Annotated in this window: 53 protein-coding genes (2 of these 53 running past the window's edge); 20 read left to right on the top strand and 33 right to left on the bottom strand. The window is 62.8% G+C overall.

Features of this window, described 5'->3' with window-relative positions:
• The 8 genes from hrpA to EK373_RS28765 all read right to left on the bottom strand — a co-directional run.
• Positions 1-780, bottom strand: the beginning of a protein-coding gene (hrpA, locus tag EK373_RS28800; RefSeq protein WP_129648375.1) for an ATP-dependent RNA helicase HrpA. It extends 3,114 nt beyond the left edge of the window; only the first 780 of its 3,894 coding nucleotides appear in the window; its start codon is at positions 778-780; its stop codon lies beyond the left edge, outside the window.
• A 43-nt stretch (positions 781-823) separates the two neighbouring features.
• Positions 824-2,191: an ATP-binding protein gene (locus tag EK373_RS28795; RefSeq protein ID WP_129648373.1), complete on the bottom strand. Its 1,368-nt coding sequence runs from the start codon at positions 2,189-2,191 to the stop codon at positions 824-826.
• Positions 2,192-2,210: 19 nt separating this feature from the next.
• Positions 2,211-2,900: a response regulator transcription factor gene (locus EK373_RS28790; RefSeq protein ID WP_129648371.1), complete on the bottom strand. Its 690-nt coding sequence runs from the start codon at positions 2,898-2,900 to the stop codon at positions 2,211-2,213.
• 3 nt (positions 2,901-2,903) lie between these two features.
• Positions 2,904-3,197 carry a PepSY domain-containing protein gene (locus tag EK373_RS28785; protein ID WP_129648369.1) on the bottom strand — a complete coding sequence of 98 codons (294 nt, stop codon included), beginning with the start codon at positions 3,195-3,197 and terminating at the stop codon, positions 2,904-2,906.
• Between the two features lie 102 nt (positions 3,198-3,299).
• Entirely contained in the window at positions 3,300-3,848 is a 549-nt protein-coding gene (locus EK373_RS28780; protein ID WP_129648367.1) for a glycine zipper 2TM domain-containing protein, read from the bottom strand.
• A gap of 124 nt (positions 3,849-3,972) precedes the next feature.
• The gene (mazG, locus tag EK373_RS28775; RefSeq protein WP_129648365.1) at positions 3,973-4,809 is read right to left on the bottom strand and encodes a nucleoside triphosphate pyrophosphohydrolase; all 837 of its coding nucleotides are present in this window, start codon (positions 4,807-4,809) and stop codon (positions 3,973-3,975) included.
• A gap of 6 nt (positions 4,810-4,815) precedes the next feature.
• Positions 4,816-5,451, bottom strand: coding sequence for an NUDIX hydrolase (locus EK373_RS28770; protein WP_157994588.1), 636 nt, complete (start codon positions 5,449-5,451; stop codon positions 4,816-4,818).
• Between the two features lies 1 nt (position 5,452).
• Complete coding sequence (locus tag EK373_RS28765) at positions 5,453-6,856, bottom strand: class II fumarate hydratase (RefSeq protein ID WP_129648361.1); 1,404 nt, start codon at positions 6,854-6,856, stop codon at positions 5,453-5,455.
• Between the two features lie 71 nt (positions 6,857-6,927).
• Here EK373_RS28765 and purB point away from each other — a divergent pair, with 71 nt between their 5' ends.
• From purB to EK373_RS28740, 5 genes are all read left to right on the top strand, one after another.
• Positions 6,928-8,295 (top strand): adenylosuccinate lyase, encoded by a 1,368-nt coding sequence (purB, locus tag EK373_RS28760; RefSeq protein WP_129648360.1) that lies wholly within the window; start codon positions 6,928-6,930, stop codon positions 8,293-8,295.
• A gap of 108 nt (positions 8,296-8,403) precedes the next feature.
• A complete protein-coding gene (locus tag EK373_RS28755; RefSeq protein ID WP_129648358.1) occupies positions 8,404-8,919 on the top strand; it encodes an NUDIX hydrolase in 516 nt (171 codons plus the stop codon).
• 51 nt (positions 8,920-8,970) lie between these two features.
• Positions 8,971-10,032, top strand: coding sequence for a tRNA 2-thiouridine(34) synthase MnmA (gene mnmA, locus EK373_RS28750; protein ID WP_198683737.1), 1,062 nt, complete (start codon positions 8,971-8,973; stop codon positions 10,030-10,032).
• Between the two features lie 234 nt (positions 10,033-10,266).
• Positions 10,267-12,960, top strand: coding sequence for an aconitate hydratase AcnA (gene acnA, locus EK373_RS28745; protein WP_129648353.1), 2,694 nt, complete (start codon positions 10,267-10,269; stop codon positions 12,958-12,960).
• 17 nt (positions 12,961-12,977) lie between these two features.
• The gene (locus tag EK373_RS28740) at positions 12,978-13,754 is read left to right on the top strand and encodes an enoyl-CoA hydratase-related protein (RefSeq protein WP_129648351.1); all 777 of its coding nucleotides are present in this window, start codon (positions 12,978-12,980) and stop codon (positions 13,752-13,754) included.
• A 12-nt stretch (positions 13,755-13,766) separates the two neighbouring features.
• Here the strand turns inward: EK373_RS28740 and EK373_RS28735 are convergent, their stop codons facing one another.
• Positions 13,767-14,087 carry a hypothetical protein gene (locus EK373_RS28735; RefSeq protein WP_129648349.1) on the bottom strand — a complete coding sequence of 107 codons (321 nt, stop codon included), beginning with the start codon at positions 14,085-14,087 and terminating at the stop codon, positions 13,767-13,769.
• Positions 14,088-14,272: 185 nt separating this feature from the next.
• Between EK373_RS28735 and EK373_RS28730 the strand changes: the two genes are divergently transcribed.
• Positions 14,273-15,145, top strand: a complete 873-nt coding sequence (locus EK373_RS28730) for a GFA family protein (protein WP_129648347.1) — start codon at positions 14,273-14,275, stop codon at positions 15,143-15,145.
• Here the strand turns inward: EK373_RS28730 and creD are convergent.
• Positions 15,102-16,454 (bottom strand): cell envelope integrity protein CreD, encoded by a 1,353-nt coding sequence (gene creD, locus EK373_RS28725; RefSeq protein ID WP_129648345.1) that lies wholly within the window; start codon positions 16,452-16,454, stop codon positions 15,102-15,104. The genes EK373_RS28730 and creD overlap by 44 nt on opposite strands.
• Positions 16,455-16,665: 211 nt before the next feature.
• Here creD and msrP point away from each other — a divergent pair, with 211 nt between their 5' ends.
• Positions 16,666-17,631 (top strand): protein-methionine-sulfoxide reductase catalytic subunit MsrP, encoded by a 966-nt coding sequence (gene msrP / locus EK373_RS28720; protein ID WP_129648343.1) that lies wholly within the window; start codon positions 16,666-16,668, stop codon positions 17,629-17,631.
• Between the two features lie 15 nt (positions 17,632-17,646).
• On the top strand, positions 17,647-18,279 hold the full coding sequence (locus EK373_RS28715) for a protein-methionine-sulfoxide reductase heme-binding subunit MsrQ (protein ID WP_129648341.1): 633 nt from the start codon (positions 17,647-17,649) through the stop codon (positions 18,277-18,279).
• A 20-nt stretch (positions 18,280-18,299) separates the two neighbouring features.
• Here EK373_RS28715 and EK373_RS28710 read toward each other — a convergent pair whose 3' ends face one another.
• The 3 genes from EK373_RS28710 to EK373_RS28700 form a co-directional block, all read right to left on the bottom strand.
• On the bottom strand, positions 18,300-19,604 hold the full coding sequence (locus tag EK373_RS28710) for an MFS transporter (protein WP_157994587.1): 1,305 nt from the start codon (positions 19,602-19,604) through the stop codon (positions 18,300-18,302).
• Complete coding sequence (locus EK373_RS28705; RefSeq protein ID WP_157994586.1) at positions 19,601-21,157, bottom strand: serine hydrolase domain-containing protein; 1,557 nt, start codon at positions 21,155-21,157, stop codon at positions 19,601-19,603. Before EK373_RS28705 ends, EK373_RS28710 begins: the two co-directional genes overlap by 4 nt.
• Before the next feature lie 65 nt (positions 21,158-21,222).
• A complete protein-coding gene (locus EK373_RS28700; protein ID WP_129648334.1) occupies positions 21,223-23,424 on the bottom strand; it encodes a TonB-dependent receptor in 2,202 nt (733 codons plus the stop codon).
• A 116-nt stretch (positions 23,425-23,540) separates the two neighbouring features.
• On the opposite strand from EK373_RS28700, the gene EK373_RS28695 reads away from it, so the two are divergent.
• A complete protein-coding gene (locus EK373_RS28695; RefSeq protein ID WP_129648330.1) occupies positions 23,541-24,134 on the top strand; it encodes a TetR/AcrR family transcriptional regulator in 594 nt (197 codons plus the stop codon).
• Positions 24,135-24,247: 113 nt separating this feature from the next.
• Here EK373_RS28695 and kynA read toward each other — a convergent pair whose 3' ends face one another.
• The 3 genes from kynA to EK373_RS28680 form a co-directional block, all read right to left on the bottom strand.
• Entirely contained in the window at positions 24,248-25,105 is an 858-nt protein-coding gene (gene kynA / locus EK373_RS28690) for a tryptophan 2,3-dioxygenase (RefSeq protein ID WP_129648328.1), read from the bottom strand.
• A gap of 97 nt (positions 25,106-25,202) precedes the next feature.
• A complete protein-coding gene (locus EK373_RS28685; RefSeq protein ID WP_129648326.1) occupies positions 25,203-25,937 on the bottom strand; it encodes a M48 family metallopeptidase in 735 nt (244 codons plus the stop codon).
• Between the two features lie 23 nt (positions 25,938-25,960).
• Positions 25,961-26,734: a tetratricopeptide repeat protein gene (locus EK373_RS28680; protein WP_129648324.1), complete on the bottom strand. Its 774-nt coding sequence runs from the start codon at positions 26,732-26,734 to the stop codon at positions 25,961-25,963.
• A 28-nt stretch (positions 26,735-26,762) separates the two neighbouring features.
• Here EK373_RS28680 and EK373_RS28675 point away from each other — a divergent pair, with 28 nt between their 5' ends.
• Both EK373_RS28675 and EK373_RS28670 read left to right on the top strand, forming a co-directional pair.
• Positions 26,763-27,599, top strand: coding sequence for a TatD family hydrolase (locus EK373_RS28675; protein WP_129648323.1), 837 nt, complete (start codon positions 26,763-26,765; stop codon positions 27,597-27,599).
• A 25-nt stretch (positions 27,600-27,624) separates the two neighbouring features.
• Positions 27,625-29,049 carry a M20 family metallopeptidase gene (locus tag EK373_RS28670; RefSeq protein WP_129648321.1) on the top strand — a complete coding sequence of 475 codons (1,425 nt, stop codon included), beginning with the start codon at positions 27,625-27,627 and terminating at the stop codon, positions 29,047-29,049.
• Between the two features lie 10 nt (positions 29,050-29,059).
• On the opposite strand, the gene EK373_RS28665 is transcribed toward EK373_RS28670, so the two are convergent.
• From EK373_RS28665 to EK373_RS28645, 5 genes are all read right to left on the bottom strand, one after another.
• Entirely contained in the window at positions 29,060-29,641 is a 582-nt protein-coding gene (locus EK373_RS28665) for an NERD domain-containing protein (RefSeq protein WP_129648319.1), read from the bottom strand.
• A 5-nt stretch (positions 29,642-29,646) separates the two neighbouring features.
• Positions 29,647-30,948, bottom strand: coding sequence for a threonine synthase (gene thrC, locus EK373_RS28660; RefSeq protein ID WP_129648317.1), 1,302 nt, complete (start codon positions 30,946-30,948; stop codon positions 29,647-29,649).
• Positions 30,949-30,993: 45 nt separating this feature from the next.
• A complete protein-coding gene (locus EK373_RS28655; RefSeq protein WP_129648315.1) occupies positions 30,994-31,926 on the bottom strand; it encodes a homoserine kinase in 933 nt (310 codons plus the stop codon).
• Positions 31,923-34,439 carry a bifunctional aspartate kinase/homoserine dehydrogenase I gene (gene thrA / locus EK373_RS28650; RefSeq protein WP_198683722.1) on the bottom strand — a complete coding sequence of 839 codons (2,517 nt, stop codon included), beginning with the start codon at positions 34,437-34,439 and terminating at the stop codon, positions 31,923-31,925. The genes EK373_RS28655 and thrA overlap by 4 nt, the downstream gene beginning before the upstream one ends.
• A 161-nt stretch (positions 34,440-34,600) precedes the next feature.
• Positions 34,601-35,914, bottom strand: coding sequence for an AAA family ATPase (locus EK373_RS28645; RefSeq protein ID WP_129648313.1), 1,314 nt, complete (start codon positions 35,912-35,914; stop codon positions 34,601-34,603).
• A gap of 178 nt (positions 35,915-36,092) precedes the next feature.
• Between EK373_RS28645 and EK373_RS28640 the strand changes: the two genes are divergently transcribed.
• The 3 genes from EK373_RS28640 to EK373_RS28630 all read left to right on the top strand — a co-directional run bounded on the left by EK373_RS28640 (position 36,093) and on the right by EK373_RS28630 (position 38,892).
• Positions 36,093-37,607 carry a CoA-acylating methylmalonate-semialdehyde dehydrogenase gene (locus tag EK373_RS28640; RefSeq protein ID WP_129648311.1) on the top strand — a complete coding sequence of 505 codons (1,515 nt, stop codon included), beginning with the start codon at positions 36,093-36,095 and terminating at the stop codon, positions 37,605-37,607.
• Between the two features lie 3 nt (positions 37,608-37,610).
• Complete coding sequence (locus tag EK373_RS28635) at positions 37,611-38,549, top strand: NAD(P)-dependent oxidoreductase (RefSeq protein ID WP_129648309.1); 939 nt, start codon at positions 37,611-37,613, stop codon at positions 38,547-38,549.
• 67 nt (positions 38,550-38,616) lie between these two features.
• A complete protein-coding gene (locus EK373_RS28630; protein WP_129648307.1) occupies positions 38,617-38,892 on the top strand; it encodes a hypothetical protein in 276 nt (91 codons plus the stop codon).
• Positions 38,893-38,978: 86 nt separating this feature from the next.
• Here the strand turns inward: EK373_RS28630 and EK373_RS28625 are convergent, their stop codons facing one another.
• The 3 genes from EK373_RS28625 to EK373_RS28615 all read right to left on the bottom strand — a co-directional run bounded on the left by EK373_RS28625 (position 38,979) and on the right by EK373_RS28615 (position 41,128).
• A complete protein-coding gene (locus tag EK373_RS28625) occupies positions 38,979-39,218 on the bottom strand; it encodes a hypothetical protein (protein ID WP_129648305.1) in 240 nt (79 codons plus the stop codon).
• A 156-nt stretch (positions 39,219-39,374) separates the two neighbouring features.
• Positions 39,375-40,184, bottom strand: a complete 810-nt coding sequence (locus EK373_RS28620) for a metallophosphoesterase family protein (protein WP_129648303.1) — start codon at positions 40,182-40,184, stop codon at positions 39,375-39,377.
• Entirely contained in the window at positions 40,181-41,128 is a 948-nt protein-coding gene (locus tag EK373_RS28615) for a diacylglycerol/lipid kinase family protein (protein ID WP_129648301.1), read from the bottom strand. Before EK373_RS28615 ends, EK373_RS28620 begins: the two co-directional genes overlap by 4 nt.
• Positions 41,129-41,273: 145 nt before the next feature.
• Here EK373_RS28615 and ligD point away from each other — a divergent pair, with 145 nt between their 5' ends.
• The 4 genes from ligD to EK373_RS28595 all read left to right on the top strand — a co-directional run bounded on the left by ligD (position 41,274) and on the right by EK373_RS28595 (position 46,179).
• Positions 41,274-44,003 carry a DNA ligase D gene (gene ligD, locus EK373_RS28610; protein WP_129648299.1) on the top strand — a complete coding sequence of 910 codons (2,730 nt, stop codon included), beginning with the start codon at positions 41,274-41,276 and terminating at the stop codon, positions 44,001-44,003.
• A 40-nt stretch (positions 44,004-44,043) separates the two neighbouring features.
• The gene (ku, locus tag EK373_RS28605; protein ID WP_129648296.1) at positions 44,044-44,916 is read left to right on the top strand and encodes a non-homologous end joining protein Ku; all 873 of its coding nucleotides are present in this window, start codon (positions 44,044-44,046) and stop codon (positions 44,914-44,916) included.
• Between the two features lie 78 nt (positions 44,917-44,994).
• Positions 44,995-45,831, top strand: coding sequence for a tetratricopeptide repeat protein (locus tag EK373_RS28600; RefSeq protein WP_129648294.1), 837 nt, complete (start codon positions 44,995-44,997; stop codon positions 45,829-45,831).
• Positions 45,832-45,870: 39 nt separating this feature from the next.
• Complete coding sequence (locus tag EK373_RS28595) at positions 45,871-46,179, top strand: DUF6665 family protein (protein WP_129648292.1); 309 nt, start codon at positions 45,871-45,873, stop codon at positions 46,177-46,179.
• A gap of 27 nt (positions 46,180-46,206) precedes the next feature.
• On the opposite strand, the gene EK373_RS28590 is transcribed toward EK373_RS28595, so the two are convergent.
• The 9 genes from EK373_RS28590 to EK373_RS28550 form a co-directional block, all read right to left on the bottom strand.
• Entirely contained in the window at positions 46,207-46,749 is a 543-nt protein-coding gene (locus EK373_RS28590; RefSeq protein ID WP_129648290.1) for a hypothetical protein, read from the bottom strand.
• Positions 46,750-46,844: 95 nt separating this feature from the next.
• The gene (locus tag EK373_RS28585; RefSeq protein WP_129648288.1) at positions 46,845-47,804 is read right to left on the bottom strand and encodes a TIGR03885 family FMN-dependent LLM class oxidoreductase; all 960 of its coding nucleotides are present in this window, start codon (positions 47,802-47,804) and stop codon (positions 46,845-46,847) included.
• A gap of 12 nt (positions 47,805-47,816) precedes the next feature.
• The gene (locus EK373_RS28580) at positions 47,817-49,481 is read right to left on the bottom strand and encodes an alpha-amylase family protein (protein WP_129648286.1); all 1,665 of its coding nucleotides are present in this window, start codon (positions 49,479-49,481) and stop codon (positions 47,817-47,819) included.
• A 4-nt stretch (positions 49,482-49,485) separates the two neighbouring features.
• Positions 49,486-49,860: a sensory rhodopsin transducer gene (locus EK373_RS28575; RefSeq protein ID WP_129648284.1), complete on the bottom strand. Its 375-nt coding sequence runs from the start codon at positions 49,858-49,860 to the stop codon at positions 49,486-49,488.
• 2 nt (positions 49,861-49,862) lie between these two features.
• On the bottom strand, positions 49,863-51,155 hold the full coding sequence (locus EK373_RS28570; RefSeq protein ID WP_232831350.1) for a D-arabinono-1,4-lactone oxidase: 1,293 nt from the start codon (positions 51,153-51,155) through the stop codon (positions 49,863-49,865).
• 272 nt (positions 51,156-51,427) lie between these two features.
• Positions 51,428-53,062 carry a M28 family peptidase gene (locus EK373_RS28565; RefSeq protein ID WP_198683720.1) on the bottom strand — a complete coding sequence of 545 codons (1,635 nt, stop codon included), beginning with the start codon at positions 53,060-53,062 and terminating at the stop codon, positions 51,428-51,430.
• A 133-nt stretch (positions 53,063-53,195) separates the two neighbouring features.
• Positions 53,196-53,882: an outer membrane beta-barrel protein gene (locus EK373_RS28560; protein ID WP_157994585.1), complete on the bottom strand. Its 687-nt coding sequence runs from the start codon at positions 53,880-53,882 to the stop codon at positions 53,196-53,198.
• A gap of 147 nt (positions 53,883-54,029) precedes the next feature.
• Positions 54,030-54,905 carry an NAD(P)-dependent oxidoreductase gene (locus EK373_RS28555; RefSeq protein ID WP_129648278.1) on the bottom strand — a complete coding sequence of 292 codons (876 nt, stop codon included), beginning with the start codon at positions 54,903-54,905 and terminating at the stop codon, positions 54,030-54,032.
• 1 nt (position 54,906) lies between these two features.
• Positions 54,907-55,446: an SLOG cluster 4 domain-containing protein gene (locus tag EK373_RS28550; protein ID WP_129648276.1), complete on the bottom strand. Its 540-nt coding sequence runs from the start codon at positions 55,444-55,446 to the stop codon at positions 54,907-54,909.
• Between the two features lie 120 nt (positions 55,447-55,566).
• Between EK373_RS28550 and EK373_RS28545 the strand changes: the two genes are divergently transcribed.
• Together EK373_RS28545 and EK373_RS28540 are read left to right on the top strand one after the other, a co-directional pair.
• Positions 55,567-57,567 carry a TonB-dependent receptor plug domain-containing protein gene (locus EK373_RS28545; protein WP_198683719.1) on the top strand — a complete coding sequence of 667 codons (2,001 nt, stop codon included), beginning with the start codon at positions 55,567-55,569 and terminating at the stop codon, positions 57,565-57,567.
• Positions 57,568-57,591: 24 nt separating this feature from the next.
• On the top strand, positions 57,592-57,671 hold the start of the coding sequence (locus EK373_RS28540) for a YfiR family protein (protein WP_157994584.1). The gene runs 466 nt beyond the window's last position; only the first 80 of its 546 coding nucleotides appear in the window; it begins with the start codon at positions 57,592-57,594; its stop codon lies off the right edge, out of view.

The following is a 57,671-nucleotide window of genomic DNA, read 5'->3' as shown; positions in this document are numbered from 1 at the left end:
GCGCACTTCGACCGGATAGCTGCGACCGGATACTTCGATGATGGGCGCGCCGCCGAAGAACTCGGCGAAGCGCTGCGGATCGATGGTGGCCGAGGTGATCACGACGCGCAGGTCCGGCCGCTGCGGCAGCAGCCGCTTCAACACGCCGAGCAGGAAATCGATGTTGAGGCTGCGCTCGTGCGCTTCATCGATGATCAGCGTGTCATAGCGACGCAGCAGCCGATCGTTCTCGAGTTCGCGCAAGAGAATGCCGTCGGTCATGAGTTTGATGCGGCAGTCCGGACCGGTGCGATCGTTGAACCGCACCTGGTAGCCGACGGCGCCGCCAACGGTCGTTTGCAATTCCTCGGCGAGGCGATTTGCGATGGCGCGAGCGGCGATCCGGCGGGGCTGGGTATGACCGATCAAACCGAAGGCGCCCCGCCCTGCTTCCATGCAGATCTTGGGCAGCTGTGTCGTCTTGCCGGAGCCGGTCGCGCCACAGACCACGACGAGCTGGTTTGTTTGTAATGCCTTTGCAATCTCCTCGCGATGCGCGGTGATCGGCAGCGCCGCGTCGTATTCGAGGCGCAGGGGCAGCGTTTTGAGGCGCTCGACGGTGGCCGCCGATGCTTCGATCGACTGGCGCAAGTTGGCGATGGCGCCGTCCGGCTCCGCAGGCGGATTACGGCGCGCGAACAGGCGATCCAGCTCCCGCGACAGACGCGACCGGTCGGCGAGTCGCGTGTGGGGCAGCTGATCGCGCAGCGCTATGAGCGCAGTTGTGTAGGAGGTAGTCATTGGGCAGCCGGTTTTTATGCGATTGGGCCGGCCACTTTCAAGTCTACACCGGCGCTATTTTCACCTCGATCCGCGCGCCGCCGAGCGCCGACTGATCGATATCGATGATGCCGCCGTTGAGGTTCACCAGCTCACGAACGACCGACAAACCGATGCCCTGGCCGGCGACGCGCTCATCGAGGCGTGCGCCCCGCTCCAGCACGCGGGCTCGGGAGTCGAGGGGAATGCCCGGGCCGTCGTCTTCGATCACGATGCGTAGACCGTCACGTCGCGCGGCGGGGCTCACGACCCGGTCGGCCGTGATGCGAATGGTGGTGCGGGCCCACTTGAATGCGTTATCGAGCAGATTGCCCGCGATCTCGGTGAGGTCTTCGCGGTCGCCGGTGAAGGTCGCGCCTTCGGCGACCGTGAGCTCGCACCTGAGGCCGCGATCCATATACACCTTCAGCAAGGCGCCCCGGAGCGCTTCCAACGCATCCCGAACATCGACCGGCGCAGATCCGAGGCCCGTGCCGCCGGCGGCAGCGGCACGACGCAGCTGATATTTGACGATGTCGTCCATGCGCCCGACCTGCTCATCGAGCTGACGAACGACGGTCACCTCGCGACCGCCTTGCGTGCTGAGCAGATTGCGCATGACCGCAAGCGGCGTCTTGAAACTGTGCGCGAGGTTGCCAAGGGTGTTTCGATAGCGCGCCAGGCGCTCGCGCTCGCTGCGAAGGAGCGCATTCAAATTCGTCGTGATGCCGAGCAGCTCGCGCGGATAGCCGCCGCCGAGCTCGGTGAGAGCGCCCGCTTCGATCGCTTCGATCTCGCGCTCCACGCGTCGCAGCGGCGACAGCAATCTTCTCAGCAGCAACGCCAACGCACCGAGCAGCAGGACCATCAGCGCGCCGAACCAACCAAACAGCCGGCCGCGAAACCGGCTCAATTGCGCATAGTAAGGGTCGAGACTTTCCGCGACGCTGTACACGAAGGTGCGCGTAACGCGATTACGAAACTGCCACTCGATGCCCATGCTGAGCGACAGCACGGTCGTGCCATCGCCTCGCTGCAGCTCGCCGAAACGGCGCTCGCCGACCTCGAGGTGAGGAAACTCGATGCCGGTGCCGGTCAGGGATTTGGAACGCCAGCTCGGGCGGCCGTCACTGCGCAGGATCTCGCCGTACAGACCCGAGCCCGGGTTGTCGAAACGCGGCTCGGCGAGCTGGTCGGGCCGCAGCCCGCCACTCGAATCCTCCTCCGAGGCAGACAGCAGCGCGATCACCTGCACGTCCAGCCGATCCTGGATGGCGCGCCGGCTCAGGTCCTTGAACACGGAGTCCAGGGCCAGAATGGTGACGCCAAAGAACAGGATCAGCAGGATGCTGACCGAGACGAGCAGTCGTGTGCTTAACGAACGCGGCTGCATCGTCCTCGCTTGTCAGTTCTCAGGCGGCTGCAGTGTCGCGCTGAAGTGCGAAACGGTAACCCCGGCCCCGCAGCGTCTCGATCGGCTTGATGGTCTCGTCCGGATCGAGCTTGCGGCGCAGGCGACCGATGAACACCTCGATGGTGTTGCTGTCGCGGTCGAAGTCCTGGGCATACAGCCGCTCGGTCAGCTCGCTCTTGGAGATCACCTCGCCGGCCCGATGGATGAGATGATCGAGGATGCGGTACTCGAAGCTGGTCAGATCGACCTTGCGGCCATTGACCATGACTTCCTGAGTCCGCGGATCCAGCGATACCGGACCACAACGCAGCACTGGCTGGGCCCAGCCACCCGAGCGACGCAGTAGCGCCTGCACGCGCGCCAGCAGCTCCTCGAAATGGAAAGGCTTGGCGACGTAGTCGTCGGCGCCCGCCTGCAGTCCTTCCACCTTGTCCTGCCAGCGATCGCGCGCGGTCAGGATCAGGATGGGAAAGGTCTTGCCTTCGGCGCGGAGCGTCTTGATCAGCTCCAGGCCGGGCAGCTTGGGCAGACCGAGGTCGATCACGGCCAGGTCCAGGGCATATTCCCGCCCGCAGTAAAGTCCTTCCTCGCCATCGGCAGCCGCATCGACCGTGAAGCCGTGCTGCTGCAGCTGTTCGACGATGGATTCACGCAGGGTCTGTTCGTCTTCAACAATTAGGACGCGCATGGATCAGTTCATTGCTCCCGATTCTGCGTCCACGCTCACGTTCCGTACCTTGCCGTCGGCGCTGAGCAGGCGGATCCGATGCTCCAGCCTGTCGCCATTGCGAACGGTCTCGGCTCTGACCGCCTTGGCTCGAAAACGTCGCTGTGCCATTTCCACGGCCTGATCGAGCGAGATGCCCGAGGGCTCGATGCGGTACTCACGACGCTGCCGGCGATCGATCAGCTCCTGGGCATTGGCGTTCGGCGCCGCTGCGATCAGCGGTAGCGTAACCAACAACAGGTGCCAGAAAGTGCGCATGGGGGCTAAGTGTACGCACGGCGGGACGTATGTTCACGCCCCGCCGCACAACCTTTGAGAAAACTCCCGTTGAAGATGGAAATCGTTTGACCGGCCTCCATCTCATTCGGCCACGGCGACGGCCACCCTGACACGAATGCGCTCACCGGGGTCGTACGGCAGGCGGGTCGTGTACTCACGACCGTTGTACTCGTAGGTCACCCGGTACCCGTCAATACGCTCTTCGTACCGTTTCTCATATCGGACTTCGCAACGCTGAACTATTTCTTCACGCACCGAAGCTGAACGGCGGGCGGCGGCATCGTAGCCGACCCCGGCGCCGACCATGGCGCCGGCTACGGTGGCCGCATCCCGACCCCGGCCGCTGCCGAACTGGTGACCGATCACACCGCCAATCAGGCCGCCGACCAGGGTCCGCACGCCGACCTCTGGATCGGAAATATGCGGGCGGGACTCGACCTGGCGGACTTCGTCGTAGCACTCCCTATTCGGGGTCTCGACACGGACCTCCCGGACGATGGGCTCGACGTGGGTCACCGGGGCGTAGTCGTATTCGCTCGAAGCACTGCGCTCGTAGCGGGGCGGTCCGGCCAGGGCCACGCCGGCCAGCAGGACACCCGTCACAGCCATCGAAACACGAGCGGCACTCATCTTTGATCTCCAGGAGCCCGGTATGGGAGCACCGAGCGTGGGAGTCAAATTAGGGCTGAGGCCATGAATGAACCCTGAATTGAGTCGGGCGACTTGTTACCCACTGTATGAAGTGCGCAACAGCTCACGACTGGCGTCGTTCTTGAGCTTTGCCTTCATCCCACAGCTTGTCCATCTCTTCCAGGGTCGCTTCCTGCGGGGTCTTCCCCTGCCTGGCGAGGCCGCGTTCGACATAACGGAAGCGCCGCTCGAAGCTGGCGTTGGTGCGCTTGAGCGCCAGTTCCGGATCGATTTTCAGATAGCGACAGACATTCACTACGCAGAAGAGCACGTCGCCGAGCTCCGCGGCCAGCCGTTCGTGCTGACGCTGCCCTTCGGTCGTCGTGTCCGTTTGCAAGCAGGCGTTCGAGCGCACCTCGGCCTTGAATTCGGCGATCTCCTCATCGAGCTTTTCGATCGCGCCGTGCACGTCGGACCACTCGAAGCCCACCTGGGCCGCACGCTTGCCCAGCTTGTTCGCGCGAGTCAGCGCCGGCAATCCGATCGGCACATCATCGAGCACGCTCGCCTGTTCCCCGGCGCGCTTCTGCGCACGCTCGCGACGCTTCTGTTCTTCCCAGGCGACGGTCTGCGCCTCCGCATCGGCAACGAGTGCATCCCCGAAAACATGCGGATGGCGCCGTTCCATCTTGTCGCAAATGGCGTTGCACACGGCGTCAAAATCGAAGGCGCCCTGCTCTTTCGCCATCTGCGCATGGAACACGACTTGAAACAGCAGATCGCCCAGCTCATCGCGCAGCGAGGACAGATCGTCCCGCTCGATGGCGTCGGCAACTTCGTACGCTTCCTCGACCGTGTACGGCGCGATGGTCTTGAAGCTCTGTTGCAGATCCCATGGACAGCCGTGTTGCGGATCGCGCAGGCGGGCCATGATGTCGAGCAGACGTTGAATGCCGGACATGATGAGTTACTCGGTTCGCAGCAGCTTATATAGGGACATCAACATCCCGGCGGTCGCGCCCCAGATGTTGTGATGCTCATAAGGAATGTCGTACACCTGCACGGTCACCGCACCCAGCTCGCGGGTGCGCGCGCGATGCTTGACCGGATCGAGGATGTGGGTCAGCGGCACCTCGAACGCAGCCTCTACTTCGCGACGATCCAAGCGCAGCGCAAAGCCCGGCTGCACGAACGCGACGACCGGCGTCACCCAATAGCCCGACAGCACCAGCTGCGGCTCGAGATAACCGGCGAAGGTGATGTATTCGCGTGTCACGCCGATTTCCTCCTCGGTCTCTCGCAATGCCGCTTCCAACGGATTGAGATCGGTCGGCTCGATGCGCCCGCCGGGGAAGCTGATCTGCCCGGCGTGATTCTTCAACGTGGAGGCGCGTTGTGTGAGCAGCACCGTGAGCCCGGCTTCATGATCGACGATCGGCACGAGCACTGCCGCCGCAATCGGCGCCGCCGGAAAGTACGCGCGAATCGATTCGATGTCGTTTGCGGAAAATCCCGCCGGCACGGCCGTCGTCGGATCTGGAACCGCACGGGAGTCCTTCAGCCGCTCTTCGATGAGCCGCTTGAGGGCAATTCGATCGTTCAACTCAGCCCCCGCCGCCTTGGGCTTTGCCGCCGGCCTTGGTGAGCTCGCGCGGGTCCAGATATTTTGTCAGCTCTTCATCGGACAACTGCGTGTGCTCGGCAGCGACGTCCTTGATGGGCCGCCCGGTCGCATACGCTTCCTTCGCTATCTTCGCGCCCGCCTCGTAACCGATCACCGGATTGAGCGCGGTCACCAGAATCGGATTGCGATTGAGTGCTTCGCCGATGCGTTGTTCGTTCACGGTGAAACCGGCAAGCGCCGAATCGGCGAGCGCGCGCGCGGCGTTCGCGAGCAGATCGATGCTCTGTATCAGGTTATAAGCAATCACCGGCAGCATTACGTTGAGCTGGAAGTTGCCGGCCTGCCCGGCAATGGCGATCGTCGCATCGTTGCCCATCACTTGCGCAGCCACCATGGCCACGGCCTCCGGAATCACGGGATTCACCTTGCCGGGCATGATGCTGCTGCCCGGCTGCAGTGCCGGCAGTGAAATCTCGCCGAGGCCTGCGAGCGGTCCGCTATTCATCCAGCGCAGGTCGTTCGCAATCTTCATCATCGACACCGCCAGCGTGCGCAGCTGTCCGGACAGCTCAACGGCGGCATCCTGGGATGACATCGCTTCGAAGTAATTGGTGGCGGGCTTGAGCTCCAGGCCGCTCTTCACCGACAGATATCGCGCGGCTCGTTGCGCGAAGCGTGGATGTGCGTTGACACCCGTGCCCACCGCGGTGCCGCCGAGCGCGATCATTTGCAGACGAGCACGAGACTCCATCACTCGCGCGCTGCCATGCTCGATCTGCGTGCGCCAGCCGCTCATTTCCTGGCCGAATGTCACCGGCATCGCATCCATCAAATGCGTGCGTCCGGTCTTGACGATGTCGCCGATCTCACCGATGCGTCGGCTGATGACGGCGCTCAGATAAGCGAGCGCCGGCAGCAAGTGCTGCTCGACGGCGAGCAGCGCGCTCACGTGAATGGCGGTGGGAATCACATCGTTCGAGCTCTGGCTCATGTTGACGTGATCGTTCGGATGTACGGCGATGCCGGCGAACTGCGAGGCCAGGTGCGCGATGACCTCGTTCGCATTCATGTTGCTGCTGGTGCCGGAGCCGGTCTGGAACACGTCCACCGGGAACTGCCGGTCGTGCTTGCCCTCGACCACTTCGATCGAAGCCTTCTGAATCGCGGCGGCGCGCTTCGCGTCGATGCCGTCGAGCTCGAGATTCGCGGTCGCGGCGGCCCACTTGATCAGGCCGAGCGCACGAATGAAGTCACGCGGCATGCGCAGGCCGCTGATCGGAAAGTTGTCCACGGCGCGCTGCGTCTGCGCGCCCCACAACGCATCGCCGGGGACCTTCAACTCGCCCAGGCTATCTCGCTCGATGCGAAAGTTGTCGTTCGCCACACCCATTCCTCTCGCCAATGCGATCTCGCGCCGCCTGAAGGGCGCGCGCCGATCTGCGGTATGATTCTACGATGAACAACAGTCCCTTGAATGCGATTTCACCCATCGACGGCCGCTACGCTGACAAGGCCGCCGAGCTTCGGCCGTTATTCAGCGAGCGCGGTCTGATCCGTCAGCGGGTCCGCGTCGAGGCGCTCTGGCTCAAGGCCCTGGCCGCAGAGCCCGGCATCGATGAGCTGCGAGGCCTGCCGGCCGCCGCGCTCACCGTGCTGGATGCACTGGCCGCCGAGCTGACCGATGCCGAGGCGGCCGAGGTCAAGAAGCTGGAGCGCGAAACCAACCATGACGTGAAGGCGGTCGAGTACTTCGTCAAGAGTCGGCTCGATGCGGTGCCGGCCTGGCGCTCGCGTCGGGAGTTCGTGCACTTCGCCTGTACCTCCGAAGATATCAACAATCTCAGCTATGCCTTGATGCTGCGCGAAGCGCGCGATCAGGTGCTGCTGCCGAGGCTCGATACGCTCATCACCCGGCTGCGCACCCTGGCGCATTTACATGCGGCGACGCCGATGATGTCGCGCACGCATGGCCAGCCCGCGACGCCGACCACGCTGGGCAAGGAAGTGGCCAATTTCACTTACCGTCTGCGCGAACAGCGCACGCGTCTCGCCGCAGTCACCATCAGCGGCAAGATCAACGGTGCAGTGGGTAATTTCAATGCGCATATCGTGGCGTATCCGCAGGTCGACTGGCCGCGCCTCGGTCAGCGTTTCGTCGAATCGCTCGGCCTGACGTGGAATCCGTACACGACGCAGATCGAGCCGCACGACTGGATGGCGGAATATTTCGATGCGCTGGCGCGCCTGAACACCGTGCTCGTGGCTCTGTGCCGCGACATGTGGGGTTACATCTCGCTCGGTTATTTCCGTCAGCGCGTGGTGGCCGGCGAGACCGGCTCATCGACCATGCCGCACAAGGTCAATCCCATCGACTTCGAGAACGGCGAAGGCAACCTCACCTTGTCGATCTCGATGCTCCGCTATCTCGCGGACAAGTTGCCGGTGTCGCGTTGGCAGCGCGACCTCACCGATTCGACGGTGCTGCGAAATGTCGGCGTCGCCGTCAGCCATGCGTTGATTGCCTGGCGCTCCATCGAACGCGGCCTGGAGCGGGTCGATGTGGATGCGAACTGCCTCGCCGAGGATCTGGATTCGAACTGGGAGCTGCTCGCCGAGCCCATCCAGACGGTGATGCGTCGCTACGGTGTCGAGAATGCTTACGAACAACTGAAGTCGTTGACGCGCGGCCAGCGGGTCGATGCCGCGTCGTTGCGACAGTTTGTCTCGGGCCTGGCGTTGCCCGAGTCTGCCAAGCAGGCGCTGCTGGAACTCTCGCCGGCTCGTTACGTTGGCTATGCAGAGGAGTTGGCCAGGAAGGTTTGAAAGCGCCCAAGGATTGCTGAACCCCGGCTGGTCACAACCCATGACTGATTGCTCCAATAGCTTGATAAACATCACAATCTGTTCAGATTGGATGGCTATACTGCCAGTATGACCCTGCGCCCCGACCTCACCGTTGCCGCCATCGTGGAACGCGACGGCCATTTCCTGCTCGTCGAGGAGCGGGTCGGCAATCGCATGGTGTTCAACCAGCCGGCAGGTCACGTCGAACACGGCGAACAGTTCCTCGAAGCCGTGATCCGCGAAACGCTGGAAGAGACCGCCTGGACCTTTCGCCCCGAAGCGCTGATCGGCGTGTACCTGTGGGAACAGGTCGAGAAGCAGAAGAGCTTCCTGCGGGTCGTGTATTCGGGTGAGGTGACCCATCACCACCCCGACCGGCCGCTGGATCGGGGCATCGAGCGCGCGCTGTGGCTGGACCGCGATCAGATCGTCGCCCGCTCGGCCCGGCTGCGCAGCCCGCTGGTGCTCCGCTGCATCGACGACTATCTCGAAGGCGCGCGACATCCCCTTGATGTCGCGAAAAACGTCGTCAAAGATGGGGTGCTGTCGCCGGACGTGCGTGCGCGCACGCTGGAACACCCGGCCATCAATCGTTTGATCTGACTTTCTCCTGCTGATTCGTCGTAAGTGACCGCTCCTCTTGTCATCGTCGGCATGTCCGGCGGCGTCGACTCGTCCGTCGCCGCGTGGCTGCTGCTGCAGCAAGGTTATGAAGTCCAGGGCTTGTTCATGAGCAACTGGGACGAGGACGAAGACGGTTACTGCACCGCTGCCGAGGACTACCAGGATGCTCGTCACGTCTGCGAGCAGCTGCAGATCCCGCTGCACAAGGTGAGCTTCGCCGGCGAGTATCGCGAACGCGTCTTCAGCTATTTCCTCGAGGAGTATCGTCACGGCCGCACGCCGAATCCCGACGTGCTGTGCAATCGTGAGATCAAGTTCGGCGTTTGTTACGACTACGCACGCCGCCTCGGCGCCGAGTGGGTCGCGACGGGTCACTACGCACGCGTCGAGCACGCTCCTTCGCAGTCACGCGCCAGGCTCCTGCGCGGGCTCGATCCAAACAAAGATCAAAGTTATTTCCTGCACGCGATGCCAGGCGATGCGCTCGCGCACACGCTGTTCCCGATCGGCGATCTGCAAAAGAGCGAAGTGCGACGGCTCGCTCGCGAACAAACCTTGCCGGTGTTCGACAAGAAGGACAGCACCGGGATTTGTTTCATTGGTGAAAGGCCGTTCGCGCAGTTCCTGGAAACCTACCTGCCCGCGCAGCCCGGCCACATCGAAACCATCGAGGGAAGTCGTGTCGGTGAGCATCGCGGACTCATGTATTACACGCTCGGTCAACGCCAGGGCTTGGGAATCGGCGGGCGCAACGACGCCAATGAGGCGCCCTGGTATGTGGCCGACAAGGACCTCGCCCGCAATGTGCTCATTGTCGTGCAAGGTCATGATCATCCAGCGATGCAGAGAACCGAGGCCTGGGCCTCGCAGCTTGCCTGGGTGGCGGGCTCACCGCCGGCGCAGCGTTTCGATTGCACCGCTAAAGTGCGTTACCGCCAGCCGGATCAGCCCTGCAGCGTCGAGGTGCTCGCGGACGGCGGCGTTCACGTCCGGTTCCACCAGCCGCAACGTGCGGTCACTCCCGGTCAATACGTGGTGTTCTACGCGGGCGATGTCTGCCTCGGCGGCGGGGTGGTCGACCGGACCGCGTAAAAAGATTGCGTTGTCAGGCGGAACTCGCCCGGAAATTGTTCTGGGAATCTTCCCGATCGTCCCCATAGTTACGCGGCGACCGCTATAATCCCGCCGATTTGTCCCCGGGGTTAGGGATCCTTTTCCTTCAATGCCACGGGGCAACGAAGCATATGGGACGCCTGTCCGAGGTGGCGTCCCTGGCGCTGCCAGCGTCGAGCCAGCCGCGCCACTCCCTATCCTCGCGGAGGACGCATGAAAGACTCGTTTAAGGCGCGCACCACGCTCGCTTGCGGCAATCAGAATTTTGAAGTCGCCAGCCTCGCAGCCCTGAAAGACCGCAACGTCGCACGCCTGCCCTACTCGCTGAAAATCCTTTTGGAAAATCTGCTGCGCTTCGAAGACGGCGTCAACGTGACGCGCGATGACATCGAAGCACTGCTGAAATGGGATCCGAAGGCTGCCCCTTCCTACGAGATTTCTTTCACGCCCAGCCGCGTGATCATGCAGGACTTCACCGGCGTGCCCGCCATCGTCGACCTCGCCGCCATGCGCGAGGCGATGATCAAGCTCGGCGGCAATCCCGATGAGATCAATCCGCTCTCGCCGGCCGAACTGGTGATCGACCACTCGGTGCAAGTCGACGCCTACGGCTCGGCGCAGGCGATGGCCGAGAACAACCGCATCGACTTCAGCCGCAACACCGAGCGCTATGCGTTCCTGCGCTGGGGTCAGACCGCATTCCAGAATTTCAAAGTGGTGCCGCCGAACACCGGCATCGTGCACCAGGTGAACGTCGAGCACCTGGCTCGCGTGATTTTCGATAACGAGAAGGACGGCGTGCGCTGGGCCTACCCGGACACGCTGGTCGGCACCGACTCGCACACCACCATGGTCAACGGCCTGGGCGTGCTGGGCTGGGGCGTCGGCGGCATCGAAGCCGAAGCGGCCATGCTCGGCCAGCCGGTCACCATGCTCATTCCGCACGTCATCGGCTTCAAGCTCACCGGCACGCTGCCGGCCGGCTCGACCGCGACCGACCTGGTGCTCACCGTGACCGAGATGCTTCGCAAGAAGGGCGTGGTCGATAAGTTCGTCGAGTTCTTCGGCGACGGTCTCGCCAATCTGCCGCTCGCCGATCGCGCCACCATCGGCAACATGGCGCCGGAATTCGGCAGCACCTGCGGCATCTTCCCGATCGACGAAGAAACATTGAAGTACCTCGAGCTCACCGGCCGCCCCGCCGAGCACATCGCGATGGTGAAGGCGTACGCGCAGCACCAGGGCATGTGGCGTAACAACGGCGATCCGCAAGCCGATTACACCGACGTGCTCGAGCTGGATCTGAGCACGGTCGAGCCCTCGCTCGCCGGTCCCAAGCGTCCGCAGGATCGCGTGCCGCTGCGTACCGCGAAGCAGGTTCATCAGACGACTCACAAGAAGATGGCCGAAGAGCGCACGGCGAAGAACCCGAGCGCCAAGGGTGTCGCGAGCGCGTCGATGGACGGCAAGTCGTTCGAAGTCGCCGATGGCGCGGTGTTGATCGCCGCGATCACGAGCTGCACGAACACCTCGAACCCCGCCGTGCTCATCGCCGCCGGCCTGCTCGCTCGCAATGCGCGCAAGCGTGGCCTGACCTCGAAGCCGTGGGTGAAGACCTCGCTCGCGCCGGGCTCGCGCGTCGTCACCGACTATCTCAACAAGGCCGGCCTGAGCGACGATCTCGACGCGCTCGGCTTCTACACCGTGGGCTACGGCTGCACGACCTGTATCGGCAACTCCGGTCCGCTGCGCCAGGAGATCAGCGACGCCGTGAAGGCTGGCGATGTGATCGCCGCCTCGGTGCTCTCGGGCAATCGTAACTTCGAAGGCCGCGTGCATCCGGAAGTGAAGATGAACTTCCTCGCCTCGCCGCCGCTGGTGGTCGCGTACGCGCTTGCCGGCTCCATGACCATCGATCTGACTACCGAGCCGCTGGCCACGGGCAGCGATGGCAAGCCGGTTTATCTGAAGGACATCTGGCCGACGCCGACCGAGATTCAGGAGTTCATCGCGAAGTCGGTGGACGCCGCGATGTTCAAGAAGAGCTACGCCAGCGTGTTCTCGGGCGATGAGAACTGGAACGCCATTCGTCTGCCGAGCGGCAAGATCTATGCGTGGGACGAGAAGTCGACCTACGTGAAGAACCCGCCGTACTTCGTCGGCATGACGATGAAGCCGGGCGCGGTTGCAGACGTTCGTGGCGCTCGTGCGCTCGCGATCCTCGGCGATTCCGTGACGACCGACCACATCTCGCCCGCCGGTGACATTTCCAAGACCAGCCCGGCTGCGAAGTACCTCGTGGCGCAGGGTGTGCAGCCGAAGGACTTCAACTCCTACGGCGCACGTCGTGGCAACCATGAAGTGATGATGCGCGGTACGTTTGCAAACATCCGCCTGCGCAACCTGCTCGCGCCGGGCACCGAAGGCGGTGTGACCGTGCACGTGCCGAGCGGCGAACAGATGAGCATTTACGACGCCGCCATGCGCTACAAGCAGGAAGGCACGCCGCTGGTCATCCTCGCGGGCAAGGAATACGGCACCGGCTCCTCCCGTGACTGGGCCGCCAAGGGCACCATGCTGCTGGGCGTGAAGGCCGTCATTGCCGAGAGCTTCGAGCGTATCCACCGCTCCAACCTGATCGGCATGGGCGTGCTGCCGCTGATGTTCAAGGACGGTCAGAACGCGGCCTCGCTGGGCCTCACCGGCAAGGAGAGCTTCGAGATCATCGGCCTGAACGGCGGTGCTGCGAAGATGGTGACCGTGGTGGCAACGCCTGCTTCCGGCGCGCCGATCAAGTTCGAAGTGCGTGTGCGTATCGACACGCCGAAGGAGCGCGAGTACTTCCAGCACGGCGGCATCCTGCACTACGTGCTGCGTCAGCTGGCGTCTTCGAGCAAGGCTGCTTAATCGATCGAGGAACGATCATGACCGAGCACGTGCGCATCGCTGTTGAAGAGGGCGTTCTCCGGATCACGCTTGCGCGACCGGACAAAAAGAACGCGCTGACGCAGGAGATGTACACGGCGCTCGGCGCCGCACTCACCCGAGCCGATGGCGATGCCTCGGTTCGGGTGGTGCTGCTCGAAGCGGAAGGCGATGCGTTCACCGCAGGCAACGACCTCGGCGATTTCGCCGCGGTCGCGGCCGGCAAGCTCGATCGGAAGGCCATGACGACGCATGCGTTTCTGGATGCGCTCGCTCATGCTCGCAAGCCGATCGTTGCCGCAGTGAATGGCTTGGCGGTGGGCATTGGCGTCACGATGCTGCTGCACTGTGATCTGGTGTTCGTCGCCGAGGATGCGAAATTGTCGACGCCGTTCGTCAATCTCGCGCTCGTACCGGAAGCCGCCTCGAGTGTGTTGTTACAAGCGCGTATCGGCTATGCACGCGCGTATGCGATGTTTGCTTTGGGCGAGCCGATCGATGGGCGTACGGCGGCTTCTTTCGGACTTGCGAACGCCGCGTTGCCTGCAAGTGAAGTGCGAGCCGCGGCGCTTGCGGCTGCGAAGAAATTAGCAACTAAACCGCTTGGCGCCCTGCAAGCGACCAAACAGCTGATGCGCGATGGCGCGGCGATCGCTGCGGTGATGGCGAAGGAAAGTGAGATCTTCGGAGCCCGCCTGCAGTCGCCAGAAACGGCAGAAGCACTGCGCGCGTTTGCTGAACGGCGTCCGCCGGACTTCAGCAAGTTTTCGGGCTGATCCCATCGACAATCAATAACTCGGCTTCGGCTTTTTCTTGAACGGCTTGCGCGGCGTCGGATGACGCTGCAAACGAATCGGCAGCTGCGGCTCTTCCGGCTCGTCCTCCACCGACCATTTCTCCTTGAACATCTGCATCGCCTCGCTCTGCACGGACGCGTGACGGTTCGAGAGCATCAGCGATGAGGGCGAACAGACGCGCGCACGGATCAATCCCAGGTCGGCGGCCGCATCGAACAGACTCGGATACCAGCTGCGCCACGTGGGCAGCAGGTCTTCCACCTGCTCTCGCAGGCTGCGGCGGTCTGAAGTTGCGGTTACGGTATCGGTCACAACGGCCCTTTTACCACAAAGGTTTTTCGAAAAACGACGCCCGGACGACGCCGAGGCGCGATTCGTGTGAATTGCGGATGACCGCCGGATTACGCTGGAGTCGGGCGGCGACGATTTGCTATCGTCGTTGACCCTCGCGATATCGATCAGCAAAGATCAGTACACCTTCAGGGAGCATTCCGAGCATGTCACCGAATCAAGCTGCGCCTCAGTTGCACGGCAGTTGTCTATGCGGGGCGGTCACCTACCAGATCGGCGGGCCGTTCAACATGATGGTGCACTGTCATTGCTCCATGTGCCGCAAGCACCATGGCGCCGCCTTCGCCACCTTTGTCGGGGCGCCGCTCATGAGCTTCAAGTGGTTGAGCGGAGAGGACCAGATCTCGAGTTATGCGTCCTCGGAAAAAGGCCGACGCAACTCCTGCAAGCACTGCGGATCGGTCACGCCTTTGTTGCTCGAGGAAATGGATCTGGCGCTGGTGCCGGCCGGCAACCTCGATGGCGATCCGGGCATTCGCCCGCAAGTTCACGTCTTCGTGGGCTCCAAGGCGCCCTGGTACAAGATCACCGACGACTTGCCTCAGCACGAGGAGTTTCCGCCGGAGTTTGGCGTGGGCGGCGTCGAGCGGCCCGTGGTCGAGCCGCGCGAGGGCGTGGCGCTGGGCAGCTGTCTGTGCGGCAGCATCGCTTACGAGATCAAGGGCGCGCCCTTGAGAAGCGCGAACTGTCATTGCTCCCGGTGTCGTCGTGGTCGCAGTGCCGCTCATGCCTCGAATGCGTTCTACAAACTCGACGATTTCCGCTTCACGCGCCAGGACGCCGAGATCCGGGATTACAAGGTGCCGGACGCAAGATTCTTTGGCGTGTCCTTCTGCGCGAAGTGCGGAAGCACCGTGCCCCGTGTTTCCAAGGAGCGCGGCGCGGTGGTCGTAGCGCTCGGGCCGCTGGACACCGATCCAGGCGTCCAGCCGGCCATGCACATTTACGTCGGCAACAAAGCGTGCTGGTTCGAGATCACTGATACGACTCCTCAGTTCGAGACGGCTCCTCCGGTCTGAGGCGATACCAGTCGACGCGGCGCGTGGCCAGCATCACCGCGGCCAGCGCCGCGAACAGAATGATCGAGCCGAGCAGCAGGCTGTAATTCTCGGACAGCACGAGCATATACAGCAGCCCATAGACGAGGCTCATCGCGCCGCCTGCGATCACGCCTCCCCATGCGCTGCGCAGCGCGCCGGCGAGATACAACCCAATCAACAGCACGAGCGCGGTGGCGGACGTGACATACGCGAGGGCGAATGCGATGTGCTCCGACAATGCGATCAGCAGCAAATAAAACATACTGAGCGCAAGTCCCACGAGCAGATACTGCAACGGGTGCAGACGATTACGCGTCACCTGCTCCCACGCGAAGAATGTCAGGAACGTGAGCGCGATGAACAGCACGGCGTATTTCACCGCCCGCTCGCCGCGTTGATAGATATCCACCGGTTGAAACAAGCTGACGCCGACGGCCGATCTGCTCAGCAGCTCTTCGGTCACAGTGCCTTCGCGCCAGATCTCACCGTACGTGCGATTGAGCTCCAGCACCTGCCAGCGCGCCTGAAACCCTGTGTCGCTGATGTTGCGCTCCACTGGCAGCGATGAGCCTTGAAACGAAGGGTGCGGCCAATCCGCGTTCACCCTCACCGAGGTGACGCTGCCGAGCGGCAGGATCGACACGGCCCGACTGCCTGCGATCACGGCGTCGAAGTCGAACGTCGTGCCCGCCGTCTGGTGCAACTCGCTCAAGTCGACCCAGGCCTCGATGCCTTGGAACATCCCGGGCGCCGCCGGACCGAGCTTGACCTGCTGCCCGGCGAAGCTCGCCTGCTTGATCTCGCGCAGGCTGCCCACTGTGTTCAACGGCAGGCGCAGCCGGCTTTGCGACCACAGGAATCTGACCCCGGAATCCAGGGCGAGCTCCGGCATGAGCGTCTGGAAGGTCGTGAAGTCGAACTCTCCCCGCAGCCGCACTGTCGACAGATAGACTGGCACTGCGTATATGCCCGCATAGCGGGGCTCTGGATCGAGCTTCACGTCCAGGTCGGCGTTGAGCTTGGCCGGCAGCAGATACACATCGCTGCGAATCAGGGACTCTTTGCCGTCCATCCTGACGGTCTGCTCGGTCGGCACGATCAGCATCGGGCCGCCGACGGTCAACTCGCCGCCCCAGCCTTCGGCGACCCTTTGATAGGCCTGCTCGCGCAGTCCCGCGCGCTCGGTGACGACACCTTTCAGCATGGTCAGCGGTATCAGCAGTAACAACACGATCACGCCGATCAACACCGCCTTGAACGTGACCGACCCCGACTCCACGATTCTCATCTCACGCCTCTCCCTTAAGGTTGCTTCAGTGCTTACACTGGGGGCAGCGTGACCAGGCAGGCGGGCAAATCGCCGACGCAATTCGGACGAATTGTGGAAGCTTTCACCGCGGTTACGGCCTCAATCCAATGTAATGGCCGGCGCGAAACTCCGGTCTGGTACCAAGAGTCTTAGATTTCATGGGCCGGCGCTGCCGGCCGCGAGGAAGCTCATGCTCATCCGACGTCCCCGCCCCGGCGATAGCGCCGCGATTCTTCCCTCCGAGATCACGTCGGAGTCCGCGTATTTGAACCGCCGCAAACTGCTGCAGGCGGCCTTGGCAGCAGGTGTTGCGGGCATAGGCGCCGGGTGGGTCAGCGAGGCCGGCGCGGTCTCCGATCTCAACGTCAAGCGCAATGCCAGGTACAGCCTGAGCGATGAGCCCAATAGTTACGAAGACATCACGACCTACAACAACTTCTACGAGTTCGGCCTCGACAAGAGCGATCCTTCGGAGAACTCGAGCCGCTTCAAGCCCGCACCGTGGACAGTCGCCGTCAGCGGCGAGGCCGAGAACACTGGCGAGTTCGCGCTGGAGGACATTCTCAAGGGTCAGGCGATCGAGGAGCGCGTGTACCGCCTGCGATGCGTGGAGGCGTGGTCGATGGTCATTCCGTGGGCCGGCATCCCGCTCGCTGACGTGCTGAAGAAGTTCAAGCCCACTTCCAAGGCGAAGTACGTCGCCTTCAAGACGGTGCTGCGACCCGAGGAGATGCCGGGCCAGCGCTCGAGGTCGCTCGACTGGCCGTATGTCGAAGGCCTGCGTATCGACGAGGCGATGCACCCCTTGTCGTTGCTCGCCGTCGGCCTATATGGCAAGACCCTGCCGAATCAGAACGGCGCACCGCTGCGTCTGATCACGCCGTGGAAGTATGGTTTCAAAGGCATCAAGTCGATCGTCGAGATCCGCTTCACCGAGAAGCAGCCGCCGACCACCTGGAACATCTCGGCGCCGCACGAGTACGGCTTCTACGCCAACGTCAATCCCAACGTCGATCATCCGCGCTGGAGCCAGGCCCGCGAACGAAAGATCGGCGCCGGTATCTTTGGCTCGCGAGTGCCGACGTTGATGTTCAACGGCTACGAGAAGGAAGTGGCGTCGCTGTACAAAGGCATGGACCTGAAGAAGTTCTACTGAGCGTCGCTTGCCTCGATGCCTTCAACCGTCGTCATCCGTCGCGTCATCAAGCCCGCCCTCTTCGTTGCGTGCGCGCTGCCCCTGCTCTCGGTGGTGCTCGCCGCGTTTGGCATCGGCGGCGCCTCGCTTGGCGCAAATCCGGTGGAAAGGATTCAGGATACTTTCGGCCAGTGGGGATTGCGCTTCCTGTGCATCACGCTCGCGGTGACGCCCGTGCGGGACTGGCTCAACATGCCGTGGCTCGTGCAGCTACGCCGCATGCTAGGGCTGTATGCGTTCTTCTACGTGCTGATGCACTTCCTCACCTGGCTGATTCTCGATCAAGGCTTCTACTGGTCGGGCATCCTCAAGGACATCGGCGAGCGACCGTTCATCACGATCGGCTTTACCGCGCTGCTGTTACTCGTACCGCTCGCGATCACCTCGACGAACAAGATGATGAGACGGCTGGGCAAGCGCTGGAAAGCGCTGCATCGGCTGATCTATCCGATTTGCCTGCTCGCGGTGTGGCACTACTACTGGCAGGTGAAGGCGGATACGACCGAGCCGCTGATCTATCTCGCCATCGTGCTGGTGTTGCTCGGATGGCGAGCCTGGAAGACGCGCTCTGGACGCGCTTCGGTCGTGGCGGCTCGCGAGCCGTCTTGAAGAGCGTCCCGCAACCATCGCTAGACCCTGCTTAGCGCAGGTGCGGCGTCACTCGAAGCGGAGCGCATAGATATATAAAAGAAAAGTGCCGCGCAAAGAGCAGCAGGTGCGCTCACGGCCGTCACCGCCGTTCCTAGCTGCGTTTCACCGCCCAATGCGCTACTCACGAAGCCAACCAGTGTGGGCGAGAGGGTGGCGCCAAACATGCCCGTTGCGAGCACATTTGCGCCGAGCGCCAATCCGCGAATCTCGTTCGGAACGTTGAGCGTAATCGCCACGACGGATACCGTCGCAATGATGACGCTGAACAGAAGCACCAGTGCCAGCAGCACCGCCAGCGTTGCCACGCCAGACACGATCGCATACATGGTCAAAGGCACGATGGCGAACGCTGCCACGAGCGCAGGTACGAGCACGCCTGCGCGCCCTGCTCGCTTGCGTCCCAACTCAGCCAATTGTCCTCCCGCAAGAGCACCGAGGATGCCGGTGCCAAGCACGATGGCGCTCAACCAACCCGCGAAGGCTCCCGGGCTCAGTCCGTGATTGCGAATCAGCAAAGGCGCTGACCAGACGTGCGCCGCCTGGAAAACCACCGTGGCGCCGATGGTGGCGATGAGCAGCGGCACAAGGAAACTCTTGTGTTCGCTGAGTGCTTGCATGGCGGCTTTGAAAGACAATGAGTCGGATGCACGCTCCTGACGAGCAGGCTCGCGTAACGACAGCAGAAAGATGAGCAGCAATGCGCCAATCGCACCTGCCGAGACATACAGCACGCGCCACGGTGCAAGTCCGTCGAGAGCGTCGGGCTGGCTTGCGACCTGGCGAGTGAGCCAGTCAAATGCGATGCCGCCGAACAGGATGCCGAAGGCCTGGCCCGTCGCCTGACCCATGGCAAAGACGCTCGTCATGACGGCGCGCCGCTGCGCTGGAAACAGGTCGGCGATCAATGACAACGCGGCCGGAATCAGCAACGCAGCAACCACGCCCAAGAAAACTCTGCAGATCACCAGCACAGTGAAACTTCGCGCCAGACCTGTACCTACGATAGCGAAGGTCCACAGCACCAAGCCGAATGTCATCAGGCGCACACGGGAATAGCGATCAATCATTCGGCCCATCGGGATCGAGGCGATACCGAACGCAAGCCCGAAGGCGCTTCCCTGCAACAGTCCGATGTCAATGTCAGTAAGCGCCATCTCCTGCTTCATGGGCTCGATGAGCAGCGCCGTCAGTGTCAGATCCATGGTCGCGACAAAGCCGAGGCACGCCAGCACAATGATGGCGCGGCGCGCGGCTGTCGCCTCCGGGAAGCCTTGCGCGCTCACTGCGCACGCTCGAAGTGAAGACGGATGGTGCGCCCGGTCGTGAACTCGAATCCACCCCTGCTCACCTCGAGCGTTCCTCCGAGCGGCATCAGCGACGCTGAGGCCGCTTGCCACAACCCGGGTCCGATGCAATCGAGCTGGTACTCAGCGCGCCCGGAGTCACAGCGCAATCGCATGCGCGTCCGCCCGTTCGCTTGCACGAACACGGAAGCAGTCAACCCCGCAGCACTCGAGTATTCACCCACGATACTGTCGTATGACGCCGGCGGTTCGACGCGCTCCAATCGGTCGGCTCGTCCAAACTCGGTGATATTCAGTGCTTGAACCGGGGCCTCGCTGGCAAACACGGGACGGATGATCAAGTCGGACGGCAGGATCGGTACCGAGATCGCTGCGCCTTCACTGCGCAGCGCGGGCAACGTCATACCGCTAATGACGACGGCCTGTCGGCCTTCATCGCCGACCAGGCGCAGCACCCGGCCAGTACGTTGCGAATAGAACGTTCCGGTCACGGGCTCGGCGGGAACGTCCTGAGGCGCAGGCGGCAGGCCAGGCAGGCATCGGTCGGCGATCGCATCGACCAGTCGATACATGTCCACCGCCATGCTCCCGTTCGTCATCACGATGATGTCGAGTTCATGATCGATGAACTTGATCATCTGGCTGGAGCCCCCAACCACTCCACCTGCGTGATGGACGGTGCGCTGCCCTCGATGCTTGCTCATGACCAATCCCAACCCGTAGCCATGCGTAGTGAGCGCAGTGCGCATCGCTGCCCACGTGGCTGCGGAACCCACAAGGGGCGCAGACATATGTCGGAGCCACTTCAGCATGTCATCGACTGTGGAAACGATACCGCCCTCGCCTTTGATGGCCGGCCCGAAAATGCCTCGCATGTAGCCACCGCCGGGTTTCGCGATGTGCAGCGTGGCGCTGTTCGAGAGCAGATCCGTATCGAGCTCACGAAGCACGGTGTCGTGCATCCCCACTGCATCGAAGACGTGCTCTTTCAAGTACGCGCCGAACGGTTGTCCGCTCAAGCGCTCGACGATCTCCGAGAGCAGCACATAGCCGCCGTTGTTGTAATTCCAGTCGGTTCCCGGTGCGAAGTTCACGCTATCGAGCGCACTGAGCATGCGCAGCTGAAAGCCCGAGGGGACCGGGACTCCCGGGCCATGCGAGTGGAATACGAGATCGAGGCTGTCGCGCATCCCGCTGGTGTGACTCATGAGCTGCTCGATCGTCATCGCATCGGCCCACGCCGGCAGCTCTGGCAAATATTTTCTCGGAGAGTCGTGGATCGACAAGCGGCCTCGCTCGACCAGTAGCATCACCGCAAGCACGCAGAAATGTTTGCTGGTCGAACCGATCCGCATCCGAATGCCAGGCGACAACGCCACGGGCAGTTCAACGTTCGCCATGCCGAACCCACGGCGATATCGAGGGATCCCGTTCAGGGCAATGCCCACGGCGAAGCCGGGACTGTCGGTGCGATCGTAGGGGACAAAGAGCTCGTCGAGCGCGGCGGCATCGACGATTGCACAGGAACTCATGACATTACTCCGGTGGGATCGGCCTCGCCCGCGTCGCCGGCGCTGCCGATCCATATCTGATGGTGTTAGAAGCGAGCGATCGCGGAGATGCCCACAGTTCGCGGTTGAACCAGCGTGACGTGCGCAGGGCCGCCGAAGGCGGAAAGGAACGTCTCTGCCGACACCTGGCCGCGTCGGTCGAGCACGTTACGGACATAGAGATTCAGGTCAATCGAATCGATCGTGATCCCGGAGCGCAAATCCAAGACCGCGTACGAAGGCAACCGGTACTGCGGAAATCCGATGCTGCCGTTGAAGGAAGCCGTTCGATCATCAACGTATCGCAACGTGGCGCCAGCGGTCGGTTGCCATCCCGTCTCAGAAGGGCTGCGATAATCCACGCTGAGCGCGGCGGTGAGCTTCGGCACGTTCGGCAATCGCTCGCCTGCCGCCGCACCCAACTCAACGCTGGGATCGATGAGCCGCGCGCGCTGATAGGCAAATGCACCGGTCGCGGTAATGCTTGCGCCCGCGCGGCCCGTGAGTGTCAGCTCACCACCATCGATCCGCGCCCGCCCCGCATTGTCGATGATGGAAACGCCGCCGGCGGCCGAAGAGACTTGGACATCGCTCCAATCGATCCGATAAGCCGCCGCATCGATCGCAAAAACTCGATCCGCGCTGTTCGCCTTCAGGCCGATCTCGTAGCTATCGAGGGTGTCCGCCTCGAACGTCCCGTCATTGAGCGGTGTGCCCGTGCCCGGATCGAGGACCACGAAATTGGGCCCACCGGGTCGGTAGCCCGTCGCATAGCGCACGTAGGCACTTGCGTTCGGACTGATTTCATATCGGGCATTGGCGAGATAGGTAGTCACATCGTCCGTGGACGAGGTCTCAGGCGTCGAGCCCACGAGCAAGCCCGAAGCGTCCTGTTCGAAGCGCTGGCGATTTTCGGCATAGCGCAATCCACCGGATATCGAAAAGCGCGAGCCGAGTTGAATGGTGACGTTGCCGAAGCCGGCAATCTCTTCGTACCTGCTGGGGATGGAAACCGTGGCCAGATGCAACGGGAAGACTGCACCGCTTGGATCGTATTCCTCGCTGAGTTGCCCGTTGCCGCTTTTCTCATCGGTGTAGAACGCACCGACCAACCATTGCACGGGCGCCTCGCCCTCGGAGCCGAGCCGGATCTCCTGGGTGAACTTGTCCACCGAGCGGTCTTGGTTGATCGCAACCCTACCAAGTTCGAGCCCCAACGCGCCGAGCGCCGGCACATACACGGCCGATGCGTCCTGCCGGAAGCTGACATCCGAAGTTTGATAACTCGTGATCGAGGTGAGTGTTGCAACGTCTGCCTCGTAAGCCACCGTGCCGCTCGCGAGCCGAAAATGCTGATCGAACGGCTCTGCAAACAAACGTCGTTGCTCGAACTCGCCGCCGATGCGCTCGCCCGACAAAGAGAAATCGACGACGGGTGTGCCGTCCCGATGAATGTTCTGCGCAAATCCGACCAAGCGGACCGTCAACGCGTCGGAGGCTGCGACGAGCATATCGAGCCTGCCGCCATAGACGCGCGAGCGGCCGACGCCGTCATCGTCCATGCTGACGTTCTCGACGTAGCCGTCTTCGTAAGCGTAGAAGCCGTTCGCGCGCAATGCCGCCTTGCCGGCCGCAAAGGGGGCGTTGAGGGTTGCACCGCCGTCATAGTTCACCCCGCCGTGCTTGGTCGTCGAGACGCCGGCACGCACTTCGCTCTGATATTCGGTGCGGTCCGGCGCGGTGCTGACGTACTTGAGCAGGCCGCCCATCGTGCTGGCGCCATAAAGCGTGCCTTGCGGCCCACGCAAGACCTCGATGCGCTCGAGGTCCGTGATGCCCACGTCGAGTGCGAGCGAGGACGCGTTCGAAAACGCACTGCTCGACCCATAAGGCACATCATCGACATATACGCCCACGGTCGGACCGATATCGTGCCCTGCGGTGACCCCGCGCAATGTCAACTGGGACTGTCCAACGCCAGCGGAGGTATACGAGAGCGCCGGGACCGTGTTCGCAAAATCCCGAAGCTGTCGGACGTTCAGATCGTCGAGCGCGTCCGCCGTCAGCACAGTCACGGACAGCGGCGTTTCGATGAGGCGCTCCTGCCGCTTCTGGGCGGTGACCAGGATTTCCTCCAGAACGAATTGATCCTGCTCAGAATTTTCCGTCGAAACTTGAGCCAACGTGGTGGCAGGCAGCGCGCCAGCCATAGCGAGAACCGCTCCGAACACCCCTGTCGTCGTCGTCATTGCCGGCCGCTCCCGTGTGTTATAATAAGAAAACACACGTTCGTTTTTTTTCTATCTGTTGTCAAGCGCCGCCTGAGCGAAGGCGATTTGGTACAACAGTCGGGGGAGGTACAGGCATGCCAAAGCGCGACGCCGCGCATATGGGAGCGCAGCAGGAAAGAATCGTCCGGGCCGCCATCGAGTGCATCGCTGAAAAAGGCATCGAGCGCTCGTCGGTCTCGGACATTTGTGAGAAGGCGCAGCTCAGCGCCGGGGCGCTCTACGTCCACTTCTCCAACAAAGATGAAATCATCCTTGCCGCTCTTCGCTACGGAACCATGACCGAGGCCTCCCTTCCGGATACCTGGCTGGAGTTCAAGACGATGGCTTCCTCGGTCGGCGAGCAACTCGGTTTCGATATCACGACGGTGGTCCGCCTGCGCTTGAACTTGCACGCCGAGAGTGCTCGGCCGGGCAAGCTGCACGATGTCTACAAGCCGTTTCTGGAAACCTCGATTCGACTGCTCGCCGATCGCCTGCAGCTCTTTGCGGATCGCGGTGAAATCGCTCTGCGCATGGATGCACGACAAACCGCGTTGAGCATCTCCGCTTTTATCGACGGAATGCTTTGGAACGCCCTTGCCACGGATCGATCGCTTGAAGAAACCCGCGCGGCGCTCGCGGCAGGATTGGAAATGTTCGTCACTCGCCCTTCGACCGCAGCGGGTTGATTGCGCGATCGACGCGATTAGGGCATCGCCAAGCATGCGAGGAAAGCCCGATGCTGGCGGCGCCCGAGTGTCAGGGTGTTTAGGAATTCACTAAGGGCGGCGCTGCCCCGCCCTCACATCGACGTGCGAATCGTCCACAGCTCCGGGAAGAACCGCAGCTCGAGCGCCTTGTTCAAATACGACACGCCGCCGGTGCCACCTGTGCCGCGCTTGTATCCGATGATGCGCTCCACCGTCTTCATGTGACTGAAACGCCAGAGCTGGAATTTGTGGTCCAGGTCGACGAGCTTCTCGGCGAGGTCATACAGGTCCCAGTTGTCCTCGACGCTGTGATAAACCGCCAGCCAGGCCGCCGCGACCTGCTTGCTCGGCTGATACGGCTGCGACCAATCGCGATCCAGATATTCCGCGGGGATCTCGAACCCGCGCCGGCTCAATAGCCGCAATGTTTCATCGTAGATGCTCGGGCTCTGCAGCGCCCGCTGCATATCCTCATACGCTTTCGGATCGCGACGATGGACTTCGATAGTATCGGCGTTCTTGTTGCCGATGATGAACTCGAGCATTCGGTACTGCACTGACTGGAAGCCCGAGGAGCGGCCGAGCTGATTGCGAAACAACGAGTATTCCGCCGGCGTCATGGTCGCGAGCACATCCCACGACTGCACCAGCTGCTGCTGAATCTTCGACACACGCGCCAGCATCTTGAACGAGGGACCCAAGTCATCGCGGCGTATGTGCTCACGCGCGGCCGTGAGCTCGTGCAGGCACAGCTTCATCCACAGCTCCGAGGCCTGGTGGATGATGATGAACAGCATCTCATCGTGCTCGAAGGAGACCGGGCGTTGCGCGGAGAGAATCTGGTTCAAGGCCAGGTATTCGCCATAACTTTGCGATTCGCCGAGGTCCCAGTGGACCTGTTCATCGGAGAAGTCGACGGGACGGCGCGTGGGCGTGTCGGAACTGGACATGTTGCAAGGAAAAGTGGCAGATGAACGGCAGGGTCTGCGCGGCAGGCGGCCGTGTCAACCCCGCCCCGTCTCGGTATACCTACAAAGCCCGCCGGGGCTATTCGAACATCCAGGCCGGCACCGATTGCCAGCCTTTCAGCAGCTCGCGATCCAGGCGGCGATAGTCCGGCTCGTGGTGCTCGACCAGCGCCCAGAATCGCGGCGAATGATTCATGTGGCGCGTGTGACAAAGCTCGTGCACGAACAAGTAACGCACCACCGCCGGATCGAGAAACATCAGGCAGACATTGAGGCTGATCGTGCCGGTGGCCGAGCAGCTGCCCCAGCGCGTGCGCTGACGGCGAATTTGTATACGACTGAAACTCAATCCGAGCTCGCGCGCGACGACTTTGAGCTGCGAGCCGAGCTCATCGTAGGCCAAGTCGGACAGCCACTGGCGTAACGCCGTGGCGATCGCCGCCTCGTCATGGATCGGGCCGAAAATTCGCAGCACGCCATCGTCGAACAACTGTGGCCGAATGGAGGTCGAGCGGGTGTGCTGGTAGTCGACTTTGAAACTGCGCCCGATCGCCGGCACCTGAATCTCGCTCGGCGGGCCCGCGGTCATCGGTGCTCCGACCGCGCTCAAATCTTCGACCCGACGAGCGATCCATTGGCTGTGTGTGCCGACGAATCGTTGCACCGTGACGGGTGGTACGCCCGGCGGCACGACGACCTCGACGCGGCCGCCCGGATACACACGCACCGACATGCGACGCGCACGACGACTGACGCGCACGGTCCAGCGCTCGGAAGAGTCTCGTGACTCGAACAGCTGCAATTGTGCGGACATGAATCGGGTCGACAGTAACGAACTCAGCGAGGGCGATTGGCCGCGGACTGCAACAGCTTTTGCGCCTGTCGGTAGTCTGGCGCAAGCACCAGCGCTCTTTCCAGCACATCGCGCGCCGCGACCATCTCGCCGCGCTTCAAGTAACTTTCACCCAGTCGCGTCAGCGCCTCGGCATGACCCCAATCGGGTTTGCCAGGCTGCGAGGGCGGCGCGGCCTCGAACTTGGCGACGACGGCGCGCCAGCGCTCGATCGCCGCAGGGTCGCCTTCAGCATCCGGCGCGCACAAGGCATTGATGAACAGGACGCGCGGATTCTCGGCGCCGAGCGTCAATGCGGTGCGCATGGATTTACTACGCATGCACGAGGCCGAGCCGTGTTTCATCGAGCCGGGCTCGTACGTGTCACACGCAGCCTCGATGGCATAGATCTCGGCCATGCGCGAATCCTTCTCGATGGCATCGCGTGCATGCTGAACGCAGCTCTTGGCCGCTTTGCTGGAGCTCGATCTGGTGGCGGTCCCGGCACGCTCGTCCTGCGGCTCGCCCAAGAGTTGCGCGAGCTTCCACTGTCCGTAAGCGAGCTGATATGACTTCATCGCGGCGAGGCTCGCATCGACTTCGAAGCTGTCGAGCTCGGCGACCATTTCTTCGAGCGCGCGAGTGTCGCCGGTGAAGAAGGAAAATTGCAGGCGGGCGACCAGGTCGTCGAATTCGGCGGTCGAGCCGGTGGTTGCGGACACGGTTCCCGCCAGCAACACCGGCAGCAGTAACCGAGCGACCCATGCACTACAATTCATGGCTCCGAAGATAACACAGACGTTGCAAATGACGGTTGATCCGGCTCGCTTTTCCGCCACTTCGTCCGCCCCCGCGCTGCTGGACATCGGCATCAATCTGGCGCACGACAGCTTCGATCAGGATCGCGATGCGGTCGTCCAGCGCGCCAGCCAGGTGGGCGTGACGCGCATGCTGATCACGGGCAGCTCGCTCGCCAGCACGCACACCGCCATCGCTCTGGTGCAAAAGCATCCCGAGCAGATGCGCTGTACCGCAGGCGTTCATCCGCATCACGCGGTGGACCTGGATTCAGCTCAGTTGCAAGCATTCAACGAGTTGGCGCGACGGCCCGAAGTGGTCGCGGTCGGCGAATGCGGCCTCGATTACTTTCGCAACTTCTCACCGCACGAGGCGCAGATCGCGGCGTTCGAAGCGCAACTGCAGCTGGCGGCGCAGGTCCGCAAGCCGGTTTTTCTGCATCAACGCGATGCTCACGAAGATTTCATGAGGGTCATGGGCAAGCACCGCGCGCAACTGACGGGCGGCGTCGCGCATTGCTTCACGGCGGGTCTCGATGAAGCGCGCGCGTATCTCGATCTCGACCTGTACATCGGCATCACGGGCTGGATTTGCGATGAGCGTCGTGGGCATCACTTGCGCGAAGTGGTCCGGCACATTCCCGCCGATCGTCTGCTGATCGAAACCGATGCGCCGTACCTGTTGCCGCGTGATCTGCAGCCCAAGCCGCACAGCCGTCGCAATGAGCCCATGTATCTTCCGCATGTTTTGGCGACGATTGCCGAGGCCCGCGGCGAGCGTTACGAAGCGCTGGCCGAGATCACGACCGAGAATGCGTTACGCTTGTTCGACTGGCACACGGCCTGAGCCGCTTGAAACAGGATTGAGAGCTATGAACACCGAGCAACTGATGCGCTACGTCGGCGACGTCTGGGACAAATCCATCGTGCCGGCGCTGTGCGAGTACATCCGCATTCCCAACAAGTCGCCGCATTTCGACAAGGAGTGGGAAAAACACGGTCACATGGACGCGGCCGCGGAGCTGATGCGTCAGTGGTGCGAAGCCAATGCCCTGCCCGGCATGAAAACCGAAATCGTGCGCCTGCCCGGGCGCACGCCGCTGCTGTTCATCGACGTACCGGCGACCGGCGATGAGAACGGCAAGGATTGCGTGCTCATGTACGGTCACATGGACAAACAGCCGGAGTTCACCGGTTGGTCCGAAGGACTCGCGCCGTGGACGCCCGTGATTCGCAACGGTCGTTTGTATGGTCGCGGTGGCGCCGATGACGGCTACGCGGTGTTCGGCTCGTTGCTCGCATTGAAAGCGCTCGCGGAACAGAAAATTCCACATGCGCGCTGCGTGATCCTCATCGAGGGCAGCGAAGAAAGCGGCAGCCCCGACCTGCCTGCGTATGTCGACGCGCTGGCCGATCGTATCGGCGACCCCTCACTCGTCGTTTGTTTGGATGCCGAGTGCGGCAACTACGATCAGTTCTGGTGCACGACGTCCCTGCGCGGCAATCTCACGGGCACCTTGCGAGTCGACGTGCTGCGCGAGGGCGTGCATTCGGGCATGGCGAGCGGCATCGCAGCCTCGAGCATGCGCATCGCCCGGCAGGTGCTCGATCGGGTCGAGGACTCAGCCACGGGCCGGATCAAGCTCGATGCGTTGTACGCGAAGATTCCGGAGGATCGCGTGCAGCAGGCGCAAGCGGCGGCGAAAGCGCTCGGCACAGAGGTGTATCGCAAACTGCCGATGGTCGAAGGCATGCAGCCGATGGACAAGGATCCCGCCGAGCTGCTGTTGAACAGCACCTGGCGGCCCACGCTCTCCACCACCGGCGTCGACGGCATTCCGAGCTTGCCGGATGCAGGCAACGTGCTGCGGCCCTATACGGCGTTCAAGCTGTCGTTCCGCATTCCGCCTGGGGTTGATCCCGAGCGGGCCGGCGCGGCGCTCAAAGAAACGCTGGAGAAGGATCCGCCGTATGGCGCGAAGGTTCGTTACGAGGCTGATCCGGGCGCCGAAGGCTGGAACGCGCCCTCCACTGCGCCGTGGCTGGCGGCGTCGATCTCATCGGCCTCGAAGAGTTTCTTCGGCGGCAAAGAGGCGATGTACATGGGCATCGGCGGCACGATCCCGTTCATGGGCATGCTGAACGTGAAGTTCCCGAAGACGCAGTTCCTGGTCACCGGCGTGCTCGGCCCGCAGTCGAACGCGCACGGACCGAATGAGTTTCTGGATATCGAAACGGGAAAGAAGGTAACAGCCTGCGTCGCGCAGGTCGTGGCGGATCATTACAGAAGGGCGTGACGCGCCCTTCTCACGAGATGGGATTGGCCTCGGCGTGACGCTTCACGTTCGCCCAAACGTCGCCGAACGCCGCCGTGATGTTTCCTCGGGCCTTGTCGACTGGCGGGAAATCATCCGTCAGGTCATCGATCCGTAACACGTTGCGCGGCTTGCCCTTCGGGAAGTCGCTCTTCACGGTGAACAGCAGGCGGCCTTCCACCGGCACCTCGCCCGTCAGCAGCCGGACCGCCGCCATCCGGTCATACAGCGCGTGCTGAGGGTTGGCGAAGGTGTAGCGCTGCTTCTTGCCGATCGCCGTCCACTCCAGCATCTGATCGCCGCCGAAGATCGCGCCGGGGCGATCCAGCAGGTCCGCCACCAGCAGGCCGCGCTGGGTCAGCAGCAGGTAGTGCACGTGGATCTGCCCGCCGTTGCCGTTCGGGATCAGCACGTTTTTCAACATCTCGTAGGCGACGTTGGCGATCGCCGCGTCGATTTCCTTGCGGTATCGATAAGCGCGAACCAACAGGTATATCCAGACGACGAGCGCTACCGCGGCCGCGACGATCGCGGCGGGAATCGCCCAGAACGGAATCTGCTCGGGAAGCTGCATGCGTGTTATGGATGTTGCAACTGCGTCCGTAACGCCGACAGGGACGGTTCGAGTTCCTGCTCCTGGCGAGGCAATGACAGCAATTTCGCTAGCGCCGGCGGCACGGGCACCTCCTGCCCGGTCTGCGGCTCGACGATGTCATTGAACTTTGCCGGATGCGCGGTCGACACGATTACCCAATGGCCTCGCGCGCCCCGCGACAACATGCGCCGATAGACCTTCGCCGCCGTCGCGGTGTGCGGACACCAGATGCGATTGAGCTCGTGCGAGTCACGCCGCAAGGTGCCCCGGATCTCGATGTCATCGACGCTGGAGGCGCCCAGCTGGCCCTGCAGCTCATCGAATTCGGGGTGCAGCGAGCGCAGCCGCTCCATATTGCTCGGATTGCCGACATCCATCGCCGAGGCGAGGGTCGCGACGCTGGCCCGGGGCTGCCATTCGCCCGAGCGCAGGAAATCGGTGATGGTTTGATTGGCATTGGTCGCAAGCACGATCTCCCCGATCGGCAAACCGACGTGTCGCGCCCACACGCAAGCCATGGCATTGCCGAGGTTGCCCGTAGGAATGATGTAGTTCGGCCGGCGCCCCAACTGGCGCCACAGCTCCAGGCTCGACTTGGCGTAGTACACCATCTGCGGCAGCAGGCGGCCGACGTTGATGCTGTTCGCGGACGAGAGCTGATGCGATTCCTTCAGCGCCGGATCGAGGAACGCCTCCTTCACCATGCGCTGGCACTCATCGAAAGTGCCGTTCACGGAGAAAGTGCGCACGTTGCCGCCCCAGCAGGCCAGCTGCTGCGCCTGGCGCTCGGACACGAGCCCCTTTGGATACAGCACGACCACATCGACCCACGGCTTGCCGTGGAACGCCGCCGCGACCGCGCCTCCCGTATCCCCGGAGGTTGCGACCAGGATGGTGAGCTTCTTGGGCTCGTTGCGACGGATGCGCTCCATGGTCGCGGCCAGGAAGCGCGCGCCAAAATCCTTGAACGCGCAGGTCGGGCCGTGGAACAGCTCGAGCACCGACGCCGGCTGCGGCGCCTGATCGAGCGTCACCAGCGGCGTTGGGAAGTTGAATGCTTCGCGGCAGATCGCGCCGAGCTCGCCCGCGAGCGCATCGCCCTCGAAGAACGGCGCGAGCAGGCGCTCGCCGATCTCGGGCATCTCGTTGAGGCCGTCGAACTGGCGCGTGTTGAAGTGAGGGAACTCGCCGGGAACATACAAGCCGCCATCCGGCGCGATGCCACGGGCGATGGCTTCGCTCAGCGAAGCCCGAAGTGAGGAATCTCTGGTGCTTATGTAGTGCATGGAACGGAAAGGAAGATCGTTGTGTGTCCGCTGCTTTCTGTTCCGTTAGTCCACTACTCTCGCACCCACGGCGTCGAGCGTGGAAATCCACGCATCGCATTCCATCTTCACGGTGGCAAAGCCGGCCACCATCGCGTCGCGGACGCGTTCGGCGTGCTGCTGCTCGCACCAGGCAAAGATCGTCGGACCGGCGCCGGAGATGGAGCAGCCCAGCGCGCCGTTGCTCATGGCGCCCTGCTTCACCGCCTGGAAGCCCGGAATCAAAACCTGTCGCTGCGGCTCGATGATCACGTCCTCGAGCGACTCACGAATCAACTGCAGGTCGCCGGTGAAACAGCCGGTGATGAACCCGGAGATGTTGGCGGTCTGCCAGATCACATCCGACAGCGAGACGGTTTTGCTCAGGATCGAGCGCGCCTCGCGCGTGTTCAGAACCATGTGCGGATGGACCAGCACGCAGCGCACCGTCGGCGGCACCGGAATCTGTTTGACGTTCGGATTGTCGATACCCACTGTCAGCACCAGTCCGCCGAACAAGGACGGCGCGATGTTGTCGACGTGGCGCGAGCCGCTTGCCACCTGCTCACCTTTCAACGCGAACTTCAGCTGCTCCAGCAGCGTAAGCGGCTTGGGCAGCAGCGCATTCGCCGCCACGACACCCGCGACCGCCGAGGCCGCGGAGCCCCCCAGGCCCGAGCCGAGCGGAATGCCCTTCTCGATCGTGAGCTCGAAGCCGAAATCCAGTTGCAGGTCTCGGACCATGCTCAAGACCGCCATGCCGGCGGTGTTCTTTTCGGCGTCGCGCGGCAAATCCACCGTCGTTCCAGTGATCGCGCTGATCGTGACGCCGGGCGTTGCAACGCGACGTGCGGTCACGCGATCGCCGATCGACTGAAAGCTGTGGCCGAGCACATCGAAGCCGACCGCGACGTTGCCGATGCTCGCGGGCGCGAAGGCCGTTGCCAATTGCCTGCTCAAAGCCGTGCTCCAAGGTATGCGCACACGCGCAACAGATCGCCGAACACACCGCCCGCGGTCACCTCGGGACCGGCGCCCGGGCCCTGCACCACCAGCGGGTTCTGGTTGTAGCGCGACGTGAGGAAGCGCACGACATTGTCGGTCAGGTTGATGTTCGCGAACGTGTGCGAGCGTTCCAACTCGACCAGGCCCACCGAGGCCTTGCCGGTGGCGGCATCCAAGGATCCCACGTAACGCAGCACGCGATCGCGGCCACGGGCGGCCTTCAGGCGCTCGGCCATCGGCGCATCGAACTCGGGCAGACGATCGAGGAACTCTTGCGGCGAGCACTTGGTGAGCGCCGCGGGCACCAGACCTTCGAGCTGCACGTCGCCCAGCTCCAGACGCAGCCCCATCTCGCGACCGAGGATGATGAGCTTGCGGGCGAAGTCGAGCCCCGACAGGTCATCGCGCGGATCGGGCTCCGTGTAACCCTTCGCCTTCGCGGTGCGTACCACCGAGGAGAACGGCTCGGAGCCGTCCCACACGTTGAACAGATACGCGAGCGTGCCGGAGAGAATGCCTTCGATGCGCCAGATCTGATCGCCAGTGTCGCGCAGATCACGCAGCGTCTGGATCACGGGCAGGCCCGCGCCGACGGTCGCTTCATACAAGTAGTGCGCATTGCCCTGACGACGCGCCTCGTGCAGCCGCGCGTACAACTCGAGCTCCGAGCTGTTCGCCTTTTTGTTCGGCGTCACGATATGGATGCCGCTGGCGAGCCACGCCGGATAGCGCGCGGCGACTTCGGAGCTGGAAGAACAATCGATGATGATCGCGTGCGGCAGATGATCGGCGCGCACGTGCTCCGCGAAGCGCGTCAGGTCCGCCTCCTCGCTCTTCGACTTGAACGCATCGCGCCAGCCGGCGAGCGGTACTTCGGCGTCCGACAGATGCATGCGCTTGGAACTCATGATGCCGCGCACGCGCAGATCCAGCTTCAGATCGCGCGATAGACGCTCGACCTGCGAAGCCATCTGATCGAGCAGCACACCGCCGACGGTGCCCGGACCAATCAGGCCGATCGATACCGTATGGGGGGAGAGATAGAAGCTCGAGTGCACCGAGCGCAGCGCTCGCGATGAGTGTTTGCCGTCGATCACGGCCGAAATGTTTCTTTCCGAAGCGCCCTGCGCGATCGCGCGCACGCTCACGCCCGCCGAACCGAGCGCGCCGAACACTTTGGCGGCAACGCCGTGCGAGCCGGCCATGCCATCGCCGACGACGGCGAGGATGCTACAACCGACGTCGACTTCGACGCTTTGAATCTGCCCTTCGCGCAGCTCCCGGTCGAACGCCTGGCGCACGACGGCTTCTGCCCGCGCCGCCTCACCTTGCGGGATCGCGAAGCAGATGGAATGTTCCGAGCTGCCCTGGGAGATCAGGATCACGGAGATGCCGTGGTCACGCAGCGCGCCGAACAGGCGATGCGCGGTACCCGGCACGCCGATCATGCCGGCGCCTTCCAGGTTCACCAGCGCGATCTTGTCGATGCACGTGATGCCCTTCACCGCGATCTGCGAGGTGGGCTTCTCGCAAATCAGCGAGCCGGCCTTCTCGGGCGCGAAGGTGTTGCGAATCCAGATCGGAATATTTTTGCTGACCGCCGGCGCCATGGTCTGCGGGTGGATCACCTTGGCGCCGAAGTACGCAAGCTCCATCGCTTCGTTATACGAGAGCGAGTCGATGACCTTGGCATCGGGCACGAGGCGCGGATCAGCGCTGAGCACACCATCGACGTCCGTCCAGATGTGAATTTCTTCGGCGTTGAGCAGCGCGCCGAAGATGGATCCGGAGAAGTCGCTGCCGTTACGACCGAGGGTCGTCTGCAAACCGTTCGGATCGCGCGCGACGAAGCCGGTGATGATCAGTGTCGCAGGCTCGGACGGCGTGATGCGGTCCATGTTCGCCTGAGAAATATCCCAGCGGACGGCGGGACCGAGTGGGCCCCACTCGACCGAGACGACATCGCGCGCATCGACCCAGTGCACGTTGCCAGGACGGCGGCCGCGATGACGCAGATAGGCGCTGAACAGACGAGTCGACCAGATCTCGCCGTAACCTGCGATGAGATCGCGAACGGTCTGCGACGCCGAGCGGATCAGCTGGACGGTCTGCAGAATGCCGGCGATGTCGCGGCAATCCTGTTCGAGCTTCGCCATGTACTCGACACGCGCGCCGTCGGGCAGCAACGTGTCGGCAATGACTTGATGACGATGGCGCAGCTGTTCGATGCGCTCGGCCAGTGTCGTTTCCTGCTTCTCGGCGGCAATGACCAGGTTCAGCAGACCGTCGGTCACGCCGCGGCACGCCGAAAGAACCACACCCAGCCGCGGATGCGGATCCTGTTCGAGGATCCGAGCCACGCGCTCCATGCAAGCCGCATCGGCGACGCTCGAGCCGCCGAATTTATGTACGCGCCAGCGCTCCACTTGTCTGATCTCTTCTAGCTTGAGGATGCCAATCCCGCGCACGCACACCCTCCCGTCTGCCTGACCGGCACAGGATCAGTGGACTGGAGGGGACTGCGTTTGGGAGGGCGACACTCTACTGACAGCTGCAAGATGGCGCAAGCTGCCGTCTGGCCGGCATTTTTTAGCGCAGCTGTGCCCTGAAGATTGCGCCCGGTGACGCCTTAAGCCGACGGCTCCCCACGGCCGAAAGCCAGCAGGGTGCTGGCCTCCTCCTCGCCGGCAGCGGCTGGAAAGCCCGGCCGGGCAAAGCACAGCGTCTCCGTCGGGTCGAGCTGCGCATTGTTGGCTTGTTCGTTGATATACATGACCCGTGCGGGTCCGACCTGAATGAGGTCGCGGTGCCGCAGCGCGCGTCGGACGATTCGCCGGGAGTTCACCAGCAGGCCGTTCGTGCTGCCGAGGTCGAGCAACAGATCCCGGTTTCCGTCGCGCACGATGAGCGCGTGGTAGCGACTAATGAACACCGAGTCGATGCGCAGGTCGGCTTCTTCGCCGCGGCCGACCAGCACGCGGTCGGAATTCAGCGACACCTCGCGCTCCGGCTCGCCCTGCACGGTGACTACCAGCTTCGCCTGACTCGGGCTCGACGCGAGCGCCGCGACTTGTTCGAGCACCGTGCTTTCCCTCCGCAGCCGGCGACGCAGCCAGCCCAGATCCTCGATGGCCTTGTCCAGCGCCGAATGCGTGACCTGCCCCGCTCCTTCCTCGCGCGCATGAACCAGCGCCCGTTGGCACAGCTTATTAATGTTGGCGGGGATGCCGAGACTGCACGCATGGATCTGAGGCAGCAGCGTGTACGGCATCAACGCGTCGGGATTCGGCGCACCGGCGGCGCGCAGGCGATGCGCCACATAGGCCGCCGTCTGATCCTCGGTGAAGGGATTGAGCGAGAACCGGGACACCGTGCCCTGGACCAGCTCGGCCATGCGCGGCGATTCGAGCACCAGATTGAGCGCGGGCTGCCCCAGCAACAGAATTTTCAGGACCCGCATGCCTTCGTGCTCGACGGCCGCGAGACAGCGCAGCTCCTCCAGCACCAAGGGATGCATGCTTTGCGCGTTCTCGACGATGAGCAGACACAGCCGGCCGGCGTTGGCCTGGTGCGCGAGATAGCGCTCGAGCAGCCGGCGACGCTCCGTCTTGTCATCGTCGGGGAGCGAGAATCCGAATTGGCGCAGGATCTCCAGCAGGAATTCGCGCGGGCCGATGTGCTCGCGCTGGACCGTGGCGACGTTCACGCGCTCGTCCAGATCCTGCAGCAACCGCTTGATCAGCAGGCTCTTGCCACAGCCGTTGTCCGCGGTGACGACGCCGAGCCGCGCCTTGGTCCACAGCGAATGCCCCATGAACTCCAGCGCGCGCAGGTGCTGGTCGCTCGGAAAGAAGAAGCTTTCGTCCGAAGTATCGGTGAAAGGCTCGGCGCTCAGGCCGAAACCGGTGGAAAGGGGCAGAACGGCGACGTCGGATGCGGTCATGAATCGGCTTGGATGGGTCCGTAACTCGCTGACTTAGTTAAGGTTGGAAGCGACGCACATCCCTCGCGCCGGATCGGACAATAATCCCTGCGCCCTTGTAGTACAAGCGATCCTACGGACCGTGTATTGCGGCTCGATTTAAGATGTTCCGCAAACTCCAGTTTCAGAGGTTGTTGTCGTGAGCGCCGCCCTGCAATCCCCGTCCGAAATCCATCATGTCATCGGTGGTCGCGCGGTCGTCGCGACCTCGGGTCGCGCAAACGACGTCTTCAACCCGGCCACCGGACAGGTCGTGGGTCGCGTGCACCTGGCGAGCGCGCAGGATGTGAACACTGCCATCACTGCCGCGAAGGCCGCGTTCCCGGGCTGGGCCGAGACCGCCCCGCTCCGCCGTGCGCGCATCCTCTTCAAGTTCAAAGAGCTGCTCGAGCACAACCAGGACGCGCTCGCCGCCGCGATCACCCGCGAGCACGGCAAGGTGCTCTCCGATGCGCGCGGGGAAGTCACTCGCGGCATCGAGGTGGTCGAGTTCGCCTGTGGCATTCCGCACCTGCTGACGGGCAAGCACTCCGACAACATTGGCGGCGGCATCGATAATTGGAATCTGCGCCAGCCGCTCGGCGTCGTTGCCGGCATCACGCCCTTCAACTTTCCGATCATGGTGCCCATGTGGATGTATCCGGTGGCGCTCGCGTGCGGCAACACGTTCGTGCTCAAGCCCTCGGAGCGCGATCCGTCGCCGAGCCTCATGGTGGCTGACTTGTTACGCGAGGCCGGCTTACCGGACGGTGTATTCAACGTCGTGCAGGGAGACAAGGTCGCGGTCGATGCCCTGCTCGCTCATCCCGATGTCGCGGCGATTTCGTTCGTCGGCTCGACCCCGATCGCGCAATACATCTATACGGAGGGCGCAAAGCACGGCAAACGCGTGCAGGCGCTCGGCGGCGCGAAGAATCATCTGGTCGTGATGCCCGACGCCAATCTCGATCAAGCCGTCGACGCGCTGGTCGGTGCAGCCTATGGCTCCGCCGGCGAGCGATGCATGGCGATCTCCGTGGCCGTTGCCGTGGGCGAGGTTGCCGACAAGCTCGTGAGTGAGCTCGCCAGGCGGGCGCAGACGCTGCAGATCGGCAGCGGCATGGAGGCGAACAGCGAAATGGGCCCGCTCGTGACCGCCGCCCATCGCGAGAAAGTGGAAGGCTATATTGCGCAGGGCGAGCAGGAAGGCGCGAAGCTCATCGTCGATGGCCGCACGCACAAGGTGCGCGCGAGCAGCCCTGGCTTCTTCACCGGCGCCTCGTTGTTCGATCATGTCACCTCGGGCATGAAGATCTATCAGGAAGAAATCTTCGGCCCGGTGCTCTCGGTCGTGCGCGTGCCGGATCTGGCAGCGGCCGTGAATCTCATCAATCAGCACGAATTCGCCAACGGCGCGGCGTGCTTTACCTCGGATGGCAATGCCGCGCGCACCTTCTCGCGCCTGGTGCAGGCCGGCATGGTCGGGATCAACGTGCCGATCCCGGTGCCGATGGCCTGGCACTCCTTCGGCGGCTGGAAGCGCTCGCTGTTCGGCGATCATCATTCCTACGGTGAAGAAGGCATCCGCTTCTACACTCGTTACAAAAGCATCATGCAGCGCTGGCCGGATAGCATCGGCAAGGGCGCGGAGTTTTCGATGCCGGTGGCCAAATAAGACATGAAAATCGTCGTCGTTTACGGAAGCGATAAAGGCCAGGCATGGCGCGATGCCATCGCCGCGCAGCTGCGCGATGCGCAGGTCGATCTCTGGCAACCGGGATTTACCCAGCCTGCGGATTACGGCGTCGGCTGGGCGCCGCCGGCCCGCTTCTTCGTGGATCAGCCGCGGCTGCGAGCCTTCCTGCCGACCGGCGCGGGTGTCGAGCACGTGTTGAACAATCCCAGCTTGCCACCCGATCTGCCCGTCGTCCGCGTCGAAGATGCCGGCATGGGCGAACAGATGATCGACTACTGCCGCTTCGAAGTGCTGCGATGGATGCAACGTCGCGACGATTACGCCACTCAGCAAGCGGCGGGCGTTTGGAAACAGTTGCCCGAGTCCTCGCGTGAGGACTGGCCGGTCGGCGTCTTTGGCCTGGGCGTGCTCGGTCGCCAGGTGGCACGCGCGTTCGCCGCCGAGGGCTTTCCGGTCAATGCCTTCTCGCGCTCGAACACCGCGAGCGAGCCGGACGTGCGGTTGTTCACCGAAGCGAACGGCCCGGATCAGTTCCAGGCGTTCATGCGCGCCACCCGCGTGCTAATCATTCTTGCGCCGCTGACACCCGCGACGCAGGACAAGTTCGATCGCAAGACGCTGCAACTGCTGCCCCAAGGCGGCTATGTCATCAACGTGGCTCGCGGCGGGCTGATCGTGGATGAAGGCTTGCTTGACCTGCTCGACCATGGGCATCTGAACGGCGCCGCCTTGGATGTGTTCCGGCAGGAGCCGCTGCCGCCACAGCATCGCTACTGGACGCATCCCAAAGTGCACATGACGCCGCACACGGCAGCCGTCACGCCGATGGGACCGGCCGCCAAGCAGATTGCGCAGAAGATCCGGCAGCTCGCGGCGAATCAAACCGTCACTGGCATCGTCGATCGCATTCGCGGGTACTGACTGCGCGCAATTGGGGAACTCGTGCGCGCCTCATCGCGTCCTGACGGTACGCTGCGGAGATGCTGTCATGACCCAACTTCGACGAGACGCTGCTTATATTCGAATCAAGTCGCCGACGAGCGGCAGTGCCACTACGGCATTGACCGCCTTCGATGAGCAAGTGTGCGAGGTGCTCGCCTCGGCGCACACCGTCACGTCGGCGGCGAAAACCTTGGCAAATGCCAGCGCACCCGCCGCCGGCCGTGACGCAAGCGATCAGGCCAGCGACCTGGAATCGCGCGTGGCGGCGTCGATGCTTCGCCTGCTGCAGGCTGAGCGAATCGAGTTATCGCCCGATAGCTGATCGCCATTACTCCTTGCGCAGAAAAATGCCCGGCCGCGGCGATGCAGCCGAGCATCCAGTCCTACGAGTGAGAAAACAAGCGGCGCTCAGGTGTCGCCGTCGCGATCGTGCTGCTCGTTCTTATCTTGTTGGTTGGCGGCAGTCATACGATCAGGAGTCGGGCGCGGTGGCACCGCAGGCGCCGTGTTCTCTGGCTTGAACTTGTGATAGCCAGCCACACCCAGCGGCGTCATCAACGCGTGCGTATTGCCGTAGCTCACACAACCGCTCAACGCAGCAGCGATAGAAACAACACCAACGAAACTCAATAATCGTACTTTCATCATGCAACACCTCACCGGCGGCCTGACTACCAGTACAACGCATCAACGCGCCCCGAGGATGATGCAAAACGGCGTTTTAATGCTGAATCGTGGCTGAATTGTGGGCGAGTGAACCACACCGAGCGTCGCCATCGAGCCACACGGCCGCGAAAGTTCCGGCTATTGAGCGCCGCGATCCAAGTTTAATCGTTCCACCTTTACACACTGGAACTTGTTGCCCTCGGCGCTGTAATCCCAACGTTCCGCAAGACAAATACGGGCATCTTCGCGCTTGATGAGATTGACCGAATTGGGATGACGACGGCGCACTCGCGTCGACACGGCCGTCCCCGCCTGCACGACCCAGCAGCGTCGCGGCACATTCTCGTAGTGCTCGTGAAGGGGCGCGATGTACGGCAAGTGAATGTGCCCGCCCATGATGACGTCCGCACCGGCGCGCGACCACGCTTGAATCGCCTCTGCATGACCGTGCAGTTGGTTGTGAACTTCCGTATCACGCACGACGTGCACGGGCTGATGCGTGACCACAATGCGAATCTGCCGCGGGCTCGCGGCTGCCAGGCGTTTGGAAACTCGGAGAATCTGCTCGGGCGAGACTTCGCCGTCTTTGTGACGTGACGGACGCGTCGTGTTCACGCTGACGATCAGAAAGTCATCGCTGTGCCACTCCGGCTCCAGATCGGCCCCGAAGGCGCGCTCGAAGCCGGCATACGGAGCAAACATTCGCGCCGCGACGTTGAACAACGGAATGTCATGATTTCCGGGAATGGCCACCAGCGCCGGCGGTGAGAGGCGAGAGACAAACTCGCGTGCCGCTGCGAACTGCGCCCGCCTCGCCCGCTGCGTGATATCGCCGGAGAGAACGACCGCCGCAGGCTTGATCTCGTGGGCCAGATGGAGCAGCGCCGCAACGACTGCAGGCTGCTCAGTACCGAAATGGGGGTCGGAGATCTGCAGCAGTACCGTCATTGCGCGGTCGCGGGCGTCAACAGCGACAAGGGATGCTCCGCCACGCGAAACGTCAAGGGCGGCTTGCACCACAGGATCTCGCCATCCACCGCGACTTTGATGCCACGCTTCTTCGCGCCGCTCAACAGACGCACCGTCATGCTACGGAACGGGAAGTTACGAATGCGCTCGGCTTCGCCAAGCTGCCCCAACATGCCACGGACACCCAGCCAGAGCAGCTCGGCCGTGCTGACCGGCTCGACGATCACGGCAGCCAGGCGGTGACGTTTCACGTCCTCGGCTTCTTCGATCCCGACTTGCTCGAGCTGCAGCACGTTGTTGCCCACGAAGATGCTCGGCGTGAACAGCGTCTCGCTGCCCTGCTCGTGCTCGACCTCGACGAGCAACCGCCGATGCTCGCGTAACAGGGTCTTGAGCCCCGCCCACATCGCGACCGACCGGTGGCGACCGTACTGACGTTTGTAGTCTTCCCGATCCTGCAGCAGCTCGGGATACAGGCCCAGGCTTGCGTTCACCAGGAACGCTCGATCGTTGACCATGCCCACCTGCACCGGCTTGAGCCTCGCGGTGAGCAGCGCATTGGTGGCCTCGGTGGCATCGAGCGGAATGCCGTGCGCCCGACTGGAATAATTGAACGTGCCTTGGGGAATGATGCCGAGCGGCCGCCGCGTCGGCAGCACCGCCTGTACGACCGCATTGATGGTGCCATCGCCGCCGGCAACGACGATGGCGCCGTCACTGCGAACAGCCTCGTCCGCGGCCTTCTTGGCCACGTTCGCAAGCTCGTTGGGATTGTCGATCAGCATGAACTCATGGGGCCGGTGCGCCGCCGAGAGGACGGCTTCGATCTGCTGCCGAGCCTCGCGCGCATCCTTCGAGCCCGAGCCCGCGTTGCTCACGATGAGGAAGGGCGCGTCGGGGGCGAGAGCGTGGGCGGCGGCCATGACCGGTGGTGCACCTGTTGCGGGGGGTCGCCGGTTCAATGCGCGATCCCGGGCCGAAGTTCACGGGATTGCACTTTCTACGCCCGCAATGTCGGCTGCGCGCATGCTTCCGCGTCTTCATCGAACAGTACAGAATCGATGCAGCATGAAACGCTCCGTGGACAAGCCGCTCGAAAAATACCGGCAGAAGCGCACCTTTACTCAGACGCCGGAGCCGGCGCCCGCCGTGCCCGCGGGCCGTCAGGGGCCGCTGCTTTTCATCGTGCAAAAGCATGCCGCCCGGCGCTTGCACTATGACTTCCGGCTGGAGCTGGATGGCGTGCTCAAGTCCTGGGCGGTCCCCAAGGGCCCCTCGTTGCAGCCAGGCGAGCGGCGCCTGGCCGTCGAAGTCGAGGACCATCCGTTCGACTATGCGTCCTTCGAAGGCGTTATCCCGGAGAAGAACTACGGCGCTGGCAATGTCATCGTCTGGGACTGCGGCGTGTACTCGCCCGATGAAGGCAGCGAGTATTCCTTCGACGATCGCGCCAAAGCGGAGGAACGTCTGCGCCGCGAATACAAGCTCGGCAAGCTGAGCTTCTTCCTGCGTGGAATCAAGCTCAAAGGCTCGTTCGCGCTGGTTCGCACCAGCACCGACAAGCAGTGGCTGTTGATCAAGCACAAGGATCGCTTCATCGGCGGCGACGACCTGCTCGCCCACAACACCTCGGTGCTCACCGGCGATACGTTGGATGATGTGGCCGAAAGCACGAATCGCGAGCGCCTGGCCGCGATGGAACTGGCGCCCGCCGGTCCGTTCGAAAAGATGCCCAACGCGATCGAGCCCATGCTCGCCGAGCCCGGGCAGAATCTCGAATCCGATGAGCGCTGGAGCTTCGAGCCCAAGCTCGATGGCTATCGCATCATCGCCTTCATCGACGGGGACTCGGTCTATCTGCAGTCACGCCGCGGTCAGAACTACACAGCGTTATTTCCCGAGCTGGTCGCGGAGCTGAAAGCTCAGTGCGTCGGCTCGATGATTCTCGATGGCGAGATCGTCGCGCTCGACGCCGACGGTCGCCCCTCCTTCAACGCGCTTCAAAACCGCGCGCAAGCGAAAGGCCCGAAGGAGCTGGCCGAGGCGCAGCGCCAGGCGCCCGTCATCTTTCTTTGTTTCGACCTGTTGCACTTTGCGGGCATGAATCTGCGTGGCTCGACCTACGAGCAACGCCGCCGCTATCTTTCGCAATGTTTGCTGCCGGGCAGCCACCTGCAGCTCATCCATGCATCCGACGATGGCGAAGAGTTGCACGAAGCCTCGCTCGCCGCGGGCTTTGAAGGCACGGTCGCCAAGCGCAAGGACAGCCGCTATCAAGCCGGTCGTCGCTCGCCGCACTGGTTGAAGTTCAAATCGTTCACGACGCACGAGTTCGTGATCGGCGGCTTCACGGCCGGCAAAGGCCAGCGCGGCGCGCTCGGCGCGCTGCTGCTCGGCTTCTGGAACAAGGATCAACTGCAGTACGTCGGCCACGTAGGTTCCGGCTTCAACGACGCATCGCTTGCGAGCGTGTACAAACAAGTGACCGCGCTCGCGAGCAAGACCAACCCGTTCTCCACGAAGCCGCCCTTGAATGGACCTGCGACGTGGATCGAGCCGAAGCTCGTCGCCGAAGTGAGTTTCGATGCGTGGACCGAGGACGGCTATTTACGCGCACCCGTGTTTCACCGCCTGCGCGATGACGTAGCGTCCGAGCATGTGAATTCCGGGCCGCCCAAGAAGAAAAAGGCCAGCGCCAAGGCGACGCCGAAGAATGAGATCCAAGCGGTGCTCGAGCAGCTCGAGAGCAAATCGAACCGCCTCGATCTGAGCGTGGGTTACGGCAGCGGCGCCGCGAAGATCCGTCTCACCAACCTGGATCGCGAGTATTGGCCGGCGGATCCCGAGTCAAAGTCGGCCGCGATCACGAAGCGCGAGTACCTGCGTTATCTCGCCGGCATCTCGCCCTACATGCTGCCGCATTTACGCGACCGTCCGCTCACCATGATCCGCATGCCCGAAGGCATCGGCGGCGAGCGATTTTTTCAGAAACATTGGGAACAGGAGCGTCCGGAATTCGTCGAGGTGGTCACGACGTTTTCAGAGCATGTCGGCGGCGCGCACGACTACGTCCTCGCTCACAACCTGCCCACCTTGCTGTGGCTCGGGCAGTTGGGGACGTTGGAATTCCATGTCTGGCACTCGCGCGCCAGGCTCGGCAAAGACTGCGTGAGCCAGAGCGATGACGCCTCGAGCTCGCTCGAGGCGATGGAATCTTCGGTGCTCAATTATCCCGACTATCTGGTGTTCGACATCGACCCCTACATCTATTCGGGCCTGGAGGCCAAGGGCGCGGAACCCGAGTACAACAAGAAAGGTTTTGCCATGGGCAAGCGTGTGGCGTTCTGGATCAACGACCTGCTCAAGGAAATGCAGCTACGCGCCGTGGTGAAGACGTCCGGCAAGACCGGGCTGCACGTGTTCGTGCCCATCGAGCGCACCGTCACCTTCGATGGCGCTCGGGAGATTTGTGAAATGGTCGGCCGTCACATCCTCAAGCAGCACCCGCGCGATGTGACCATGGAATGGGCCACGCAAAAGCGCACCGGGAAAATTTTCATCGACTACAACATGAACGTGCGTGGTAAGACTCTCAACGTGGCGTATTCGCCCCGGGGGGTACCGGGGGCGCCGGTCTCGATGCCGCTCACCTGGGATGAACTGGAAGCCGCCGAGCCGGGCCACTTCACATTGCGAAATGTGCTCTCGCGCTTGGAAAAAACCGGGGACCGGTGGCATGATGTTCTCTCGGCGAAACAGAGCCTTGCGAAAGCCTTCAGAAGTAAAGCCCGAAAGTGAGATTCGACTGAAGACCAAGCCAGTCGAAAAGGTACCCCTCATGGCCATGCGCTCCATCGGTTCATTGACGATTTCCTTCGGTCTGGTTGCGATTCCAGTCAAGCTGTACACCGCGACCCAGACCGCGAATTCCATTTCCTTCAACCTGTTACACAAGGGTTGTGGCTCACGGCTGAAGCAACAGTACGTGTGCTTGAAGGACGGGCACACGGTCGAACGCGACGACATGATCAAGGGCTACGAGTTCGCCAAGGATCAGTACGTCCAGTTCAGCAACGAAGAAATCAAAGCGATGGAAGAAATCGGCACGCACTCCATCGACATCAGCGAGTTCGTACCGATCGAGTCCATCGATCCGGTGTATTTCGACAAGACCTACTACCTGGCGCCCGACAAAGGCGGCAACAAACCCTACGGCTTGTTGAACGAGGCGCTGAAGGACACTAAACGTTGTGCCATCGGCCGTTGGGCCGCGCGTGGCAAGTCGTATCTGGTGGCCCTGCGCCCCGTCGGCGATGTGCTCACGATGCAACAGTTGCACTTCGCAACCGAAGTGCGCGCGGCGACCGAAGTCGACGTGACGAAGCCGGATGTGAAAGCACCGGAGCTGAAGCTCGCCAAGCAATTGATCGAGCAGCAGACCACCGAGCGCTTCGATCCCACTGCCTACGTCGATGACGTGCGCGCCCGCATCGAGGCGGCGATTCAGAAGAAGGTCGAAGGCCAGGAGATCTCCGTGGCCGAAGGCCCGGTCGAGACAGGCGGCAAGGTGATCGATCTCATGGAAGCGCTGCGCGCCAGTCTCACCAAGACCGAAACCGCGAAGGCGAACGTCGCCAAGCTCGGACCACGGAAGGCGCCGAAGAGAGTCGAACAGGCGGAGAAGCCTGCGCGTAAGGCGAGCAAACGCTGAGGGCTGAGGTGGCCCCGGCAGCCGGTCGTCCCTGAGGCGATCCTGCCGCATCCACGGCCTTAGGCGGGCTTACCCCGAGTGCAGACGTTCAGTGTTCAAGATGTAGAACGGGTGCTGCGCCTGTCTCGCAGCACCATCCGTGGGCTGATCAAAACCGGCTTCGTGCAACCCTCGCGCGGGCCCAAGCGCCAGCTGCTCTTTTCCTTCCAGGATCTCATCGTGCTACGCGCCGCGCGCGCGTTGCTCGAAGCGAAGATCTCCCGTCGTCGCATCAATCGCTCACTCGAAGATCTGCGTCGTCACCTGCCTGAGCAAATGCCACTGTCGGGGCTCAGCATCAGCGCGGTGGGTGATCGCGTCGTGGTTCGTGACGGCAAGAATCATTTCCAGGTCGACGATGGCCAATACGTGCTCGGCCTGGATGTGAGCGTCGAAAACGGCGTCATTCGCGTCGTGGAGCACAAGGAACCTGCCGCTGAAGCGCCACCGGCCGAAACGGCCGATGATTGGTTCGACAAGGCCCTGTCCCTCGAGGACAGCGACCTCAAGGCCGCGCAAGCGGCCTATGAGCGCGCCGTGGAGCTCGAGCCCGACTACGTCGGCGCCTGGATCAACTTGGGCCGCCTGCTCCATTCGCGTCGCGATGAGAAGAAGGCGGAGATCGTGTATCGCCGCGGCCTGCAGGAATGCGGCGCAAATCCCGTGCTGATGTTCAACCTCGGCGTCGTGCTGGAAGACCTCGGCAAGATCGACGATGCGATCGAAGCGTATCAAGCCGCGCTCAGCGAAGATCCGAACATGGCGGACGGCCATTTCAATCTGGCGCGGTTGTATGAAGCCCAAGGCAAAGAGCAGCACGCGATCCGTCACCTCGGACAATACCGACGCCTGGTGAGCACGTCCGACAGTCGTTGACGGACGCGATCGGCCGGTACGGCTCGTATAATCGAGCCCGTGGTCCAGTTCGATAACCCGATCGACTCCCTGCTCGCCGGCGAGGCCGCCGCCTCGCTCGGCATCTCTGGCCGCAAGCTCAAAAAGACGCTCGACGCGTTACGTCAATACGATGCAGAGCTCGCCGCGCTCACTCGCCAACCCGATGAGTCCGCGCGCAAGCGCCTCGTCCTGGAAGCTGCCGAGGCGTATTGGGGCTATGTCGTCCAACGCGAGCAATTCGGCCTGATCGATTCAGAGTACATCGCGAAGGAATATGCGATCCCCGACGATGTGAAGCGCGCGATGGGACCGAAAGGCCGAGCATGAGTGCACCCGGCCTCGATCGTTATTGCGTCAAGGCGTCGCTGCGGGCTGCGTCGGGGCATCCTTGGAAGATCGCTGCGCCAATGCCATCACAAACTCAAAACGTTCCGCCAGCCATGGGTACTTTGCTTTGAGCTCTTGTCGCGCTTCGGCTGAACGCTCGTACACGCGAGTTGGCGCGACGAGTATGGGCCCGGAGTCTCTCGTCGTAGGCACCACGAAGTCGCCAACGTAGTTGAGTTGCCCCGCTTTCACCGTGAAGCTCCAGGTATCCGATTCCGGATAGTCGAGGTAGGTCATGCCCACCACCTTGCCCATGAAATAGGTGCCCTCCGGGACGGCATAGGCCAGCAGCCCATTGTTACATCCGAGGACAAACGCAAAGTTGATCGCGCCGAAGTAACCCTTGGAGCGCACGCCGGCCGGATACCACTCGGTTTTGTAAATCCCCGAACCGCACGAAGTGCGAGAAACGACGATCCCCTCGGTTGGATCGATTGCCGTTGCCGGGGTGAGATTGCCCTTCACCGTGCCGCAGCCCGCTGCGAATACGGCCACGCCGATGGCCGCCATCCCTGTGCTCTTCATGTTGATCCGATGTTGACTCCCCAGGCGAGCAGTATAGTGGGGAACCGGCAGGATGGGCAGGCAGGATCGAACCGTGGCCCTTACGTTCTGAGCAGGGGCAGCACCTTCGCCGCGAACGCCTCGATAAAGCCGATCTGGTTCAGGTCGACCTGATGCAAGTAGACGTGATCGACGCCGAGCGCCGCGTATTCGTTCAGCCACGCGGCGTGCTGCGATAGATCCGATGAGATCAGCACGCTCTCGTGCATATCCTCGGGCCTGACGAAACGCGTCGCGGTTTCGTAGTCGTCGGGCGATCGCAGCTCCCAACCGATGTCACCGCCGAGCGCGACGAACCGCCAGTGATCGAACGCGCCCTTCAGTGCCTGCGATTCCGTGGGCGCCCAATTCAGTGCGACCTGCAGATGAATGGGCTTGCCTTCGCCGCCGCCGCGACGGAATGCTTCGATGACCTTCTTCACGTTGTCCGGCTTGCCGGCGACGGTCAGTAAACCATCGCTCCAGCCGCCGACGAACTCCGCTGTGGCTTCGCTCACAGCCGCACCGAGCATCGGAGGCGCTGTTTTGGGTCGGGAGAAGAGCTCACCATCCACGACGGTCACGGACCCTCGATGCGTGACTCGCTCGCCGTTCAGTAACGCTCGAATGATCTGTGCACACTCCTTCATCTTCTCATTGCGCTCCGCTTTCGATGGCCAGGCCAATCCCGTGACATCTTCGTTCACACGTTCGCCACTGCCGAGCGCAAACCAGAACCGATCAGGAAACATTTCGGCCAGCGTCGCCGCCGCCTGGGCAACGACGGCGGGGTGATATCGATAGCCCGCCGCACAAATCATCCCCACGGGAAACGTCGTTCGCGCCATGGCGGCGCCGAGCCACGACCAGGAATATCCCGAGTGCCCCTGCGATCGACTCCACGGCTTGAAATGATCCGAGGACATCACGCAGTCGAAGCCCGCCTGCTCGGCCGCAATCGTGTACTCGAGCATCTTCGAGGGCGCGAACTGCTCATGAGAAGCGTGGAATCCAATACGCATCTGGCGATCTCTTCAATGCTGGGAGGGCGGCCCCGGCGGCTGCCGACGCAGCGCGTAGTTCATGCCGCCGACGCGAAACCATTTGTAACCAAACGCCGTCAGCGCGATCTCATGGTGGCCCTGCCTGGTCGCCCGGCTGTCGTCCACTTCCAGCAGATTCACCAACAGCTCGCTGCCCTCGCCGTCCAGCGCCACCTTCACCTGCTGCGGCTGGCGATTGAAGTTGTGTAAGACGACGACGCGATTGCCGCGCCAGGAATAGCACATCCCCAACACGCCAGGGGCGCCCGTGCGCAGCAGGGTCCACTCGCCCCAGCCGATCTCCGGACATTCCTTGCGGACCCGAATCATCTTGATCATCCAGTTCAACAGCGAGCCCGGGTCGCGTCGTTGCGCGTCGACATTCACGCTCTGATAACCGTACGGCCCCTTGGAGATCACGCCATTGGCGAGCCGCTGCGCCGTCGAGAATCCGGCGTTGCGCTCGCTGGACCATTGCATCGGTGTGCGCACCGCCGCCCGCTCCTTGCGCGAGAGATCATCGCCCATGCCGATCTCATCGCCATAGCGCAGCACCGGCGATCCCGGCAAAGCAAACATCAGGCTGTTCGCCAGCTCGATGTGTCGACGATCGCCCAGCATCGATGCCAGCCGTCGCCGAATGCCGCGATGATACAGCTGCATGTTGCGCTCCGGGCCGAAGCGCGCGAACACCTTGTCGCGCTTCGCCTTGGGCAGACGCTCGATGTCCAGCTCATCGTGGTTGCGCAGGAACACCGCCCACTGCGTCGCCTCTGGAATCTCGGCGGTGTCCTTGAGCGCCTGCTCCAGCGGCGCCGTGTCTCCCGTCGCAAGCGCATAGAAGAAATGCTGGTTCACCCAGAAGTTGAACATCATGTTCAAGCCGTCGCGACCGTCGCCGAAATAGCGCTGCGTTTGCTGGGGAGTAACATTCGCCTCGCCGAGCAACGCCGCATCGCCGGCGCGCCATTGCAGGAACTGGCGCATCTCGGCCAGATAGTCGAAACGCAGCTTCTCGCCCTTCTGCCGCGATTCGAGAATGAAAGGCACGGCGTCGACTCGGAAGCCGTCGACGCCGAGTTGCAGCCAATAGCCCATGATGCGGCGGATCTCGGCGCGCACATGCGGGTTGTCCATGTTCAGATCGGGCTGAAAGTCGTAGAAGCGATGGTGGTAGTACAGCTTCGCAACCGGATCGCGGGTCCACACCGCTTTCTGCACGCCCGGAAAGACCATGCCTTTGTTCCAACCCGCCGGTCGGGTCTTCGACCAGATGTACCAATCGCGATACTGCGAGTGCGGATCGCTGCGTGCCGCCTTGAACCATGGATGCTCGTTCGAGGTGTGGTTGACGACGAGATCCAGGATCACGCGCATGCCGCGCTTGCGCGCATGGTTCACGAACTCGACGAAGTCACCGCTCGATCCATAGCGATGGTCGACGCCGTAGTAATCGCTGATGTCATAGCCGTTGTCCTTGTTCGGCGAGGGCTGGAACGGCGCGAGCCAGATCACGTCGATGCCGAGCGAGTTGAGATAGTCGAGCCGATTGATCAGGCCCGGCAGGTCGCCGACGCCGTCGCCGTTGGCGTCCATGAAGGTGTCCAGATCCAGGCTGTAGACGATCGAATTCTTGTACCAGAGATCTTCGATCATCGGCTCACCCGGGGAACGCTAGTGTGGTGGCGATGGCGTTGGCCGCCTGGCTGGTATCGCGCCGCGTAAACTGCACGACCACGGGATGATCTGCAACGATCAACGCGGCATACGGCGTATCGAGCGGCAACGCCTGCGGATCGATCAGGTCATTGAACCGGAAGTGCCGCACGCGCTGCGCAGCCACTTGCAACGGATACGGACCGACGGGCTCGTGGTCCTGGTAATAGATCGTGAGCTGCAGATGCGCCTCGAAGTGTCCGGCGTTGAGCACGCAGAGCTCATCGCGGCTGGTGTCCCGGGGCTCGGCGCCCGAGCTGAGCAACGGCATGTGGCCGCCGGGGATCGCCCATACTTTGGAACCGATGGTCTTCAGCACACTCACTCCTCGCCCAGGAGTCGCGCCATCGGCGCGGTCAAGAACACACCCTGCGGATCGAACTTACGCCGCAGCTTCATGAACTCCTCCCAACGCGGATAGAGGGCCGCGAGTGCCGCCCCCTGCAACGAATGTTTCTTGCCCCAGTGCGGGCGGCCGTCATGGGCCCGCAGGATGGGCTCGATGTCGTCGAAATATTCCTGATACGGCAGGCTCGCGTTCTGGTGCACCGAGATCGCGACCGAATCTCGAGCGTGCACCGGGCTGAGGAACCCCTCGTCCCTCGCGATCAGTCGGTACAACACACGCCAGCCCACGTGCTTGCGGTGGCGCTCGAGAATGCGGCGCCTCACCTCGCGAAAGCAGGCCGGGCCCGCCTCTGCTGGCACGAAATACTCCAGCTCCTCGAACTTCAGTTGCCGCTCGCGCGCGATGATCTCGTGACTGAAGCCCTGCTCCTCGTGAATGCAGCGCGCGTACGGTAGTTCTGGCACCGGCGTTTCCGGCAAATTGAGGGTCCGTAACTTGACCTCGTCGCGGCGCGGATACCAGTAGAAGTCGAAGTTGCGATGCGCATCCGCGAGCTCATCCAGATGCGCCAGGCAGTCATCGGTGCGCGCACAGTACTCCCGGCGTCGCAATCGATACTTGGGTTCGAGCTGCAGCCGCACGGCGGTGAAGATTGCCAAGAGCCCCATCGACACGCGAGCGGCCTCGATGAGCTCCGGCTGCTTCTCGATCGACCACTCGACGATCTCGCCCGTGCCTGTCACTGCACGCACGCCGATCAGGGTTGCGGAAATGTTTTGTAACTTGCGACCGGAGCCGTGCGTGCCGGTGCTGATGACGCCAGCGATGGTCTGCGTGTCCACATCGCCCAGGTTCTGCATGCTCATGCCGATGCCGTGCAGAATCGGCCCGAGATCGTGCAGCACCGTTCCCGCGCCCACGGTGGCCTGGCTGCGAGCGGCATCGTAGTCAATCAACCCACGGTGATCGCGCATCGACATCAATATGTCGGGGGTCTCGACCAGTGGCGAAGACGAGTGACCCGAACCGACCACGCGAACTTTTCTCGAGCGGGCCGCGGCGTCTTTTACATACACGCCGACGGCCTCATCGTTCGCGGGCCAGACCTGCGAGCGCGGCACGAAGCGCAGGCTCCCCGACCAGTTGCTGAACTCGTCCGTCGAATGTGTGCGCAATATCTTCACGTGCGGCGGAAAGCCGAGTGCCATCACGCACATACAACGGCACGTGCGCCGCGTAGGTTCCTGGCCGACGTGATAAGTCACTATCCCATCGAACGCGGGAAACAAATCTTTCTCGGAACCTTCAGGCGTGCCCAGGCGTCACACGCATCGGATGCAGCTAAGATATCGGTGGAATGAATCAGGGCAACAGTGCTCTAACAGCAGGAATCGAAATCCGATGCTCATCCATCGCCGGTCCATCTTTCGAGGGTCATCCTAAGAATGTAGGGTCATCCTTGGTTCGATAGAGATGACGGCACGAAGCCCCGCCTTTCGCGGGGCTTCGACTTTATGGCGTACGGAATCTGCGATTCTCAGGGCGAAGGCGTTTCGACTTCGTACTCGAACGGATCGGTCTGCAGCGGCCGGGTCGGCAGCGGCTTCTTCGGCAAGGGCTGATCGCGCTCCGCCGACATCCACAGCAACGACGCCATGATCACCGCCGCCTGCTTCAGATCTTCCAAGCGCAGATGGTCGTAGCTGTCGATGCTGGTGTGATGGATGCGGCTGCCGTAATCGAGAGGGTCCTGCAGGAACTGAAAGCCCGGGATGCCGACCGCTGACATGGGCACATGATCGGTGCCATAGGTCGGCGCTGCTACCACCGAATCCGCACCCATGCTTGCGAACGGCGCGATCCAGGTTTTCAGGATCGGCGTGGCTGCAATGTTTCCTTCTGCATAGATGCCCCGAATTTTTCCCGAGCCATTGTCGAGATTGAAATAGGCGGCAAGCTTGTCGTAGTCCGGACCGGGCGTGACGGGCCAGCGCAGATTCCATGTGGCGTACACAGGCAGCGTAGCGCGCTCGGGATCTTCAACCGGCGGACGCGTCACCAGATGACGCTGCGTGTAATCGAACGAGCCGTAGAGCCCCTGCTCCTCGCCATTCCAGAGGGCAAAGCGAATCGTCCGCTTTGGCTTGAGGCCAAGCTTGCTCAGGATGCGCGCCGCTTCCATCACGACGGCGCTGCCGGCCGCATTGTCCTGTGCGCCATCGGATGCGACCCAGCTGTCGAGGTGGGCGCCGGCCATCACGTAACCGGCCTTGCCCTCGCGGCCCGGCAGATCGGCGAACACGTTGTATGCGTTCGGGTCCTCGTCGTGATAACGCACATCGCTGATCAGTTCGAGCGTCGGTTTCGCATCGGTCTTCGCCAGACGCGCAAGCTGTCGATAGTGCTCGGCCGCCAGTTCGAAGCCCGGCAGTTTCGGCGATTGATTGCGACGGTGCTGATAGCCCTCACCGTGCAGCAGGCCACCTTCGCGATAGGACTTTCGCACCCACGCGAGCGCGCCTTCGGCGGCGAGGAATTCATCGCGCTTGGCTTCGAAGCGGTTGCGCTCCAGGCGCTTCTCCAACTCCTCTTCCATGGAGACGAGCGGCTGCCGGTGGGCATCGAGCTTGGTGATGTCCTCTCGATTCAATCGCAGGAAGGGCGCAACGGCAGGCTCAGCGCCGGTGTCGGGCTGCGTCACCAGCACGATCTGCCCTTTCAACTTGCCTCGCCACTTGTCGAAATCGGCGACTTTGCTCATCGGCGCGACGATGATGGACGCAGAGATCGCGCCGTTGGTCGGCGGCGTCCAGGCGACGGGAATCGCGCTATAGGCCGCAACGCGTGGCTGCAGCAGTCGAACGCTGGATTTTTCGATGGACCAGCCGCGGCCGAACTCGAAGCCTTCGGTGCGCACGTTCTGCAAACCCCAGTCGCGAAACTGCTGCTGAGTCCAGCGCTCGGCTGCGCGCATCTGCGGTGAGTTGGTGAGCCGGCCACCGATGCGATCGGTGAGATAAGCCGCGGTCAGCGGCAAGGCGCTACGATTGAAACCTTCATCGACAATCCGGTTGATGGTCGTCAGGTCGGCTTGATCCGCCGCTTGCGCCACCGCCGTGCCGAGCACACAGGTCAGCGCTGCCATCGCGACCCGCCACGCTCTTACTACCATGCCTCGCTCCGTTCTTGGAATGGGTTCCGGTAGCGGAGTGTAGCGTTTGCGCGCCGACCTCGGGTGTATTAACGATCGATGCGGCTACTGAAGCGATGGAACCTGCCGAGCAGGCTCCATCGCCGCAGCCACGTTAGAGCTTGTAGCTCACGCCGAGCGAGAGGCGATTCACATCTGTCTCGCCCGTCTCATCGTCATCGCCCACGTCTTTGAATTGCTGCCAGTCCAGGCTGAACGACCAGTTCTGGCCCATCTGCAGGCCGACGCCCAGGCCATAGAAAAAATCCTCCGAGCTCGCAGAGTAGCTTGCACTCTCCGAGGCGTTGGAGATCGCAACCACCTCGTTGATCTCCGTGTCAGCGAACAGAATGCCGGCGCGTCCATGCACATCGAACATGGCGCCGATGGGGATCGCGCCCACCGCTGTCGCCGTGAACCCCGCGACCTCGAAATCCGCCGAGTACGTCGCCGGGAGCGTCGGCTGCGGGCCGAATGGATCGATCAGGCCCGAGGCGCGATACTCCGCCGTGCCGAAATCGACATAGCCCGCCTCAACAGCAACGTACTGCGAGAAGCGATAACCGCCGAACAGTGAGAAGGAGGTATCTGAGTCATCCAGCGTCGAACTGCCATCGAGTACAGTGCCGACAACAGAGAAGCCATCCAGCACGATCTCATCGAGGACCGCCTGGTTCAGATCGGGTTCCGCCTGACCGCCGGTCACCCCGAAATACCAGCCACCGCCTTCGGCCCAGCTCGACGTCGAGGCCATTGACAGGACCAACCCCACGCCCACGGCCCAACCGATTCGTTTGCTCATCATGATCTCCCTGAACTCGCTTGTTTGTTTCTATCCCGCTCGAGGAGCGGAACGGCGCGGATTCTAACGACGGGATCTCACGTGACTTTGCGACCGGGTTCACAGCGTGCATCTGCATCATGCAAATGCTTTGCAGCACGCTGCTAGTCAGCCGGCACGCGCGACTTCGATGATTTTGCTTTCGTTGCTGTGCGCGTGACCCAACTCGCACAACTTTGCGTAGGCGGCCTGGGCCGTCGTGCCGAACGGTGTGGCGATGTTTAGTTTGCGGGCGAGGCGCAGCGCGTAGTCGACGTCCTTCAAGCGCAACTGCGGCGTAAACAAAACATTCTGATCGTGATCATTCGCGACGATGCGGCGCGCAGTGCGCACGACTTGCGGACTTGCGGCCTGCCCCGTCGCGAGCGTCTCCGCGACGGCGTGGAGATTCAATCCGGCGCGCTCGGCGAGCGCCATGCCTTCTGCGATCGAAGCAATCTGAATGGCACCCTGCAGATTGATCATCAGCTTGTAGACGGTACCCGCACCCACCGCGCCGAAATGAATCGTTTGTTTCGCGAGGACATCGAGCAGCGGCTGTGCGCGCGTCAGATCTTCTGCCGCAGCGCCGGCCAGTAATGTGAGCTCGCCGGCCGCGGCCATATCGGGCAGACCCGTGACCGGACAATCAATGTAACTCAGCGAACGCCGCCGAGCCTCCCCTGCGAGCTCGAGCACCCAGTCGTGCGACAAGGTCGAGCATTCGATGACGAGGGTTCCCGGAGCTGGCTGGCTCGCGAACACACCTGCTGCGCCGAGCCACACCTCACGCGACGCCGCGTCATCCGACACCATCGAGAAGATCAGCTCCGCGCCTTGCGCAGCCTCTTTCGGTGATGGGCACAGGGTCGCCCCCTGCTCCACCAACGACGTCGCCCGCGAGGCCGTGCGATTGTACAGACGCAGTCGATGCCCGGCGGTGAGCAGACGCTGAGCCATCCCCAGCCCCATCCTGCCCAAGCCGATGAAAGTCACATTCGCCATGTCATTGGCCCGCGGCAAGCAGACCGAGCGCGGCGAGACCTCGTTGCAGCTCCGCGATCGAGCTCCAGGACAGGATTCTGGAATTGCCCCGCTCATCGGGCGGATTGCGCTCCAGCTGATCCGACCAGCCGCCGCAGCCCGTCAGCGGCAACAGCGGCCGATGGTGCAGCCAGGCCAGACACACTTCGGAGATGGTGCCGGCGCGGCCGCCGATGACGATGCACGCATCGCCGGCGAGCGCCATCATGAGATTGCGAGCATCGCCCATGCCGCTCGGAATCAGCACCGTGCACGGCCAATCGCGCAGACCGATGTCATCGGAAGGCACGATGCTCACGACGAGACCGCCGGCGGCGAGCGCCCGCTCGGCGGCGTATCGAGTGGCGGGACTGCCGCAACCGCTCACGACGGTCACGCCCGTGCGCGCAAGGAACTCGCCGGCGGCGCCGGCCAACTCATACGCAGGCGAACCGGGCTCGGCGCTGCCGAGCACACACACTTGCGGGGCTCTGGATTTTCCTGAAGTCGCTGCGGCGCTCATCGCACAACAGTAGCAGAGGCCGTCCCCCGGTTTGTCCTTAATTCCGTGGCGCCAGTGGCTGGCGTACCGTCCTGCGGGCTTCCGGCGAAAACCACGAATCGAAGCGAAGGAGGCCGAGGGGTGACCGCGCCATCAGCACCGCTGGGACTGGCGATCGCGATCCATTTGATCGCGACCGCCGGCAGCGCGCTCGCGGCGGAGGACAACGTCATCATTCGCGACCCGACGTTCGAGCAGCTTGCAAGACTTACCGTCACTTCGGTCACGGGCACCGTGCGTCCGCAGTTCACGTCGCCTGCCGCTGCGTACGTGCTCACCGCCGAGGAATTGAACTACGTCGGGGTCAGAAATATTCCAGATGCCTTGCGCTATGCGCCGGGTATGCAAGTGTCGCAGTTCGACGCGGCCCGCTGGTCCATCTCGGCGCGAGGTTTCAACTCGATTGCGGTGGACAAACTGTTGGTGCTGGTCGATGGCCGGCCGGTGTACACGCCGCTCTGGTCCGGCGTGTATTGGGAACAACACGCGTGGCTCAGTCAGGATCTCGATCGCATCGAAGTGATCAACGGACCGGCCGGCTCCGTCTGGGGCGCCAATGCAATGAACGGCGTCGTGAACATCCTTTCGCACTCGACGCGCGACACACAGGGCACGGCGCTCACGCTCGGCACGGGCACCGAAGAGAAAGTCTTCGGCAGTTTCAGATACGGCGGCGCTGCCGGTGTGAACGCCTGGTATCGCGCCTATGTCGATTACACCCGGCGCGATGACACGGAATTGGGGAACGGTCAATCGAGCGGCGATGCCTGGGATATGGGCCGCATCGGCTTCCGGTACGACCGCGATGACGACGCGAACCGTATCTTTGTCAAAGCCGAAGCGCAGTCCGGCGATTTCAATCAGCCAGGCTTCATGCCCTCCCCTACGCCGCCATATCAGGCGCCGCCGCCGCGAGGCTACAACCGTGGCGGCTTCGTGCAAAGCAGCTGGTCCCGCCGGCTTCCAGCAGGGGCAGATGTGGCCGTCGGCGCGTGGTACGAACGGCTCGAACGACGACTGCAGCCGACCGATGAGCGCAGCGACACGTTCGACGTCGGAGTTCGTTATGGCACTCAGCTGGGCGGCGCGCACACCATCACCACCGGCGCGCTCTATCGCTATATCAAGCATGAGACCGCCTCCACGTTCCAGCTGACGTTCACGCCACCGAACCGAACGCTCCATCAGTGGTCGGTGTATGTGCAGGATGAGATACGACTCGAGGACCGCGTCGGCGCGACGCTCGGCGTCCGCGTGGAAGACAATCCCTTCACCGGGCTGGAATGGCAGCCGGACCTGCGTCTGAGCTGGAGCGTTACGGACCAGCAATTGCTCTGGGCTGCCGTCGGCCGGGCGGTGCGCACGCCCACCTTCGCCGATGAATCCCGCCGCTTCATCACTGAGGTCTCCCCACCCGGCAGCTTCGGGCCCGGCTCGCCGCCCGTGCTCAATGAAGTTCTGGGCGATCGCCAGCTGCAGTCGGAGGACTTGATCGCCTATCAACTCGGCTGGCGTGGGCGCTGGAACAACAACGCGATGTTGAGCGCCTCGGTGTTCTACAACGATTACGACCGCCTGATCCTGTATGAACCGCAGCCGCTCGATACCATGACTCTCGCCCCGGATTTCTGGCGCCTGGCGGTCGTGCCCGTCAATCGCGGCACAGCGCATGGGTCCGGCGCCGAGCTCGCCGGCATGTGGGAACCGGCGCCACGCTGGCGCCTGTTCGGGACGGTCTCGTACCTGGATCTGGAAGTGCAGCCCGCCGAGCTGCAGCTGGCGACAATCATTGGCGGTTCGACGGCACAAGTGCAGGCATCGCTGCGTTCCAATCTGGATCTGGGTAATGACTGGGAGCTCGGCGTCGGCCTGCGCTACGTCGAGGACTTGCCGGCCTTGAACGTGGACAGCTACGTCGGAGCGGAGGTGCGCGTGGCGAAAGAACTGACCGAAGGCGTGAAGCTTGCGCTCGTGGGCCAGAATCTGTGGGAACCTCGTCACGCGGAATTTCGCTCCGCCTCCTTTCCCATCGATCCCTATATCGAGCGCAGCATATATCTCGCCTTGACCTGGCGCAGGTAGGCGATGCGGTGGCTGGCGTGGCTAATGTTTCTTCCCGCCGTGCTGCTGACGGCAACAGCCAGCGCCGCGCCGGAATACAGCATCAAGGCTGGATATATTCTCCT

This window comes from Peristeroidobacter agariperforans (assembly GCF_004138335.1).
Classification (GTDB): Bacteria; Pseudomonadota; Gammaproteobacteria; order Steroidobacterales; family Steroidobacteraceae; genus Steroidobacter; species Steroidobacter agariperforans.
The sequence above is the reverse complement of the archived record's forward strand: the minus strand, read 5'-3'. Positions and strand labels throughout refer to the sequence as shown.

Coding starts and splice junctions, on each gene's coding strand:
- EK373_RS28780 (WP_129648367.1), bottom strand. CDS start 3,848: ATGAGTGCCGCTCGTGTTTCGATGGCTGTGACGGGTGTCCTGCTGGCC.
- ku (WP_129648296.1), top strand. CDS start 44,044: ATGGCCATGCGCTCCATCGGTTCATTGACGATTTCCTTCGGTCTGGTT.
- kynA (WP_129648328.1), bottom strand. CDS start 25,105: ATGTCCAGTTCCGACACGCCCACGCGCCGTCCCGTCGACTTCTCCGAT.
- EK373_RS28665 (WP_129648319.1), bottom strand. CDS start 29,641: ATGCAGCTTCCCGAGCAGATTCCGTTCTGGGCGATTCCCGCCGCGATC.
- EK373_RS28695 (WP_129648330.1), top strand. CDS start 23,541: ATGCCAAAGCGCGACGCCGCGCATATGGGAGCGCAGCAGGAAAGAATC.
- EK373_RS28790 (WP_129648371.1), bottom strand. CDS start 2,900: ATGCGCGTCCTAATTGTTGAAGACGAACAGACCCTGCGTGAATCCATC.
- thrC (WP_129648317.1), bottom strand. CDS start 30,948: ATGCACTACATAAGCACCAGAGATTCCTCACTTCGGGCTTCGCTGAGC.
- EK373_RS28580 (WP_129648286.1), bottom strand. CDS start 49,481: ATGATCGAAGATCTCTGGTACAAGAATTCGATCGTCTACAGCCTGGAT.
- EK373_RS28715 (WP_129648341.1), top strand. CDS start 17,647: ATGCCTTCAACCGTCGTCATCCGTCGCGTCATCAAGCCCGCCCTCTTC.
- EK373_RS28645 (WP_129648313.1), bottom strand. CDS start 35,914: ATGACCGCATCCGACGTCGCCGTTCTGCCCCTTTCCACCGGTTTCGGC.
- creD (WP_129648345.1), bottom strand. CDS start 16,454: ATGAGAATCGTGGAGTCGGGGTCGGTCACGTTCAAGGCGGTGTTGATC.
- ligD (WP_129648299.1), top strand. CDS start 41,274: ATGAAACGCTCCGTGGACAAGCCGCTCGAAAAATACCGGCAGAAGCGC.
- acnA (WP_129648353.1), top strand. CDS start 10,267: ATGAAAGACTCGTTTAAGGCGCGCACCACGCTCGCTTGCGGCAATCAG.
- EK373_RS28795 (WP_129648373.1), bottom strand. CDS start 2,191: ATGCAGCCGCGTTCGTTAAGCACACGACTGCTCGTCTCGGTCAGCATC.
- EK373_RS28565 (WP_198683720.1), bottom strand. CDS start 53,062: ATGGTAGTAAGAGCGTGGCGGGTCGCGATGGCAGCGCTGACCTGTGTG.
- EK373_RS28555 (WP_129648278.1), bottom strand. CDS start 54,905: ATGGCGAATGTGACTTTCATCGGCTTGGGCAGGATGGGGCTGGGGATG.
- EK373_RS28700 (WP_129648334.1), bottom strand. CDS start 23,424: ATGACGACGACGACAGGGGTGTTCGGAGCGGTTCTCGCTATGGCTGGC.
- EK373_RS28585 (WP_129648288.1), bottom strand. CDS start 47,804: ATGCGTATTGGATTCCACGCTTCTCATGAGCAGTTCGCGCCCTCGAAG.
- EK373_RS28670 (WP_129648321.1), top strand. CDS start 27,625: ATGAACACCGAGCAACTGATGCGCTACGTCGGCGACGTCTGGGACAAA.
- msrP (WP_129648343.1), top strand. CDS start 16,666: ATGCTCATCCGACGTCCCCGCCCCGGCGATAGCGCCGCGATTCTTCCC.
- purB (WP_129648360.1), top strand. CDS start 6,928: ATGAACAACAGTCCCTTGAATGCGATTTCACCCATCGACGGCCGCTAC.
- EK373_RS28675 (WP_129648323.1), top strand. CDS start 26,763: ATGACGGTTGATCCGGCTCGCTTTTCCGCCACTTCGTCCGCCCCCGCG.
- EK373_RS28620 (WP_129648303.1), bottom strand. CDS start 40,184: ATGACGGTACTGCTGCAGATCTCCGACCCCCATTTCGGTACTGAGCAG.
- EK373_RS28685 (WP_129648326.1), bottom strand. CDS start 25,937: ATGTCCGCACAATTGCAGCTGTTCGAGTCACGAGACTCTTCCGAGCGC.
- EK373_RS28730 (WP_129648347.1), top strand. CDS start 14,273: ATGTCACCGAATCAAGCTGCGCCTCAGTTGCACGGCAGTTGTCTATGC.
- EK373_RS28560 (WP_157994585.1), bottom strand. CDS start 53,882: ATGAGCAAACGAATCGGTTGGGCCGTGGGCGTGGGGTTGGTCCTGTCA.
- EK373_RS28625 (WP_129648305.1), bottom strand. CDS start 39,218: ATGATGAAAGTACGATTATTGAGTTTCGTTGGTGTTGTTTCTATCGCT.
- EK373_RS28755 (WP_129648358.1), top strand. CDS start 8,404: ATGACCCTGCGCCCCGACCTCACCGTTGCCGCCATCGTGGAACGCGAC.
- mazG (WP_129648365.1), bottom strand. CDS start 4,809: ATGTCCGGCATTCAACGTCTGCTCGACATCATGGCCCGCCTGCGCGAT.
- EK373_RS28785 (WP_129648369.1), bottom strand. CDS start 3,197: ATGCGCACTTTCTGGCACCTGTTGTTGGTTACGCTACCGCTGATCGCA.
- EK373_RS28740 (WP_129648351.1), top strand. CDS start 12,978: ATGACCGAGCACGTGCGCATCGCTGTTGAAGAGGGCGTTCTCCGGATC.
- mnmA (WP_198683737.1), top strand. CDS start 8,971: ATGTCCGGCGGCGTCGACTCGTCCGTCGCCGCGTGGCTGCTGCTGCAG.
- EK373_RS28550 (WP_129648276.1), bottom strand. CDS start 55,446: ATGAGCGCCGCAGCGACTTCAGGAAAATCCAGAGCCCCGCAAGTGTGT.
- EK373_RS28680 (WP_129648324.1), bottom strand. CDS start 26,734: ATGAATTGTAGTGCATGGGTCGCTCGGTTACTGCTGCCGGTGTTGCTG.
- EK373_RS28630 (WP_129648307.1), top strand. CDS start 38,617: ATGACCCAACTTCGACGAGACGCTGCTTATATTCGAATCAAGTCGCCG.
- EK373_RS28590 (WP_129648290.1), bottom strand. CDS start 46,749: ATGGCGGCCATCGGCGTGGCCGTATTCGCAGCGGGCTGCGGCACGGTG.
- EK373_RS28615 (WP_129648301.1), bottom strand. CDS start 41,128: ATGGCCGCCGCCCACGCTCTCGCCCCCGACGCGCCCTTCCTCATCGTG.
- EK373_RS28635 (WP_129648309.1), top strand. CDS start 37,611: ATGAAAATCGTCGTCGTTTACGGAAGCGATAAAGGCCAGGCATGGCGC.
- EK373_RS28705 (WP_157994586.1), bottom strand. CDS start 21,157: ATGAGTTCCTGTGCAATCGTCGATGCCGCCGCGCTCGACGAGCTCTTT.